Below are 45,695 nucleotides of genomic sequence, written 5' to 3' on the forward strand. Positions count from 1 at the left end.
TCCGCCTTTTTCAACCAGCCGTACTTTCGAGACTTTTTCGCCACGGGCAATAGTTTCTTGATGTCATGTTTGGCATTCAATGACTGGCCGTGACGCTTATAGCGATGGGACATGATGCGAAGGCCGGTATTGTACACAAAGCGCACCGAACCGAACTGGCGGTTCAGTAAATCCGCCTGTTCGGTGGTGGGGTAAATACGTACTTTGATGGCCTTCAGCATGTCAGTGCTCACTGCTACAATGCCTATAAATTAAGGTATAAAACGGAGAAAAGCAAGTGAGTGTACAAGAAGACTACCGACTAGGTAGGCACAGCGTCACGCGGCTGGTTGTTCACCTCATCTTCACAACGAAGTATCGCCGCAAGGTGTTCGACGGCTACATGATCGGCCAGCTTCAGGAGGCGTTTGAGTCTGCTTGTGAAAAGCTCGACTGCCGCATCCTTGAGTTCGATGGCGAGCAAGATCACGTCCATTTGCTCGTGGAATATCCGCCGAAGCTGTCGATCAGCGTACTGGTCAACAACTTGAAGTCCACGTCGTCTCGACGCGTGCGTTACCTGAATACGCATATCCCGCGTTTGAGCAAAAACGCCGCGCTGTGGTCGCGGTCGTATTTCGCCTGTAGTGCAGGCGGCGCCACTATCGAGACGCTTAAAGCCTATGTTCAGGGGCAGAAGACACCAGAATAGAACTGCTTCGCAGTTCCCGCTTGTATCTCCGCCCGCATTGGGGCGGAGGTTTACGCGGATTTTTGCTAAAGCCACACGCAAAGAAAAACGGCCACCCGGCATGTTAGCCAGGTGGCCGTTTTATATGTCCTTTTTGGTACCCCTACCAGGATTCGAACCTGGGGCCTTCCCCTTAGGAGGGGGACGCTCTATCCAGCTGAGCTATAGGGGCTTTGCTCTATGCTGTGCTCTCTGTGCGGCACTCAGTGAAATAGAGGCAATGCTATACAGGCAACGCCTAGGCAGGCGCTTAAAAGCGCGCACAGTGTAACCTAACCGGAGGCGTGCGCCAACTATCGTTGCTGGCCGGCAGAAGCTAAATCCACCCGGCGATCTGCAAAGCAAAAATGCCCAGCGTAATCGTGACGCTGGCGGCCAGGGTGGTCATGGCAATGATGTTGGCCGCCAGCGCCGGGTTGCCGCCCAGTACTCTGACCATGACAAAGCTGCCGGCAGCCGTGGGGCTGGCAAAATAAAGAAACAGCAGCCCCAGCTCGCGGCCGTCGAACCCCACCAAAAATGCCGCCAGGGTGGCCAGTCCCGGTAGCCAGAGCATCTTGAACAGGCTGGCACTAACCGCTATCTGTCCACTTTCACGTACCGAGGCGATGGACAGCGAACCCCCGATACAGATCAGCGCCAGCGGCAGTGTCAGCGAGGCAAAGAGGTCGCCGGTCTCCATGACCCACCCGGGCAGGGTGATATCCAGAGCCACAAACGGCAGTGCGGCGATGACCGCCAGAATCAGCGGATTGGTAGCGATGTTACGGAACAATGTGCCCGGGTGGCTCGACTGCCCTGGCTGGTGCACCAGCAGCGCCACGACCGAGAGGCTGTTATACAGCACGATGACCAGCCCCAGCAGCACGCTGCCGGCCGACAGGCCGTAGTCGCCGTACATGGCCTGAGCCAGCGCCAGCCCGACAATGCCACAGTTACCGCGAAACGCACCCTGGATATAGACACCTCGGTCGGCTCTGACCAGGCGATAGCGCGCCCACCCCCAACACAGGGCAAACTGACCGAAGGTCGCCAAAGCAAAGAAGGCCAGCAGCGGAAGGTTAAGCGCTACGCCCGGGTCCGCCCGGATCAGGCTGAGAAAAACCAGCGCCGGCAGCGTGGCCTTGAACACCAGGGTCGAGGCCGTGGCCACAAATCCGGCGTCAATCCAGCCGATGCGCCTCAGCCCCTGGCCGACAAACACCATGACAAAAACCGGCAGCGTCACGGCCAGGGTGCGCGCGAAGGTATCCAGCAGATACATCAGTCGAACAGCATCGCCGTATGATCGTTATCGTCGGGAAGGCTTACCACGACAGCATTGCGGCCCCGCGCCTTGGCCTCGTAGCTGGCGGCATCCGCGCGGGACAGCGCTTCTTCCACTGTCTGGTCGCTGTCGCTGAAAGTGGTAACGCCGAGGCTCAGCGTGACATGGTATTCCCTGCCCTCGCTGGCCACGCTGATATCGCTGACCGCCAGACGCAGGGAGTCGGCAATTTTTTCGGCCTGGCTCAGCGTGCAGCTGGGCAACAGCACGGCAAACTCGTCACCGCCCTGGCGGGCCACGTGGTCACTACGGCGTACTTCCCAGGCGACGATCTGGCCAATGCGGCGCAGCATTTCATCGCCCAGGGCATGCCCGCCTTCATCGTTGATGGGCTTGAAGTGGTCAAGGTCAAACAGCAGCAGCGCCGAGGGCGTGCTGGTTTTCTGGAACTCGGCAAAGGCTTCGCCCAGCCGGCGATCAAAACCGCGACGATTCAGCAGCCCGGTCAGTGGGTCGTGTTCGGCTTCCCAGCGCGCCAGAGCTTCGTCTTCGCGGCGCTGGGTAATATCCTTCATGGTGCCGACAAATCCCAGCGAGAAACCGCCCCGTGACAGCATCACCACTCGGGCATGCACCTCCAGCCAGAGCACCGCGCCGTCCGGGCGGACAAAACGCAACTGACGCAGGAACTCGTTGTTGGTAGCCAAACTGTGGCGCCACATGTCGTGGGTGCCGTCCCGGTCGTCCGGATGGACGTACTCCAGCCACTGAGAGGTAGTGGTGGTAGACGCCAGGCCCAGCACCTGCAGCAGGGCCGGATTCATATAGGTAAACTCGCCGTCAAAGTCGGCCACGAACATACCCAGCGGGGTGGCATCGAGAATCGCGTTGAGAAACGCCTCACGCTCCTGAAGGCTGGTCAGCAGCGTCTTGCGCTCGGCTTCCACGGCGTTGAACGTTGTGGCGATTTCCTGGAACTCATCAACATCGCTGGTCAGGTCGATACTCTCACGGCGCCCGTGTCCCACTTCACCGATCTGCGTCTCAAGGTGCTGCAGTACCTTGAGCATGCGTCCCAGCACCCACCACAAAAGCGGCATCATCCATAGCGCCATCAGCACCCAAATCCACCACAGCCGCTGAATAAAATCGGCCAGCGGCAGCTGAGCCTGATCCAGCGTCATGAATCGCCCGACGACCCAGCCGGCCGGCCAGACCTGAGCATACGACTGCAATCCCGGCTGACCGCTGAACAGCTTGCCCACGGCGTCGCCTTCCCAACCGCTCATGGCCAGGGGCAGGTTGGGGTTGGCCGAGACATCGGTAATGCGGGACATGATCTGATCGCGATCCGGATGGTAGAGCAGCTTCCCCGACGCCGTGAATATGGATACATAGCTGCCGTTACCGCCCTGCTGTCGCGCCAGACGAGCGAAAAGCCCGCTACTGCGCAGGCTCATGGCGCCACCCACAATACCGGCAAAGTCGCCGTTGGCGTCCCATCGCGGCACGCCGATCAACACCATGGGAATACGGCTGGCCCGCCCGATAAAAGGCTCGCTGACATGGGCATGGCGGGTGCCCTTGATCATGCGAAAATAGGCCCGGTCGGCAATATCCAGGCTGTTGCCGCCATCCGCGGCCGCTCCAATCAAGGGCCAGCTTGCTTTAACCCTGCCCTCGGGGCCGGTCACAATCAGCCGTTCAAACCATTCCAGCAGCGCATTGTTATGCTCCAATCGCCGCTGCAATGATTCCCTGGACGTCAAGCCTTCGGCGATCTCGGCAACGTGCTCGAGCGCGGTAGTGCGCGATTGCACCTGGTGGGTAATTTCATCCGCCAGCATGCCGGTCTCGTAGCGCAGGTGCGACAGGCTGGTCTCCTGCACCATGTTTTTGCCCAGATGCCAGGCCATGGCCAGCACCACCGCAACCAGCAATACCCAGGTAAAGGCAAGCCCCAGCACCAGACGCCCACGCAGCGAACGAGCGGAGAGCCATCCCCACCACCGCGCTCCGTTTTGTTTGGCTGTACTGTGCATTCGCGACACGCGCTATCCTATGCCGGATGGTTGAGGCTATAACGATTCATCAGGAAAGCCCTTGGCTGACAAAGAAGTCCTGCTTGCCGGTTGACCCTAGCATGAGCGCGTGGCCCGACTGACATTGGCGGCACGGCAGCGCCCCATGACCCTGCACTGAGCCCGTAAAGCCGTCTTGTAAAAAGAGCTTCATAAGAAAAGATTCATAAAAACGGGCTTGGTAAACCGGGCTTTGTAAACTGGGCTGTGTCAACAGTACCTGATCATTACCACGCTGGTGCATCAGGTTACAGGAAACACGCCCCCGGGTGGAGAGTTAAAGCGCTGGAAATGCTCCCGGCATGCTGCACATCAACAACAGGACGCACATCAATATAATAATAGTAATTTAATGTTTAACGACCGATTATTTAACTACTAAATAATTATTATGCGGTAAAAAACGCTAAAGTTGACCGCAATCAACATGGCCAGGGTCAGATGCCCCGTATTCTTGTCCGGCGTACGCAACACTCCGCCTGGCCGGTTATCGGCGGGCCACTCTCGATACAAGGATACGCTGCCATGACAGGTTATTTTCGCTTGACCCGCACCGCCCTGCCCGCCGGCATGCTGGCGCTGCTGATCAGCCAATCGGCTGGCGCGGTGGATTTTCAGGCCGGTGACACCACGGTCAGTCTTTACGGCTTTACCAAGCTCGACATGATCTACGATTCCGATAATAATCTGGGCGACCTGGCAGCGCGGCCGAAAATTCTGATCGACGGTCAGCAGGCCAGCGACGACCACTTCAACATGCATCCCTACCAGAGCCGTCTGGGCTTCAAGACGCTAACCCCCGTGGAAGGCAGCCCGCTGGAAACCAGAATCGAAGTCGACTGGATGAACAATCCGCCCAACGGCGGCGACCTGCGCCTGCGCCACGCCTACGGCAGCTGGAAGAATGTACTCGCGGGTAAAACCTGGACCAACTTCGGCAGCCGCCTGAGCCGCACGCCGATTGTCGATTTTGCCCCCAGCCCCGGTCAGAGCAAAAGCGGACGCAAGGCGCAGCTGCGGTATTCCATGGGCAACGTGCACATCGCCATGGAAAACCCCGACGCCGAAGACTATCGCGATAGCGTCGCCAGCGGCTTCAACAAGGCGCGAGGCGTCTACAAGGTCGATGATGGCGCCCGGCAGTCCATGCCCGATCTCACACTGCGCTATCAGGCAGCCAGCGACCGTCTGGCGTATTCCGCTGCGGCTGTGGGCCGCCGGCTCAGCGTTAGCAACGACAATGTGGACGATAGCGCCATGGGCTGGGGTGTGAGCACCGCGGCACGCTTCAAGGCTACCGATGCGCTCACGCTGCGCGGCGTGGTCACCTACGGCGACGGCATCGGCGAGTACATGCAGAACAACCCCACGGCGCCCGCGTTTGTCGACGGCGATGAGGTTGAAACCATCAGCGCCTGGGGCGCCAACCTGGGCGCCAGCCTGGCCGTGGGTCCCGGCGCGGTTAACCTGGGCTACGGCATCTCCCGCGCCGACCTGGACGATGTACGTGATGCCGGGCTGAGCGGCGCCGAGAGCGCCAACAAGCAGTTCGAGGCCGTGCATCTCAACTATATCTGGTCGCCCATGGATCACGTCAGCTACGGCATGGAAGCCGGCTACCATACCCGCGAAGTGGCCGACGGCCGCGACGGCGACGCGCTGCGCTTCCAGGGCATGGTCAAGTTCACCTTTTAAGCGCTTCCTGTTACATGCCTAAACAACTCGTGCCGCCGTCAACATGACAGCGGCACGAGTCTTCCTATCCGGCGCCATCTTGCGTCAATCGAGCTGCTGAACCTTGAGCTCGTAGTTATTGACACCGCTTCCGGCGCCGCCAAATTTCTGTCCCTTGACGCGAACGCGGTACTCGCCGGGTTCCAGCTCGCTTCGCAGGTCGACATCACCGTCAAAGCCTTCACCGGCATCCCGAGCCACCACGTTTCCCTCGCTATCCAGTATCTCGGCTTCAATGCGATAGGTGCCTTCATTGCCGGAGAAGGTGGAAGTGGTCACGGCCACGGTGCCCTTTTCCAGCACCTTGAACGTCATCACCTCGCCGCTGGCGCGGATCTTGACGTCGGTGACGACTTCTTCAAAGCTTTGCTGTTGTGACGCAGTGTCTTTACGGTCGGCGCTGTTAGCCGGGGCTGGGTCCGACTCGCTCGGCTTTTCGGTAGCCGGGGGGGCCGCGTCTGCCTCGGGCTCAGCGCTCGCGGCTGCCGGCGCTTCTGCCTGCTTCTGCGGTGAGCCGGACGACGGCGGCGCAACTGCGGCCACGGCGCTGGAGCGACGCACAAAGGCGGTTTTACCGCCCTCACGGCGGTTACCCACGAAGGCAATGCCGTCGCCACGGGAAACCCCGCCGTCGACGTCGGTGCCTTCCACCGTGACGAAAAAGCTATTGCCGCCGGCGTTGCCGCTGGAGCCAAACTTGTGGCCTTCCACTCGCAGCGTATAGTCACCCTTTGCCAGCTGTTGGGTCAGCTCAAGCCCGCCGGCATTGCCTAGACCTTTACCGCGCGCGACGACCTTGCCGCTGTCGTCCAGAAGCGTGGCAGCCACGCGGTAGTCCTCGGATTCACCACCCGAGACATGGCTGGCAAACGTATAGGTACCGTCCTTTTCCACGGTGAAGTCGTGCTGGTGCACGCGGCCGTAGAGAAAGCTGTCGCTGCGCACGTCATTGTCGGACTGGAGAAAACGCGTCAGATCGATCTGCTGGCCCTCTTCACGAAAGCGATCCTGCATTTCACTGGCCAGCGCCGGAGCGCTGACGACACCAAGGCCCAGCGCCAGGGTAAAAATAACTGCGGGTTTCATGGGCGATACTCGCTTGTCGGCTTACGAAAAAACATCACCAGGATAACAAAAAAGCCGACCCCAGGGCCGGCTTTTGTGCTGTTAGATGCCTGTTGGTGAGGTACCTTTTGAACAGGTCTACAGCTTTATCAACCCCGGCAGGGCGCACTATCGCCCTGCCGTGCGGGGTCGGTAACGGTTTAAAAGAGGTAAACCGCGCCCACGGCAACGCCGTCTTTGGCATCTTCGTCACGATCGTACGTCGCAGCCTCGACAAAGGTATACATAGCATCGGAGAGATTATAGGTTGCGCCAAGGATAACCTCGTTGCTGCTTTCGCTACTGGCAACAGAAGTGCTGTCCTGGTCGACATACTGATAGGCACCATAGATATCGCCCATGCCATAACCATAACGCGCGCCAAAGCCGTAAAAGTCAACGTCTGCTACAGCATCTTCACCGGCGTCAAATCGCTCGGCTTTCAGAGAGAGGCGAAGCGTATCGACGGTGTACTGCGCGGTGATACCGTACTGATCGCCGGCATCGTAGTCGAAAGTGGAAGGAGTAGGAGCAGGAGTCGAAGTAACAGTGTAAGTTCCGTCGTTATTATCGAGGTTGTCATACACAGCAGCGATAGAGAACGCGCCAGCAGTATACTTGGCACCGCCAAAGAACGAAGCGTTACTGTCAGATTCCTTTGCTACTTTATCAAAGCCAAACGCTTCGCCCTTATAGCTCTCAGCATCGCCTTCAAACTGGGTACCCACGGCGAACTGAAAACCGCTGAAGGAAGGTGAGGTGTAGGACACCTTGTTGCCTTCGCGATTTTCGAGGCCCACGATAAGGCCGTTGGAATCGGAGGCGTCAAAGTATTCGTTATTGGTGATCGGATCCTGAATCCAGTCGTCGATCAGCGGATCCCAGGAACCCACGCGCAGGTCGCCGAAGTTGCCTTTCAGGCCTGTGTAGGCCTGGTCACCGTCGGTCAGGCCGTTACCTGCGCCCTTGGCTTCGTCGGCTTCGTGCTCGAATTCGGCCTTGAAGTAGCCTTTCAGATCGCGAGTGATCAGGTGCTCGCCGGAGAAGCCAACGGTTGAGCCGTTGTCAAACAGCTCATCCTTGCTATCACCTGCAGCATCTTTCTGATTTTTATAGGCAATCTGGATATTGCCGTAAAGGTCGAGCTTAGTGCCGTCTTCGTTGTAAATCGTCGCCGCCTGGGCGCCGGAAGCAAAGGCAGCGCCCGCGATGGCAGTGGCCAGAAGTGTCTTTTTCATGGGATTGGTTCCTTGACTAGCTTGCTGTTTCGATCAGTCTGTCAGGCATGACGCCTGCCGTACGGCCTGAATAATGACCTTGGCCTTCGGCACATATCAGCCGAAATCGCCGTGATGTTTTCAAGCCTTGAGTTGTTGCAATGCTCGCAATTGCGACTTTATACCGGCCAAAAAAAGAACGCAATAGAAAAAACGCTGTTTTTTTACGTTTTATCGACGCTTCATTGAACGATAGCGCTCCCGGGATGTCTGAGGCCAGCGCATCTTGACCAGCGCTCCAATACACGTTCGGACGTTATAACGACTCAGTTGCCAAAGCGGCGCTGCAGGCTGGCGAGCTTTTCGTCCATGCTCAAGGGCTCGGCGGCTTTGGGTGCCGACTTTTGACGGTCTAGCTTGTGCTTTTTATGTTCCGCTGCCGGCGCTTCGGACGTTGCGGCCGATTTTGCCTGGCGCTTCCGGCTTGTTGCCCCGTCTTTCTGCGAACCGGTCTTTTGCCGTTTCGCGCTCATCGCCCACCGGCGCTTTTCCTCTGCTGCCTGGGCGGCGACCTCGTCCACGGTACCGGCCGGGTTACCGTCCAGGTCAATGCGCGCCGCGTCCTTGCGTACCGCCCTGGTGTAGCTCGGCCTGTTGACATAGCAGGCCAGCGCCCGGCGGATCAGCTTTTTCGACCAGGGCTCGTGGCGCGCTAGGTCCTGGTGAATGCCGATTTTCAGCGGGCGAACATGATCGTTGGCAAAGGCTTGTGGGTAGCGGCTATGCCATTGTTCCAGTAGCGCCCGGGGCGACGGCGGGACGGGTGCTTCGGCCTCTTTTGCCGGGGCCTGCGGCGCTTCGGCCGTATTGATGTCGTCGGCGGTGTCGGTATTGAGAGCGTCCGGGTTGGCGTGTTCCATGAGCGTTTTTTCCGTGTTGGCATTTTCGGCGGTGGCAGCCGTTGCGTCATCGGCAGGCCGGGTGTGCGAGTTGGCCGAAGACGCCGGCCAATGTTCACGGTCCGGCGCATCGCGCAGCGCCAGATCCGCCCTGAGCTGCCGGTTTTCCTCGCGCAGCGCGGCTATGTCGCGGTACGCCTTGCCCAGCCGCGCTTCCAGATCATCCAGCAGATGCGTCACACGTACAGGCATCCGTTGCGTCCTCGCTGTTACGTTATCGATTGGCCTGGATTGACAATCCCGGCCGGGTCGCTTCGGCGTTGATAGATCACAAACTCGTAGGCCGGCTGGCCCTGCGCCCGGGTTCCGGCTTCGCGGCCGGTCTCGTCCCATTGCGCCGAATCAATCTCGGGAAAAACCGCATCGCCCTGTACCCGGGTGGCGACTTCGGTGATATACAGCCGCCGGGCACAGGGCATGGCCTGGGCGTATATCTCGCCGCCGCCCATCACCATGATTTCTTCGGCACCGTCTTCCACGGCCCGATCATCGGCCAGCGCCAGCGCCCGTTCGAGGCTATGGCAAACCACCACGTCCGGCGGCGCCAGCTCGGCATCCCGCGTTACCACGATATTCAGCCGCTCCGGCAGCGCCCGACCGATGGAGTCAAAGGTTCGGCGCCCCATGATCACCGGCTTGCCTCGGGTCATGCGCTTGAAAAAGCGCAGATCGTCGGGCAGATGCCAGGGCAGGTCGCCATCCACGCCGATAACGCGGTTTTGCGACATGGCGGCAATCATGGCGATGGGCGTTCGGGTCGGTAGCGAGACGGCGACGCCGGTGCTCCCAACCGTCTGCTCAGCTGTGTTCCTGCTGGTGCTTTGATCAGCGATCATACGGCTACCTTCGCCTTGATGGACGGGTGGGCGTCGTAGCCCTCCAGCTGAATATCGTCGAAGGTGAAGTCCGTCAGCTCATCCACGTTCGGCGTCAGCGCCAGCCGAGGCGCCGCCCTGGGCGTACGCGACAGCTGCTCCCGAGCCTGTTTCAGATGATTGCTATAGAGGTGGGCATCGCCCAGGGTGTGGATAAACTCCCCGGGCGCAAGACCGGTAACCTGCGCCACCATGCTCAGCAGCAGCGCATAGCTGGCGATATTGAACGGCACCCCCAGAAAGATATCCGCGCTGCGCTGGTAGAGCTGGCACGAAAGTCGGCCGTCGGCCACGTAAAACTGGAAGAGGCAGTGGCAAGGCGGCAGCTGCATGTCATCCACCTGCGCCGGATTCCACGCCGACACGATCAAACGCCGCGACTGCGGGTGGGTGCGAATCTGCTCCACCACCTGGCGGATCTGGTCGACGTGGCCGCCGTCCGGGCGCGGCCAGCTGCGCCACTGATAGCCATACGTCGGCCCCAGATCGCCGTTGTCATCGGCCCATTCGTTCCAGATGCGCACGCCGTTTGCCTGCAGGTAGGCGATATTGGTATCGCCGCTTAAAAACCACAGCAGCTCGTGGATGATCGAACGCAGGTGGAGTTTTTTGGTGGTCAGCGCCGGAAAGCCCCGGGACAGGTCAAAGCGCATCTGATGACCGAACACCGAGCGCGTGCCGGTGCCGGTGCGGTCGTCGCGGTGGGTGCCTTCGTCGAGCACCTTGCGCATCAGGTCAAGATACGGCTGTTCCAGCGGGGGCGTTGCGGTTGCCATGACAGGGCGCTCCGTTGAGGGCAGTTTCAGGGGCGTCAGTCTGCCTTATCGGCCGGCGATTGTGTACCGGGATCAAGACTTACATCGACCGCCTGCCGGCGCGACCAGACCACCAGTATCAGGCCAAAAGCCATCATCGGCAGCGTCAATAGCTGCCCCATGGTCAGCCAGTCAAAGGCGATAAAGCCCAGCTGGGGATCCGGCCGGCGGACAAACTCGACGGCAAAGCGGCACACGCCATAGCCGATAAGAAACACGCCGGATACGAGCCCGCGACGACGCGGCCGAGCCGAGATCCACCACAGCAGTGCAAACAGCACCGCGCCTTCCAGCACGGCTTCGTAAAGCGCGGACGGATGGCGCGGCTGCCCCGCCGTGCCGGGAAACGGCATACCCCAGGGCAGCGAGGTGACCCGCCCCGGGAGCTCGTGATTGATGAAATTGCCGATACGCCCGGCGCCCAGGCCAACGGGCACCAGCGGGGCCACGAAATCCGTCAGGGTAAAAAACGCCAGACGCTTTTTATACGCAAACCAGCCGGATGCCAACAGCACGCCGAGCAGCCCACCGTGAAAGCTCATGCCGCCATCCCAGACGCGGAAAATCCACAGCGGATCGTCGGCCCACTGGCCGAGGCCGTAAAACAGCGCGTAGCCCAGCCGGCCGCCGAGCACCACGCCCAGGGCGGCGTAAAACAGGAAGTCGCTGACATCGTCCCGGGTCAGACCGAAGCGGGCCGCCCGGCGCCCGCCCAGCCACCAGGCGGCCACAAAGCCCACCACATACATCAGCCCATACCAGTGCACCTGCAACGGACCGAGCGATACGGCAACGGGGTCAATCGCGGGATAGGCAATCATTGGCGGCGGGCCTCAAACAGCAAACAGGGAAGAAAACGCGGAAATTAACTGACAATAAAGCGCACGCCCACGACCAGCAGCAGCGCGGCAAAGGCGTAGCGCATGACTTGTGCGGGCAAAACGTGGGCCAGCTTAACCCCGACGCGGGCGAAGGGCACGCTGGCCAGTACCACGCCGAAAAACGCCGGCCACATCACAAACCCGGTAGCGGCAGCCGGCAGCAGCGGGTTGCCCTGCCCCACGACGATGAACGTCAACGCCCCGGCCAGAGCAATGGGCAGCCCGCAGGCGGCCGAGGTTCCCACGGCACGCGTCATGCTCGCGCCGCAGCGCGACAGCCAGGGCACCGTCAACGTCCCCCCGCCGATGCCGAACAGCGCCGATACACTGCCGATGACCGCCCCGGCAACGCCCATGGCCAGGGTGCCCGGCGGGGCGCTGCCGGGTTTGGGTGCAATACCCAGCAGCATTTTGACCGCTACCAGCACGACAAATACGCCGAACAGCGTGCCCAGCACGGTGGCCGAGAGCCCGCCGGCCACAAAAACGCCGAGCACCGCACCCAGCACCAACCCCGGCAGCAGCACCTTGAGCCAGGGCAGATAAATGCTGGCTTTCTGCCAATGGCCGTACGCCGACGACGCGCCGGTGACCACGATCGTGGCAAGCGACGTGCCCACGGCCAGATGCACCACCACTTCTGGGGCGATGTCCTGCAAGCCAAACGCAAACACCAGCGCCGGCACAATGATAATACCGCCGCCGACACCGAACAGACCGGCGAGCGTACCGGCCGCGGCACCCAGTGCCAGATATCCCACCAGGGTAAGTAAAAGACTCATGGTACCGGGTCTCCTTTGTTACGCTGCCAGGCATTGAGTAAGCTGTTGCCAGGCAAAACACCCACCCTGACATGGCAATGCTGCAGGTCGCCGGGCCGCCCGGCGCTCAGCGGGCCAGTCTAACCGGGTGCCGATAGCCTGTCACGATCCCCATACTCCCGGAAACCCAGGGCTATCGCCGTTGGCTGTGCCCGAAGAGCCGGGGACAGGTCGAAGAGGGGTTCTACGCCAGGGATGGCGTAGATAGCGTCCAGGGATGGATTCATAGCGCCCCTCGCCGACCTGTTGACGGCTCGCCCGAGTGATTGATGTTAAATGCCACAGCCCTGCCAGGAGATCCCCATGTGTTTGCTCGCCCTTGATTGGCAACCCGGTACGCCTGTGCCGCTGCGCCTGATCGGCAACCGCGACGAGTTTCATGCCCGGCCTGCCGCGCCGCTGCACCGCTGGGCAACGGCAAGCGCACCGCAGATAACGCTGCTGGGCGGCCGCGACGAACAGGCCGGTGGCACCTGGCTGGCCGCCAACGCCTTCGGCACCGTGGCGGCGCTGACCAACGTCCGCGACCCCGGAGAAGAAACCCCGGCAAACGCCCCCAGCCGAGGCGAACTGGTTTGCCGGGCGCTTACCTGCCGCCACCTGCCCCGCTGGCTGGATGAACTGGCAAACAGCGCCCACCAATACGCCGGTTTCAACCTGTTGGTGGCCACCCCCGAGCGCCTCTGGCACCTGCATCACCGCCGCGGTGCCGCCACGCTCAACACGGTGGCCCCCGGAATTCACGGCCTTTCCAATGCGGATCTGGATACGCCCTGGCCCAAGGTGGAGGCGCTGCGCCACGCTGCCCGGCAGTGGCCGGCACATGGCGACTTCCCCGGCCCCGCGCTGGCCGCGATTCAGGACGACCGCCAGGCAGCGGATTCAGCCCTGCCCGATACCGGCGTGGGCCTGTCACTGGAGCGCACGCTGTCGTCAGCGTTCATTCGCGGGGACACCTACGGAACTCGCGCCACGACCTGGCTGAGCGTAACCGCCGCCGGACGCGTTGCCATGACCGAGCAGCGTTTTATGCAAGGTGGGCAGTTTATCGGCAGCGCGTCAGAGGCTATCGGCTGACGATGCCGGCTCGCGGCACCGGCGAACCGCCGGCGTCGATCAATCATCCTCGGGGGGCAGCAGGTGAGCCAGCTGCCACTGCGCCATGCGCCCTTTCAGATGCCGATGGACATCCTCGGGGGTATCCAGACGGATAATCTCATCGAGCAGATTGCGCGCATCGCTGAAGGCCACGCGACGGATGGCGGCGCGCACCTTGGGCAGGTTGGGCGCGTTCATCGACAGCCCGGTAAAGCCCATGGCCATGAGCAGCAGCGCTCCGGCCGGGTCGCCGGCCAGTTCGCCGCAGAGGCTGATGGGCCTGCCCAGCCGCTGAGCGTCCCGGGCGAGTCTATCGAGGGCCGTCAACAGCGCCGGGTGGAGGGCATCGTAGAGGTTGGACACCCGCGCGTTGTTGCGATCCACGGCGAGGAGATACTGGGTCAAATCGTTGCTGCCCACCGAGAAAAAATCGACCCGACTGGCCAGCGCATCCATCTGGTACAGCGTCGCCGGCACCTCGATCATCACGCCCACCCGAGGGCGGTCGACGGCGGTGCCCTCTTCGCCCAGCTCGATAATCGCGCGCTCGAGCAGGCCCAGCGCCTCGTCCACCTCGGCCACGTTGGTGATCATGGGCAGCAGAACGTAGAGGTTATTGAGCCCCAGCGACGCCCGCAGCATGGCGCGCAGCTGCACCATCAGCACCTCGGGATGATCCAGCGTCACGCGCATGCCGCGCCAGCCCAGAAAGGGATTGGCCTCGTCGATGGGGAAGTACGGCAGATCCTTGTCACCGCCGATATCCAGGGTACGCATGACCACCGGCAGCGGCGCAAAACCCTCGAGCTGGTCGCGGTAAAGGCGGGTCTGCTCCTTTTCGCCGGGAAACCGCTCCGTGATCATGAACGGCACCTCGGTGCGGTACAGCCCCACCCCGCTGATGCGGTTTTTCAGCACCCCGATGGCATCCACCGCCAGGCCGGTATTCACCATCAGCGGCATGGCATAGCCGTCGGTGGTGGCACTGGGCCGGTCCTGTTCGTATTCCAGCAGCTCGCTAAGCTCGCGCTCTTCGGCGACCAGGGTAGCGTAGTGGTTTTCCAGCTCCGGCCCCGGGCGCACAAACAGCCGGCCGCGGTGGCCGTCGACAACGACCGGTGCGCCGGACAGGCGTGGCAGCGGCAACTCGGTCATGCCCAGCACCGTGGGAATACCCATGGCGCGGGCGACAATCGCCACGTGCGAGGTGCTGGAGCCGCGTACCGACACCACCCCCATCAGCTTGTCTCTGGGGACTTCACCCAGCAGCGCTACGCTGATCTCGTCGCCGACGAGCACGGTGTTGTCGGGATAGACGTCCGGCCTGGAGGGCGTATCCTCCTGCAGGTGCGAGAGCACCCGGCGCCCGAGGTCGCGCACATCGGCGGCGCGCTCGCGCAGATAGTCGTCGTCCACCCGCTCCAGGTACTGAACGTGACGGCGCACCACGTCGGCCAGCGCCCCGGGCGCCCACTGCCCTTCGCGGATACGCTTTTCCACCTCGGTGGAGAGCGCCGATTCGCCCAGCATCTGCTGATAGACATCAAAGAGGGCGAGTTCCTGGGCGGATATGCGCTTGGCCAGCCGGCGACCGGCCGCGCGGATTTCTTCGCGGGTGCTGGCGATGGCCTCTTTCAGGCGGGCGACTTCAAAGGCTTCATCGCTGGGAATCAGGTCCGGAACGCTATTCAGATCGGCGGGCGGCGCGATGACAACGGCCTCACCCATGGCAATACCCGGCGAGGCCGGAACGCCCTTGAACATGACCTGGCGTTTGGCCTGCGCTGGCCGGGTCACATGCCCGGTAGCCAGGGCATGAGCGAGTACGCCGGACAGCTGAGCCGCCATGGTAACCAGAAAAGCCTCGTCTTCGTCGGTGTAGCGGCGCTTCTCGGCCTGCTGCACCACCAGCACGCCCAGCATGCGCCGCTGGTGAATGATGGGAATGCCCAGAAAGCTCGAGTAGCGCTCTTCACCGGTGGATTCAAAATAGCGAAACTGCGGATGGGTCTGGGCATCCTCCAGGTTCAGGGGCTCGCTGCGCATGGCAACCAGCCCGACCAGCCCTTCACCCCGGGGCAGCACCACCTGACCCACCGCCTGGGTACGCAGGCCGATGGTTTCCATCAGCACCAGCGAATCAACGGCCTCGTCGTACAGGTAAAACGAGCATACATCCGTCTGCATGGCCTTGCGGATGCGACGCACCATCGTGGCCAGAGCGGCGTTGAGGTGGCGCGCGCCGTTGACCTCCTGAATAACGCGGCGCAGCACCTTCAGCATGGACGTTTTACTGTTCACTTCAGGGGCCTCGCTGTGGGTTGGGTGCTGCCCGCGACTAATACGTTCCCTCCCGGGCAAGGCGCTGAAGACGCGGCGAAAGCTCGCGCAGCGCGCGCCGGTAGACTTCACGCTTGAACGGCACAACCTGCCCAAGCGGGTACCAGTAGCTCACCCAGCGCCAGCCGTCGAACTCGGGGTCGGGCGTGGATGTCATGCAGATCCGACTGTCCTGACAGCGGATCCGGAGGAGATACCATTTCTGTTTCTGGCCGATACACACCGGCCTTGAACGTGTGCGTATCATGCGTCGCGGGAGGCGGTAGCGCAGCCATCCCCGGGTAGAGCCAACAATGGCCACATCATCGGCTTCGAGACCGATTTCTTCGTATAACTCACGCAAAAGAGCTTGCTGAGGTGTCTCGTCTGCCTTGATGCCTCCCTGGGGAAACTGCCACGCATTTTGCCCGACCCGACGCGCCCAAAGCAGCTGCCCTCGGGTGTTGGCAATGATGATGCCAACGTTGGGGCGAAAGCCGTCTGCGTCGATCACGGACGTCACCTTGATAAAATGTTAATTACGCCCATTTTTTCACAAATTTGACAGAACTGGCAATAGTCCGGAAGGCCATCATCCAACCGGCGCAGGGCCAGCGGAAGGCAAACACCGCTGCCCGATGGGAAAACCCCGCCGCATTTGCCATAATCCCGCCGCGACGCCCGTCGTCCTCAAGCCACGCGAGGTCCGTGGCGTACCGGGATCTGTCATCAACGTTCAAGGGGAATGCCGTGAGTCTGGCCATTTTCGATCTGGATAACACCCTGCTATCCATCGATAGCGACCACGCCTGGGGGGAGTTTTTGCTCGAACAGGGGGCGGTGGATGCCAACGCCTACCGCGAGGCCAACGAGCGTTTCATGGCCGACTACGAAGCCGGCACCCTGGATATCAACGCCTTTCTGGCCGTGGCGTTGAAGCCGCTGGCGGACAACACGCCGGAACAGCTCGCGGCCTGGCACCAGCAGTTCATGGTCGCCAAGATCGAGCCGCATATTCTCCCCCGCGCCGAAGAGCTGATTGCGCGTCACCGCGCCCAGGGCGATACCCTGCTGATTATTACCGCCACCAACCGGTTTATTACCGACCCGATCGCCGAACGCCTGGGCATCGACCACCTTATCGCCGTGGAGCCCGAAGTGCACAACGGCCGCTATACCGGCCGAGTCGCCGGCACCCCCAGCTTCCGCGACGGCAAGGTAACCCGCCTGCACCAGTGGCTGGACACGCAGCCCGACACCCTGGACGATGCCTGGTTTTACAGCGACTCGCACAACGACCTGCCGCTGCTGGAAATTGTCGACAACCCCGTGGCCGTGGACCCCGACGACAACCTGCGCCAGGCGGCGAGAGAGCGTGGTTGGCGCATCATGTCGCTGCGCGGCTAGCCGGCCTCGGCCGGCTCGACCAGGCCGGCCCCGTGGAGCGCCGCCATGAGCGCAGCCACATCATCGCCAACCTCGGCTTCGGGGCGGCAGAAATGCTCGGCCAGCAGCGCGCCCAGCTCATCCACCGCCAGCGGCTCTTCTCCGAGCAGCTGCCAAACCAGCCGCCCGGTGAGGTTCAAGCGATGAATCACGCCGGCGGACAGCTGAATCAGGAACAGCTCGTCCCCCAGCGGATAGGTATCGACCCCGGCACTCGGCTGCCATAGCGTGGTTCTTTCCACGGGCAAAAGCCGGGCGTTATCCTCCGGCGGCGCAAACGTTGGCGCGGGCTCAATGGCACCGGCGTCGCCCTCTCCTTCCAGAACGCTGGCCAGATGCCGAGCGCCTGCCAGCGGGTCGCTATAACGCAGCAGTAAACAGGGTACCCGCTCCATCAACGGCAAAAATCGCGCCATCAGGGCCTGCGGCAAGGTTTCCCGGGCGAAGTTCTGGCACAGCAGCTGCAATAGCCCGTCCCCCGGGGATAATTTGACCGCCTCCGGCCTAACGGGCGTATCGCTGCGCTCCAGCAGTACCAGAGCGCCTACCGGGCAGGTTTCACCCGACTGCGCCAGCCCGCCTTCGAAGGGCAGCACATAGCGATAACGATCGTCACTCGGGCCGGCATGACGGCCGATGTAGCGGGTCAATTCCGCCGGTAACGAGGCCGGCAGCGGCAAGCGCAGGCGCGGCGCTACCCCCATTGCCACGCCCTCTCCATCGGGCGTTAGTCCCAGCACATCGTCGCCGAAAATTCGATAGCCGGCGGCGGCAAACGCGGTAGACAGCGTCGACTTGCCCGCCCTGCTGCCTTGCGGAAACAACGCCAGCCGGCCGTTGATCTCAACGCTGCCGCAGTGCAACCCTATCAGCTCGGCGTCGTGTTCCAGGCGCCGGGACAGCAGATCCGCCGCCAGGCTACAGGCGGCCGAGGCCGGCGACGGTAACCGGAATTCTTCGTCGGTGCCTGGATCGCTCTGCCATAGCCCGTCGGCGTCGCGATAGACGTACAACTCCGGTGCCGGCCCATCAGCCGGGCGCGTCATCAGGGACCAACCCGAAAGAGCCAGCGTCAGGGCTTCCAGTACGTCCGGAGCATTATAGACTCGCAGACAAAAATCCAGGCCAGGTAACATCACATCAACAGCCAGGTGACGCATTAACGATCCGGTGGCCCAAGAATAATATCTTCCAAAATCAGTGTCGGATCATCTTTATACTCTCGCACACGCCTACGGTGGTTCCCTTCATAGCCCGAGGGACGCGAATAGCTGGGGCGTGAATAACTCGGCCGTGAATAGCTGATGCTTGAATAGCTGCTACTGGCACGGGCCTGCCCCACGCTGAACAGCGTTGGCGCGACATAGGCCCCGGCCATTCCCGTGCCCAGTGCGGCCAGCAGCCGGCGACGACGCTGGCGGTGGCTATCGCCGGCGATGGCGTTTTCGTTATGCGCTGACATGGCGTCTCCTGAATACAGGCCGATTTATCGAACAGCGTTCATGGTAATGCCGGGAGGCTCGGCTCTCTACGCCAGCACCGGTACTTGCGCGATGTTTATCGATTTGCAGCGCTCACACCTCTTCGACCAGTGTCAGGCTGGCGGCCGGGGCCTGACGGCGCAGCCCCCGCGACAGCGCATGGCCGATAGCGCCGATCAGCAAGGCGCCTCCCGGCGGCAGTACGAGCCATACCCAGCCGTGAAAGCGCACCGGCAGATCCAGCCAGTACCCGGACAGCAGCGCCGTCGCCAGCTCCGCCAGCGCGGCACCCAATAGCCCGCTGGCGCCGCCCAGCAGAGCAAATTCGGCGCCCTGCATACGCGAGATCAGCCGGTTGCCGGCGCCAAAGACGCGCAGCAGCCCGCTTTCGTGGGCGCGGGCCGGCTGGCTGGCCGTCAACGCCGCGTAGAGCACGCTAACGCCGGCCAGCAGCACCAGCACCAGAATCAGCTCCACGGCGCGCGTGACCTGCGAGAGCACGTCACGCACCTGGCCCAGTAGCGCATCCACGTTGAGCAGTGACACTCCCGGAAAACGCTCGATCAGCCGATTAACCAGCGCCGGGTTGCCCTCCGGCAAGTAAAACGCGGTGATGTAGCTGTGGGCAAAGTCATTGAGAATGCCCGGCGGAAAAATCACGTAAAAGTTGGGCGTAAAGCTGTCCCAGTCGAGGCTGCGCAGGCTGGTAATGCGTGCGGTCAGCGACTCGCTGCCGATACGGAACGTCAGCGTATCGCCCAGCGTCAGGTGCAGCCGCTCGGCCAGACCGTCCTGCAGCGAAATCGGCACCGGCGTCCGTGCCGGCCCGGTATCCACCGCCTCCAGCCAGCCGCCGGGCGCGTTGTCCGCCGAGGCGCTGTGGTCAGCGGCGGCATCGGCAAACCACTCCCCGGCCACCACCCGGTTACCGTCGGGCACCTCGGCTCGCCAGGTCAGATTCAACGTCCGGCGCAGGGCGTCATCACCCCGGGCATCGGGCGGTAGCGTTTCCTGCGGCGGCTGGCCGTTTATCCGGTTAATGCGCCCGCGCACCATGGGATACAGGGCGCTTTGCGACTCGACGTCCGAATCGATAGCGTCGGCAAATGCCTCGCGCTCGCCGGGCTGAATGTTGATGGCGAAATAGTTGGGCGTGTTGTCGGGCAGCCGTGCCTGCCAGGTGGAGAGCAAGTCGCCGCGTACCAGCACCATCATCGCCATGGCAAAAAACGTGATGGCAAAGGCCAGCAGCTGGCCCAGCCCGGCCTGGCGCCGGCGCGCCAGCTGGCGGCCCCCCAGGCGTAGCGCCCGCGACATCTCGGAGCGCCCGGACAGCCGCCCGGCAAGCGCCAGCACGCCGCTCAACAGCAGCCTGGCGCAGACCCAGAGCACACCCAGCGCCAGCATACCGCCGAGCAACAGCGTCACGGCGAGGCTGAAGCTGGCGGAATACAGCCACAGCAGCCCGCCAAACACCGTCGCCGCTGCCGCCGTGACCAGCCAGGCCGACGGCGGCAGCGGGTCCAGCTCCCGGCGCAAGACCTTCAGCGCGCTAACGCGCTTGATGCGCAGCAGCGCCGGCCCGGCAAAGCCCACCAGCACCGCCAGCGCGGTCAACACTCCCAGAAACAGCGGCGCCGGCCCCGGCGCGGGCAGGGTCAACGGCAGAAAGTCCGCCAGCAGCCATACCAGCAGCGCCTGCCCGACCAGCCCGGCCAGCGCGCCCAGCAGCGAGGCCACCAGCGCCAGCCCCGCCAGCTGGCCGGCAAAAATCAGCGTCAGCTGGCGCTGACTGGCGCCAAAGCAGCGCAGCAGCGCGGCGGTGTCCAGGTGGCGTTCCACATAGCGCCGGCTGGCCATCGCCACGGCTACTCCGGCCAGCAGCACCGCCGCCAGCCCGGCAATACCCAGATAGCTTTCCGCTCGGTTCAGCGCGCTCCCCAGCCGCGGACGGTCGTTGCGCACATCGCGCACCTGCACTCCGTTTTCGCGCAGCCGATCGAGTAGCGGCGCCAAACTGTCCAGCGCCTCGGGCGCGCCGGCGCCCAGCAGCGAATAGTCGATCCGGGAGCCGGGCTGCACCAGGCCAGTGGCCGCCAGATCGGCCGCGTTGAGCATCAGCCGCGGGTTGAAGCTGCCAAAGCCGCCGGAAGGATTGGCCTCGCGCTGGATAAAACCGCTGACCTGGAGCTCGGCCTCGCCGACTCGAAGCGTATCGCCAATGCCCAGCCCCAGCAGGGATTTCAGCCGCGGATCGGCCCAGACACGACCGGCCTCGGGCGGGCGCTCGAGGCTTTGTGTTGTATCCCCGCCTGCCACTCGTGAGCTGCCGTAAAGCGGCCAGCTACTGTCTACCGCCTTGAGGCTGGCCAGCTGGAAGCGCTCGTCGCGCTGCAACATGGAGGACATTTCCACCTGACGACTGACCGCCAGGCCGGCGTCCTGCAGCCGCTCCACCAGCGAGTCGTCGAACGGCTCGGGCTGCTCCAGCACCAGGTCGCCGCCCAACAGCTGCCCCGCCTGACGCTCCAGGCCGCCTTCCAGACGGTCGAGAAAAAAAGCAATCATCGTCGCGGCGGCCACCGCCAGCACCAGCGCGACGAACAGCGCGCGCACATCGGGAGCGCGCAGGTCGCGCTTGAGACTGGTCAACGCCAGCCGCAGAGCCGGGGTCATGGCGTGGCCTCTCGAGTGTCGGGATCAAACGCGCTTAGACGCCCGTTCTCCAGTCGCAGGCAGCGGCTGCAGCGCCGCGCCAGGGCGTTATCGTGGGTCACCAGCACCAGGGTGGTGCCGGCTTCGCGGTTCAGCGAAAACAGCAGCTCGATCACCGCCGCGCCGGTCTCCGGGTCAAGGTTGCCGGTGGGTTCATCGGCCAGCACCAGCTCGGGGTCGGTGACAAACGCCCGGGCCAGGGCCACGCGCTGCTGCTCACCCCCGGACAGCTGTTTGGGCAGATGTGCAGTGCGCTCGCCCAGTCCCACCCGGGAGAGCCACTGCCGCGCGGCGACGCGTCGATTACCGCCGGGCGCCAGCTCCAGCGGCAGCGCCACGTTTTCCTGCGCGGTCAGCGTGGGTAACAGCTGAAAGTTCTGGAACACAAACCCCACGCGCCCGGCGCGGAGCGCAGCACGATTATCTTCATCCAGCGCGCCGAGCGGCTCGCCGAACAGCGCCAGCTCGCCCTCGTTGGGTGTATCCAGCCCGGCCAACAGCCCCAGCAGGGTCGACTTGCCCGAACCGCTTTTGCCCAGGATGGCGACGCTCTCCCCCGCCGCTATGTCCAGGGAAAGCTCGTGTAGGATGGCAAGGGTATCTGCCCCGCTTGTCACGCGCTGGGTCAGGCCGGCGGCATGAATCAACGGCGCGGCAGCAGAAGAGGAGTCCGACATGAAAGTGTGTATCCCGAGAAAAAAAGAGGAGTGGCAAAAGCGCGCCGTTGGCGCTGCGCTTGTCGTTCTGGTCCTGCTCACGGCCGCATCGGCCGCCGCCGATACGCGTCCGACGCTGCTGGTCATGGGCGACAGCCTAAGCGCGGCGCACAACATCGAGCAAGACGCCGGCTGGGTGAACCTGTTGCGCCAGCGGCTTGACGACAGAGCCAGGGTCGTCAACGCCAGCATCAGCGGTGAAACCAGCAGCGGCGCCGCTGCGCGCCTGCCCGAACTGCTGGAGCAGCACGCCCCCGAGCTTGTCGCGCTGGAGCTGGGCGGCAATGACGGCCTGCGCGGCCTGCCGCCCGACGAGCTTTACGCCAACCTGGCGCAGATGATCGAGCAAAGCCGCGCGGCAGACGCCCGGGTTTTACTGCTGGGCATCGACATTCCGCCCAACTACGGCGAGGCCTACCGCGACGCTTTTACCCGCGTCTATCCCCGCCTGGCGGCCGATTATCAGGTGGCGCTGCTGCCCTTTCTCCTCGATACCATCGCGCTGGACGAGTCGCTGATGCAGGACGACGGCATCCATCCCACGGCCCAAGCCCAGCCACGAGTGCTGGATAACGTCTGGCCGGTGCTCCAGCCGCTGTTGAAAGCCGCCGAGCACTGAGCCAAACGCGAGCCGCGTCACGCCTTCTGGCGCTGTTGCAGCAGCAAGCCGCCGAGAATCAGCGCCAGCCCCACCAGCGTGGAAGCCCGAATCGGCTCGCCGACCACCCCATAAAGCAGCAGCAGCGACACCGGCGGCGACAGGAAAATCAGGTTGGAGACTTTGGCCGTGCGCGAGACCTTGTGCATGGCCAGCTGCCAGAGGATAAACGCCACGCCCATTTCAAACAGGCCCACGTAAACCCCGGCCGACAACGCCCGCCAGCCGTGCCATTCAAAGCCCGGACCGGCGAGCATCAGCGCGGTAAGCACCGGCAGGCCCACGCTGAAGTTCTGCCACTGGCCCACCAGCGGCTCGCGCGCATCCCGGGTATTCAACAGCCAGTACAGCGCCCACAGCAGCGTGGAGGCCAGCGCGAACGCCACGCCCAGCGGGTCGGCGAAAGCGACATCCAGCACCGCGCCGCGCGTGGCGATCACCCAGACCCCGGCGTAGGCGATCAGCCCGGCGACCACGTCCATGCGGGTGAGCCGCTGGCCCAGAATCGGCACCGCCAGAAACGCCATGGCCAGCGCCCAGGTATAGTTCAGCGCCATGGCTTCCTGGCCCGGCAGGCGGTCGTAGGCGGCAAACAGCACCAGATAGTAGGCGAGCGGGTTCATCAACCCCGCCCACAGCGCCGTGCGCCAGCCGCGCGACAGCGCCCGGCCGAGCTGGCCGCGCTTGACCACCAGCGCGCCCATCAGCGCCCAGGAAACCAGCGCGGCGTACCAGATCAGCGCCAGCGGCGTCATGTAGCCCAGCGCCACCTTGAACGCGGTCGCCACGGTCGACCAGAGCGCCACCGCGCCCAGGCCGTAAAGCATTGCCTGACGGTCTTGCGCCATACGCCCAACCCCTTTCTCTACTGATCTCGACGGAAAACGTGACATTGCGCCATGAGCGGGTACAGTTGGCCCCTGCAAAAGTTGGTCCGCAGCATAACAGCCTGGGAGTTTTCATGGCCGATCCCGACATTTCCCAGTCACGCCTGTACGAATGGCTGACCGGTGACGAAGACAGCCGCATGTGCGACGACATTCCCGACGGCGCCTGCAGCGATCAACCCGCCAACTTCATGCGCCACCTCTGGGCGGCGCTGGGCAACAAGCTGGCCGACGAACTTTCCAGCGCCCGGCTGGTGCTGCCCTGGCTGTTGGGCGTCATCGGCGCACCGGTGTGGATGGTAGGCCTTTTGGTTCCCATCCGCGAGGCCGGGGCGCTGCTGCCCCAGCTGTTTATCGCCGGCTTCATCCGTTTACAGCCGCAGCGCAAGTGGGTCTGGGTCGCCGGCGGCGCGTTCCAGGCGGTTTCCGCCCTGGGCCTGGCGGGTCTGGCACTGGCGGGACAGGGGAGCCCTGGCGGTGCGCTGGTGCTGGCGGCTCTGGTGGCGCTGTCACTCGCTCGCGGTCTGTCCTCGATTGCCACCAAGGATGTCATGGGCAAAACCATCGCCAAAAAGCGCCGCGGCACGCTGATGGGCTATAGCGGCAGCGTGGCCGGCGGTGTCACCCTGGCCGCCGGCGGCGTGCTGATGCTGTTTGACGACCGCCCCGGCGAACTGGCGCTGGCAGTGCTGCTCGGCGTTGCTGCCCTGGGCTGGGCGCTGAATGCGCTGTGCGCCGCACGGATTGTCGAGCAGCCCGGCGCCGTGGACGGCGGCGAAAACGCCTGGGACAGTCTCAAGCTGGGCCTGTCGCTACTCCGGGAAGACCGCACCTTTCTGCATTTCAATCTATCGCGGACGCTGCTGCTGTCGAGCGCGCTGGCGCTGCCGTACATCGCCCTGCTGGGCCAGCAGCAAAGTGGCGCCGAACTCGGCGGGCTGGGGCTTTTAGTGGTGATTTCCGGCGTCGCCGGCATGATCGCCAGCCCCGTCTGGGGCAAGCGCGCCGACGCTTCCAGCCGCAAGGTGATGTGTACCGCCGCGCTGGGTACGCTGATCTGCTGCCTGCTGGGCGCCGGTCTTGTCCGGCTGCCCGGCGACTGGTCGACGCAGGCCCTGCCCTATGCGCTGGTATACGGGCTGTTGGTGATTGTGCATCATGGCGTGCGCATCGGGCGCAAAACCTATGTGGTGGACATGGCCGGCCAGGACAGGCGCGCACTGTATGTCGCGCTTTCCAACACGTTGACCGGTGGTTTAATGTTGCTGTTTGGTAGCATACTCGGTGCCCTTGCCCAGTGGCTGGGCAGTGCCGCGCTGCTGGCGGCACTCGCCGCGGCGGCGCTGGCGGCCTTTTTCAGCGCCCGCGCACTGCCCGAAGTCGAGTAGCCGGCAGGGCTCCACGGCCCGGCACTGCTCGCCGGCAGAATACCCAGGACTGAAGCCATACAGGACTTTTCATGAAACGATCTCCCTTGATCAGCCCGGAGCTGCTTGAACGCATTGTCGACGCCTCGGAAGACGGCATTGTGGTTGCCGAACAGGAAGGCGATGAAAACATCCTGATCTACGTCAACAAGGGGTTTGAACGCCTGACCGGCTACAGCGCGGACGAAATTCTCTACCGCGACTGCCGCTTTTTGCAGGGCGACGACCGCGACCAGCAGGCACTGGGCGCCATTCGCCAGGCGCTCAAGGACGGCCTGCCTTCCCGCGAGGTGCTGCGCAACTATCGCAAGGACGGCAGCATGTTCTACAACGAGCTGTCGATTACCCCGGTTTTCGACGAAGGCGATAACCTGATGTATTACATCGGCGTACAGAAGGACGTCACCGAGCGCGTCGAAGCCCGGCAGGAACTGGACGCGCTCAAGCGCGCCCACGCCGAGGAATAGGAAAGACAGAGGGAAATAGAGGAAGGAAGAAAGCAAGGAAGAAGGGAAAAGAGCAAGAGGCGATTGCCGGCTGCGCTGGCCTTTGCCGCCATCCGGCACTATCATCGTGGCCCTGTCAGTCAATCCCCGACCGCGTGACCTGATCCGCCCCGGCGCCATCGCCCGGGTCATCCACGCGTCGGTGGCCACCGCTTTCGTTTACCAACCTATCGGATATTCATGGCGCAATACGTCTACACGATGAACAAGGTCGGCAAGATCGTGCCGCCCAAAAAGCAAATCCTCAAGGACATTTCGCTGTCGTTCTTCCCCGGTGCCAAGATCGGCGTGTTGGGCCTGAACGGCGCGGGCAAGTCGACGCTGCTGCGCATCATGGCCGGCGTCGATACCGAGTTTGAAGGCGAAGCCCGTCCGATGCCGGGCCTGAACGTGGGCTACCTGCCCCAGGAGCCCGAGCTCGACGACGACAAGAACGTTCGCGATACCGTGGAAGAGGCGCTGGGAGCGGTCAAGGAAGCCCAGGAAAAGCTCGAAGCAGTGTACATGGCCTACGCCGAGCCGGACGCCGATTTCGACGCCCTGGCCACCGAGCAGGCCGAGCTGGAAAACGTCATCGAAGCCGCCGACGCGCACAACATCGAGCGCAAGCTGGAAGTTGCCGCCGAGGCGCTGCGCCTGCCGCCCTGGGAAGCGGTTGTGGGCAATCTGTCCGGCGGTGAGCGCCGCCGCGTGGCGCTGTGCCGCCTGCTGCTCTCGGGCCCCGACATGCTGCTGCTCGACGAGCCCACCAACCACCTGGACGCCGAGTCCGTGGCCTGGCTGGAGCGCTTCCTGCACGACTACAGCGGCACCGTAGTGGCGATTACCCACGACCGCTACTTCCTTGACAACGTCGCCGGCTGGATTCTCGAGCTCGACCGCGGCGAAGGCATCCCCTTCGAAGGCAACTACTCCCAGTGGCTGGAGCAGAAGGAAGCCCGCCTGGCGCAGGAAGAAAAGCAGGAAGCCTCGCGCCAGAAGGCCATCAAGAAAGAGCTGGAATGGGTGCGCTCCAACGCCAAGGGCCGCCAGGCCAAGAGCAAGGCGCGCCTCAACCGCTTTGAAGAAATGCAGTCCGGCGAGTTCCAGAAGCGCAACGAAACCAACGAGATCTACATTCCGCCCGGTCCGCGTCTGGGCGACAAGGTCATCGAGTTTGACAACGTCGCCAAGCGCTTTGACGACAAGCTGCTGTACGAGGATCTGACCTTTTCCGTCCCGCCGGGCGCGATCGTCGGCATCGTCGGCGGCAACGGCGCGGGCAAGTCGACCATGTTCAAGCTGATCAACGGCGACGAACAGCCCGACGCCGGCGACGTCGTGCTGGGCGAAACCGTGGACATTGCCTACGTCGAGCAGCTGCGCGACGACATGGAAAACAAGCAGACCGTCTGGGAAGCGGTATCCGACGGCCAGGATATCCTCAGCATCAACGGCTACGAAGTGCCCTCGCGCGCCTATGTGGGCCGCTTCAACTTCAAGGGCAACGACCAGCAAAAGCGTCTCGACGAGCTCTCCGGCGGCGAACGCGGTCGCCTGCAGCTGGCGCAGACGCTCAAGCAGGGTGCCAACGTGCTGCTGCTTGACGAACCCTCCAACGACCTGGACATCGAGACGCTGCGCGCGCTGGAGGAAGCGCTGCTGGCCTTCCCCGGCTGCGCCCTGGTGATCTCTCACGACCGCTGGTTCCTCGACCGCATCGCCACGCATATTCTGGCGTTCGAAGGCGAATCGCACGTGGAATTCTTCGCCGGCAACTACACCGAGTACGAAGCCGACCACAAGAAGCGTGTGGGCAACGACACGCCCAAGCGGATGAAGTACAAGCGCATTGACGCCTGATAGCGTAGCGCACTGTACGCACCATCAAAAAAGGCGCCCAATGGCGCCTTTTTTGTTTTCTTCCCGGGTTTTCGTCCCGATGTTTTTTCAGCCCGCCGGCCAGCTGAATTCACGGCCGCCGAGCAGGTGCATGTGGATGTGGTAAACGGTCTGGCCGCCAGCCCGGTTGCAGTTCATCACCACGCGGTAGCCGTCTTCGGCAAAGCCGTTGTCCCGGGCCAGCTTTGCGGCCACGTACTGCAGGCGTCCCACGGTTTCCAGATCGCTGTCGTTGACATCGTTGAGCGTCGCGATGTGCTTTTTGGGGATAATCAGCACATGGGTGGGCGCCTGGGGGTTGATGTCATTGAACGCCAGCACATGCTCGTCTTCGTAAACGATATCGGCGGGCACTTCGCGCTGGACCATCCTGCAGAACAAACATTCCATCACTATCCCTCCTTGCAATCCTCGAAGGCGCGATCGAGACCGCGCGTTAAACCTCGACGTTAGCGTTTTTGAGCGGCGCACGCCATCCGGCGCTCGCCCTGTCTCCGGCAACCTGCCCGGACATCACGCTGCCACGACTCCAGCTCGGCTTACCCAAAACGCCGTTCGGCCAGCAGCTGACGCAGCAGCGGCCCGAGAATCAGCTCAAGCGCCAGCGCCAGCCGCGCGCCGGGTACGACCAGCGTATGCGGCCGGGTCATGAACGAGTCCTGTATCATCGCCAGCAGCCAGGGAAAATCGACCCGGGAATGCTCGCGAAAGCGAATCACCACGAAGGATTCACCGTCGGTGGGGACGTCCTGAACTTCAAACGGGTTGGAGGTATCCACCACGGGCACGCGATGCAGGTTGATGTGCGTGCGGGAAAACTGCGGCTGAATACAGCGTACGTAGTCGCCCATGCGCCCGAGGATGGTATCGATCACCGCTTCCTGGGAGTAGCCGCGCATGCGGGTGTCGCGATCGATTTTCTGGATCCATTCCAGGTTCATCGCCGGCGCCACGCCAATCAGCAGATCCACGTGGCGGGCAATGTCATGCTCCTCGCTCACCAGCCCGCCGTGCAGCCCTTCGTAGAACAGCAGATCGGTCCCCGCGGGCAGCGGCCGCCATTCGGTAAAGGTGCCCACCTGATAGCCGGCTTCGATCTTCTGCTTGTCCTCGGCATGAATATAGTGACGATAATGGCCGCTCCCCTGGTCGCCATACTCGCTGAACAGCTCTTCCAGCTGCCCCATGAGGTTGGCTTCGACGGCAAAGTGGGAAAGCGTTTCGTAACGCTCCGGCTCGGCGCAGTACATACGATGCAGATCATCGCGGGTATAGCGATGGAAAGCATCGCCGTCGACCATGGCAGCGTGAACGTCCTCACGCTGGAAGATGCGCTCAAAGCTGCGCCGCATGGTGGTGGTGCCGGCGCCGGAAGAGCCGGTCACGGCAATAATCGGATACTCGCGTGACATTAGCGTCCCTGAGCCCCGGCCGGTTCGGCCTCGGTGGATTCCCGCGCGATGGCGCGGTGGGCAATATCGCGACGATACGCCACGTCCTGCCAGTGAATGCTGTCCACACCCCGATAGGCGGCGGCGCTGGCGTCGCGCACGCTCTCGCCCAGAGCGGTAACGCAGAGTACGCGCCCGCCGGCGGTGGTGACATTGCCGGCCGCGTCGAGCGCGGTGCCGGCGTGAAAGACCTTGCTGCCGCCCTGGTCGGCGGCGTCGATGCCGGTAATTGCGTGGCCTTTTTCATAGCTGCCGGGATAGCCGCCGGCGGCCAGCACTACGCCGACCGCCGCACGGCTGTCCCAGCGGCATTCGCGGCCGGCCAGCTCGCCCCGGGCACCGGCCAGGCAGAGGTCGGCCAGGTCCGATTCCAAGCGCAGCATGATCGGCTGGGTTTCGGGATCGCCAAAGCGACAGTTGAATTCGATCACCCGCGGGTTGCCCTCGCGGTCGATCATCAGGCCGGCGTACAGGAAGCCGCTGTAGGGTCGACCATCGGCGGCCATGCCCCGCACGGTGGGGATAATCACCTGCTGCATGATGCGCGCATCCACGTCGGGCGTGACCACCGGCGCCGGAGAGTACGCGCCCATGCCGCCGGTGTTGGGCCCGGTATCGCCGTCGAAGGCGCGCTTGTGGTCCTGGCTGGTGGCCATGGGCACCACGTTGTCGCCATCGACCATGACGATAAAGCTGGCTTCTTCGCCCTGCAGAAATTCCTCGATCACTACCCGGGCGCCGGCTCCGCCAAAGGCGTCGTCCTCGAGCATATCGCGGATGGCCGCTTCGGCTTCGGCAATGCTTCCAGCCACAATCACGCCCTTGCCCGACGCCAAGCCGTCGGCCTTGATCACAATCGGCGCCCCTTTGGCGTGCAGGTACTCCAGCGCCGGGGCGACCTCGGTAAAGGTTTGGTAGTCGGCGGAAGGAATCGCGTGGCGGGCGAGAAAATCCTTGGCAAAGGACTTGGAACCTTCGAGTTCCGCGGCCGCCCGGTCGGGGCCAAAAATCGTCAGGCCAGCCGCCTGGAAGCGATCCACCACGCCCTCGACCAGCGGCGCCTCGGGGCCCACTACGGTAAGCGCTATCTGTTCCTGCTGCGCCAGCGTCACCAGGCCGTCGATATCCGTCGCAGCCACTTCCACATTGGCCAACCCCGGTTCGTTGGCCGTGCCCGCATTGCCGGGGGCGACAAGGACCTGCTCCACCTTTGCGGACTGCGCCAACTTCCACGCCAGCGCGTGCTCGCGGCCACCGCCGCCGATCATTAAAACCTTCATGCTGTTCCTTCCAACTCGAATGGGGTTGGCCGCTGCGGCATTCGCAGCGCGCGCTGCGTGGGGTATTATGCCACAGCCAGGCGCCCGGCCCGCATAGCCACGGCGGATTGGTCTCACCCTATCAGCCAGGTATCGGCCGCCCATGAATCTGTTACTTCTCAGCCCCGACGATATCACTGCCGACGGCAGCGCCACGATCAATGATCCGCGCCGATTGCGCCACCTGCACGACGTCCACCGCGCCGCTCCGGGCCAGACGCTGACCGTGGGCATTGCCGGCGCCGGGATGGGCAGGGCCGAGCTGACCCGGCTCGACCATGACAGCGCGCATTTTCATCCTGGCGCCCTGACCGAGGCGCCACCGCCGGCGCTGCCGGTGCACCTGGTGCTGGCGCTACCGCGCCCGCGCATGCTGGCGCGAACGCTGGAGCATGTCACTGCGCTGGGGGTCAAGGAGATCACACTGCTGCATACCCGCCGGGTGGAGAAAAGCTACTGGCAGTCGCCGGAACTGACCGCCGAGAAAATTCACGAGCACCTGGTATTGGGGCTCGAGCAGGCCCGGGACACAATCATGCCGCAGGTGACGCTACGCCGGGGCTTTCGCCCCTTTGTTGAAGATGTGCTGCCCGGCCTGCTGGCTCACCGGCAGGGGCTGGTCGCCCATCCGGGCATGGCCGAGGCCTGCCCGCGTGGTCTGACCCGGCCAACGCTGCTTGCGATAGGCCCCGAAGGCGGCTTTATCGACTGGGAAATCGAGCAGCTGCTCGCTGCGGGATGCCGGGGAATGCACCTGGGGCCGCGTATACTGCGGGTCGAAACCGCCGTGACCGCCCTGCTCTCGCGGCTTTTCTAGCCCGGACTCGCCAGCCGGGGTTATTCCGCGTCGTCTCCGGGCTCATGGGCAACGAAGTCGGCATCTTCGCCGCATTCGGCGTCGTGGGTAAACGTGCTGTCTACATTCAGATAGCCGAGATGGCGAATGGTGCGCCGTCCCAGTAGCGCCGGGTAAAGCATATCGCTACGGTCGCGCAGGCTGAACTGCTCTTCGTAAACGGTATCGCCGATGCACAGATTGAGCAGCACTACCGGCCGCTCATCCCGGCCACCCGCACCGCGCACGGCCAGGGTACGGAAAAGCGGACGTTCGACTTCCCGGGTAACGGTTTCGCCGCTGTCTTCATCTTGCAGCTCGAAGCGAAAGCGCACCCAGTCCTCACCGTCCTGTTCAAAAGGCTCAATATCCCGGGCATCCAGAGACGATGTTAACGCCCCGCTGTCGAGCTTGGCCTTGACCTTGATATCCCAGGGCTTGATGTCGGCCTTCTGTACCCAGCCAAAGGCTTCCGGCGAGTCGTCGGCTAACGCGACGCCGACGGTCAACAGGCAGCCGGTTATCAGACCGGCCACAACGCGCGTTGGTTGTAGAGTCCCGGGAAGTCGTGGAACGATCATGATGCGTCTCCCTGGCGATTCTCCAGCCGCTCAAGCAGCGCCTGGGTGGCAAAGCCGTCGGGCGTCAGCCCCTGACTGCGCTGAAACTGACGCAGCCCCTTGCGGGTGTTGGGCCCCATGATGCCGTCGGCCTGGCCCACGCCGTAGCCGGCCCGGCCGAGGAGCTGCTGGAGCCGAAACACGTCATCGCGGGACAGCGGCGCCTGCTCCCTGGGCCAGCTCTGGACAACCCCCTCGCGCCCGGCGATGGCGTCGCTCAGCTTGGCTACGGCCAGCGCATAGCTGGTGGCGTTGTTGTAGCGCAGGATGCTGCGGAAGTTGGGACCGGTCAAAAACGCCGGCCCTTCGGCGCCGGCAGGCACGATCACCTTGGCACCGGCAAAATCGGGGAGCTTTCCGTTGACCGCGCGAACGCCCCGCTCACGCCAGTCGGCCGTGCTGTTCTGCCCGGTCGCGGTATAGTCAAAATCGTCGGGAAGGCTTACCTCGGTGCCCCAGGGCTCGCCGGCCTGCCAGCCCGCCTCTGCCAGATAGTGGGCCGTGGAGGCCATGACGTCGGGAATGCTGCGCCAGATATCCCGCTGGCCATCACCGTCGCCGTCCACCGCATAGGCCAGAAAGCTGGAAGGGAGAAACTGGGTATGGCCCATGGCGCCGGCCCAGGAGCCCTGCATCCCGGCCGCTGAAATATCCCCGGCCTGGATAATTTTGAGCGCGGCCAGCAGTTCCTTGCGGGCAAAGTCGTCGCGGCGCCCGTCAAATCCCAGCGTGGCCAGCGCGTTCAGGGTGGAATAGTCGCCGAAGTGGCTGCCGTAATGACTCTCGATGCCCCAGATAGCGACGATGACCTCGGCCGGCACGCCGTAGCGCTGCTGCATTTGCCGGGCGGTATCGCGTTGGGCCTCGAGCTTTTCGCGGCCGGCGTTGATCCGGGTACTCGACACGGCGGTATCCAGATACTCCCAGATCGGGCGTACGAACTCCGGCTGGGAGCGGTCGTGCTCGATGATGTCGGCCCGATAGCTGACGTTACCCAGCACCCGGTCCAGGGTCCGCTGGCGAATGCCCTGCTGCGCTGCCTCGTAGCGAAAGTCGGCCAGCCAGGCGTTGAAGCCGGCCCTGCGCTGATCCGCTTCGGAGGACGCGGTAACCGACTCGGGGGCCTGGCTATCCACTTCGGTCATCAGCGAGGGGGCGGCGTGAACCGCGCCCGCCACCAACCCCAGCCCCAAAAGCGGTGCGGTAAAGCGGTGGATACGGGGTCGGCGTAAACGTAGGGGTAAAAACACGATGGCGCTCCTCAATGCTGACGAATCAGGCTGCTGATCATCCCCCACAAGGGCGAGCAACGCCACCCCCGATGTCGTTCAGTCGTACGGCTCGGCAAGAGGCCGGGCAAAATGTTCGGGGGCTTTTTGCCAGGGGCGGTGACGCTGATCGGCGGGCAGATCGACCAGCGCCGGGAGCCAGCGTGCCACGTAATGCCCTGCGGGATCGTAGCGGTCGGCCTGGCCGAGGACATTAAAGTAGCGATTGCGGCGCGGATCGCGGCCGGTGCCGCCCACATAGCGCCAGTTGCCCCAGTTGCTCGGCGCATCGAAGTCAATCAGGCAGTGCTCGAACCAGGCAGCGCCCAGCCGCCAGTCCACCTTTAGATCCTTGACCAGGTAGCTGGCGACGTTCTGCCGGGCACGGTTGGATAAAAAGCCGGTGGACGACAGCTCGATCATGGCCGCATCGATAAAGGGGATGCCGGTGCGACCTGCCCGCCAGGCGTTGAAGGCATCGTTGAGCGGCGGCAGGGCTCGACGACCAAAGAGCCCGGCACCGTCCAGCTCGGCGGCATGATGGAAATAGTCGCGCCACAGCAGTTCAAAAGTGATCCAGTAGCTCGACTCGCATTGCCCGTGGCTCGCTTCCCAGTCCTTGACGGCCTGATGGACCTGACGCGGGGACAGACAGCCGCGCGACAGCCAGGCGGAGAACCGGGTCGAAAAATCCGCGCCCGCCAGGCCGTTGCGGGTCTGTTTGTAATACGCCGGGCCGGCCTGTTCGCCAATGGCCTCGTGCGCCCAGAGATAATCCTGAAGCCGGGCATGGCCGGCCGCTTCACCGCCGCCGTAGTCGAATTCGCCGCGCGGGTCGGCCTGCCAGTTGGCGCTTTCCCGGCACAGATGCTGCAGCGGCGGAAAGCCTCGCGAGGCATCGTCCGGCCAGGGCGGGAGTGTTACCGGCGCGGCCAGCGGTGCGGGAATCTCGTTGTCCTTTTCCACGCGACGGCGAAAGGCGGAAAAACTGCCGGGCCACTCCTGCCAGGCAAACGGTAGCGAGCCGGCGTCGATGAGGGTGTTGTTATCGATAACATCGAGCTCTGTGCCCGCCGACAGCTGCGCGCGCAGGGCGTCAATGTCGGCGGCCTCGTCGGCACAGGGCGAATGGCTGACACGCACCCGACGCGGACGTAGCGCTTGGCACAGCGCCGCCATCTCATCGGCCGGCGAGCCGATTTTCACCAGCAAATCACTACCCAGGCGGAGTAACTGGCCGCGCAGCTCCATGACGCTTTGCCACAGAAAGCGGATACGCGCGGGTCCCAGCCGCATTCCCTCGTCGTCCGGATGCCAGGGGGCCAGCTTGCGTTCGTCCAGTACATACACCACCAGCATGGCTTCGGGCGGCGAGGCAAAATGCAGCAGCAGGTTATCCGCCACGCGCAGATCATCGTGGAGCCAGATGATATCGGTCAGGGGCTGGGTCATGGCGACATCTCCCGGTGTCGGCGTGCGGCGCGCGCCTGGCGGCGGCAGCGCTGGCTGCAGTAGCGCACCTCGTCCCAGCTACGCGCCCATTTCCGGCGCCAGCTGAACGGTCGCCGGCAACAGGCGCAGGTTTTGCTTGGCAGATCGGCTTTACGCTGCATGATTGGCTCGCCGCGTGAGTGTATCGCTACATCCTACACGCCGCGTACAACACTTGTACATCAGGGAGAAAAAACGCCGCAGGAAGCGGCGTTGGCAAGGCACTGGAGCAAGGCGGCGTTAACGCAGCCAGCCGCCCAGCTCGTTGTTGGCAATGTCGACCAGGGCGTCGATGTGATCGTCGCGGTCGTTGAGGCAGGGCACGTAGGTAAAGGTTTCGCCGCCGGCGTCCATAAAGCTGTCGCGAATTTCCTGCTCGATTTCTTCGAGGGTTTCCACGCAGTCCGAGGCGAATGCCGGGGAAATCACCGCAATATGCTTGTGCCCCTGTTTGGCCAGTTCGGCGACGTGCTCCACCGTTGCCGGCCCCACCCATTTTTCCGGGCCAAACTTGGACTGGAAGGTGGTATCGATATCGCCCTTTTCCCAGCCCAGCTGCTCACGTAGCAGGCGCGTGGTTTTCTGGCAGTGGCAATGGTAGGGGTCACCGTCGAGGAGGTAACGCTCGGGAACGCCGTGGTAGCTGGCAACCAGTTTGGTAGGCGGCGTTTCCAGCGGCTGATAGACATCGGTCACCGACGCCGCCAGCGCGCGCAGATAGCCGGGATGGTCAAAGTAGGCCGGCACCGTGCGGATCGACGGCTGCCATTTCATCTTCATCAGCGTACGAAAGGCCTGGTCATTGGCCGTGGCGGTGGTCGGCGAGCCGTACTGCGGGTAAAGCGGAAAGAACACGATGCGCTCGCAGCCCTTTTCCGCCATGCGGTTGAGCACGCTTTCCGTGGACGGATTGCCATAGCGCATGCAGAAGTCCACTTCCACGTTGTCGCCGTACAGATCCTTCATACGCTCGGAGAAGCGGTCGCGCTGCGCGCGGGTAATGGTCAGCAGCGGACTTTCATCGCGCTCGGTATTCCAGATGCTTTTGTAGGCCTGGCCGGACAGGAACGGCCGCCGGGTGAGAATAATCAGCTGTAGAATCGGCTGCCACTTCCAGCGGGCGTAATCCACCACGCGCTGGTCCGAAAGAAACTCTCCCAGATAGCGCCGCATGGACCAGTAGTCGGTATCATCCGGCGTGCCGAGGTTGGCGATCACCACGCCGACTTTCGCCGGGGCTATCGGCGGATGATCGGTATCGGCATGGGCCAGGCGTCCTTCGCCCGGCTGGTCTTTGGCGACGTTAGCGCTCATGGAATCTCCATAACAGGTGTTGTCATGGACACGATGATAGCACTTTTGGTCGGCCGGGCAGAAAAATTATACGCTTTCGCTACCCTGTATAATCACAGAACAACGTGAAGCTAGCGATATTCCGACGGATCAATGGCCTTGCCCAGCGAGTTGCGATCGACCCACCGGCCCGCGCGGGTTTCCTTGTAGCGCAGCACGACCCGGTCACCGACGGCCACAGGGAGCTCGGTGTCCTCGGTCTGGTAGCTGTACGCCTCGCCATCGACCGTCAGCGCGTAGCGATAGAGGTCGGGCATCCCCAGCCATTCCTTGAACGGCCCTTCACGCTCTACAGCCTGAAGCTCGCCCCGAGCCTCGAATTTGGGCGTTCGCGTGCGTTTTCCGCGACTGAAACCACCTGCCATCCTGTGTCCTCTTGCTGATGGGCATCCCATTACGGGATAGCCCGGCCTGGATCTGAAACATTCTTTGTGAAACGTGCTTTGTGAAACGTATCCTGTAAAAGCTGCATCGCAACGGCGCACCGACGCTCGCGGCGCCGTTGAAAGTCGCGCATTATACGTGCTCACCCGCGAGTCTCAAGCGCCCTGGCAATCCACGTCAGTCGCCAAAGGCCTCGCCATAGGTATCCGGTGCCAGATCTTCAAAACGCGTGTATTTGCCGATGAAGGCCATGTGCACCGTACCGATCGGGCCGTTACGCTGCTTGCCGATAATCAGCTCGGCCAGCCCCTGGTTGTCGGGGTTATCCGGGTTGTACACCTCATCGCGATACACAAAGGCGATAACGTCGGCATCCTGTTCGATGGCGCCGGATTCACGCAGGTCCGACATGACCGGACGTTTGTTGGGGCGCTGTTCCAGCGAGCGGTTAAGCTGCGAGAGCGCCACCACCGGGCAACCGAACTCCTTGGCCAGCCCCTTGAGCGAACGGGATATTTCCGAAATTTCCCCGGTGCGATTTTCGGAAAAGCCGGGAATCTGCATCAGCTGCAGGTAGTCGATCATGATCAGCGACATATTGCCCTGTTCGCGTACAACACGGCGGATACGCGACCGCATCTCGTTGGGCGACAGTGCGGCGGTGTCGTCGATGAACAGCTGCTTGTCCTTGAGCAGGTTGACCGCCGAGGTCAGCCGCGGCCAGTCTTCGTCTTCCAGCTGACCGGTGCGCACCCGGGTCTGGTCGATACGCCCCAGCGATGACAGCATCCGCAGCATCAGCGATTCGGCGGGCATCTCCATGGAAAACACCATCACCGGCCTGTCGTCGGAGATAACCGCGTGCTCGACCAGATTCATCGCCATGGCCGTTTTGCCCATTGAGGGACGGCCGGCGAGGATCACCAGATCGGACGGCTGAAGCCCGGTGGTCATGTCGTCAAGGTCACGAAATCCCGACGACAGCCCGGTCATCTCACCCTTGAGGTTGAACAGCTCGTCGATGCGGTCGACCGCCTTGGTCAGCAGATCGCTCATCCCCAGGGGGCCGCCGGTTTTGGGCCGCTCTTCGGAAATCTGGAATACCAGCCGCTCGGCTTCATTGAGCAGCTCGTCGGCGGGTCGCCCCTGGGAGGCAAAGGCGCCGTCCGCAATCTGGCCGGCCGCGCGGATCAGTTTTCTCAGGGTGGCGCGTTCGCGCACGATATCGGCGTAGGCGCGAATGTTGCTTGCCGACGGCGTATTCCGAGCCAACTCGGCCAGAAACCCGAGCCCGCCCACGGCTTCGAGCTGATCGCGCGCCTCCAGCGCTTCGGACAGCGTCACTACGTCAAGCGGCTGCCCTGCCTCCGCCAGGTGCATCATGACGTTGAACACCAGACGATGCTCGTAGCGATAGAAATCATCCGCCACGAGCCGGTCGGAGATATGATCCCAGGCCGGGTTGTCGAGCAGCAGCCCGCCCAGCACCGACTGCTCGGCTTCCAGAGAATGCGGCGGCAGCTTGAGCGCTTCCGTTTCCTGATCCACAGACGGCGCTGGCATGGAGGTCTCCTCGGCAGTTGGACGACAGCATTTGAACAGGGATGGTGAACACACCGAGCGTTCAGCACGTCGGGGTGGCGCGGCGGCATTGTGCATCGCCAGTTTATCAGGCGCTGCGATCTTCAAAAGCACCCGCGTCCCCGCTGCGAGACAAAAAAGAGCGCGGAGGATACCTATCCTCCGCGCTCTTTTACATCGCCAGGGGCTGCATTATATCGCCATGAACCACGGCGCAACACGCCACAGCCCCGTTATGGCAGCATCATCCGGCGGGCTTATTCACCCACAACGATGATACGCACCACGGCGTTGACTTCGGCGTGCAGATGCAGCTCGATGTCATATTCACCGGTCTGGCGCAGCGGTCCCTGCGGCATGCGAACTTCGCGCTTGGCTACGTCGATGCCGGCGGACGTGATCGCATCGGCCAGATCGCGCGGACCGATGGACCCGAACAGCTTGCCTTCATCACCAGACTTGGAGACCAGCGACAGCTCGATGTCGTTGAGCTGCTCGGCGCGAGCTTCAGCTTCGGCCTTGCGCTCGGCGGCCTGCTTTTCGAGCTCGGCGCGCTGCGCTTCAAACGCGGCGATGTTGTCCTTGGTAGCCGGTACGGCGTGGCCGTAGGGCACCAGGTAGTTACGACCGTAACCGGGCTTGACGGTGACCTTGTCACCCAGGCTACCCAGCTTGCCAATTTTGTCGAGCAGAATGACTTCCATCTCGTAAACCTCTCGTCAGTTGCTACTGTCAGTTGCTGCGGGCAAGGCGTGCGCGAACGTTGGCGAACGAATCAATCAGCCCTGACAGCAGCACAATGAGAATCATGGGCCAGGTGGTAATCAGCAGCAGATAAAATGCGCCGAGCCACAGCCCGTTCATCTCCCTTAATCCCAGAATACCGTGTACCAGCGCCACACCGGCAATCAGCAGCGGCACCCAGCCCAGCAGGACAAAGCCTTCCATGCCGACGAGCATGGTGGCCAACCCCAGAGCGGCGAGCACGGCCAGCTCCCGCGGGGCCAGACGCAGGGCATGGAACTCCTCGCGAAAGCCGCCGGGGTTATACAGGCCGGCCTGCCAGCTGCGGGCGATCGCCAGCGATATAACGGCGGCCAGCAGTACCACCAGCCCGGTAATGCCGTTAACGACCAGATGGGCCAGCGTTGTGGTGTCATACCCCTGCTGGCCGAAGTCGGTCAGCAGGCGGTCAAACTCCGCCGAGCTGTTGCGCATCTGCTCCAGCATGGCCTCGGTGCCCGCGGGCGGGCTGAAAATGCCCAGCTGGATCATGCCGGCACAGGCCAGCGTCCCCGCGATCAGGGCTTCGCCCCAACGCATGCGTTCGCGCAGGACAACGCCCATCAGCGTTACCAGCAAAACGCTTGCCAGGGGCACAACGTCGCCCTGGGTCCACCACCAGCCGGCCGGAATGGCCGCCGCGATGATGACCGGCAACGCCGCGGTAAAGCCCTTGCGCAGGGTGACCAAAGCGGCAATCGCCGCGCCGATCCAGAACAGCCAGGGCACCAGCGACGCCAGGGCCGCCGCGCCGATCGCCTGGGTCGGGCGCTGCATCAGCCAACGGGCAAAAGCCAGCATGACGCGGACGGCTTACTGGTGGCTATCGGTGTAGGGCAGCAGGGCCAGGTAGCGCGCGCGCTTGACAGCGCCGGCCAGCTGACGCTGGTAGCGTCCCTTGGTGCCGGTGATACGGCTGGGGACAATCTTGCCGGTTTCGGTGATATAGGCTTTCAGCGTATCCAGATCCTTGTAATCGATCTGCTTGACGCCTTCAGCGGTAAAGCGGCAGAACTTGCGGCGACGGAAAAAACGTGCCATGGAGTAGCTCCTTAATACGTACGGTCAGTGGGAGCCCTGGGGGCTCCGGCGAGTGTGTCTCAGGCAGACTCGGCGCGCGGTTTGTCGTTACGCGGCTTGTCGTCGCGGCGCTGACGCTTGTCTTCAACCGGCTTCATCATCGGCGAGGCTTCGGTTACCGCCTCCTTGCAGCGCAGCACGAGGCTGCGGATGATGGCGTCGTTGAAGCGGAAGATGTTTTCAATCTCCTCGAGCGTCGCGCTCTCACACTCAACGTTCATCAGCACGTAGTGGGCCTTGTGGATCTTGTTGATCGGGTAGGCCATGTGGCGGCGACCCCAATCCTCGAGGCGATGCACGGTACCGCCGTTGTCGGTGACGATGCCGGTGTAGCGCTCGACCATGGCCGGCACCTGCTCGCTCTGATCCGGATGGACCATGAACACGATTTCGTAATGACGCATGGAATCTCCTTGCGGTTTGGCAGCTTCCGCTGGGCACTCGGCCTCATGGAAGCAAGGAGTTGGGCTTGATGTTGTAAACCGGCCGCCGATTCGGGCTTCGTTTCCGGTTGGTCACGTCAAGCAAAACAAAAGCGCCCGCTTGCCATACAAGCGGGCGCACGCATTCTAGGGAATAGGCGTTTAACTTGCAAGTTGGCGCTGACGCAAGGCTTCAAACAGACAGATGCCGGTCGCCACGGAGACGTTCAGGCTCGACACCTGCCCCGCCATGGGCAGACAGGCCAGGTAGTCGCAGGCATTCCGGGTCAGGCGGCGCATGCCCTTGCCTTCGGCACCCATGATCAGCGCCGTGGGGCTGGTCAGGTCGACGTCGTATACGCTCTCGCGACTTTCACCGGCGGTGCCGGTAATCCATACCCCGGCATCCTTCAAGGCAGCCAGTGCACGCGCCAGATTGGTGACCTGGTAAACCGGAATCGTCTCGGCGGCGCCACAGGCGACCTTGCGCACGGTGGCGTTCAGCGGCGCCGCCTTGTCCTTCGCTACCAGCACGCCGTGAGCGCCGGCGGCTTCGGCGCTGCGCAGGCAGGCGCCGAAGTTGTGCACGTCGGTCACGCCATCGAGGACCAGCAGCAGCGGCGGCTCATCGGCGGACCATGCGTTGAGCCTGAGCATCAGCGACGCCTCGGACTCCGCCGTCAGCGGCGGGCAAAACGCCACAACACCCTGGTGGGCAGCCCCCCGGGTCAGCCGATCGAGCGTTTCGCGCGGCTGCGGCTTGACCCGAGCGCCCGCTTCGACGGCCTGGTCCACCAGCGCCTGCAACCGCTTGCCGGTGCCCTGCTGTACCCAGAGCTCCGACAGCGGCACGCCGCGTTGCAGCAGGCCTTCCAGAGCATGAACGCCGAAGACCGGCTCCAGCCCGTCGGGCGCGCGCGGGCCGCGACGTTTGGACGAAGCCACGGCGCTCACTCTTCAGCCTCTTCGGCATCCTTGCCGTTACCGCCGCTGCGCCGCTTGCGCGAAGGACGCTTCGGCCGCGGCGGGCGTTCATCGGCGAGCGTGAAGTCGATTTTACGGTCGTCCATATCGACCCTGGCCACCTGAATGGTCACCGCATCACCCAGGCGATAGGTGGTGCCGGTATGCTCGCCCTTGAGACGGTGCTGCTCGGCTTCGTAGTGATAGTAGTCCGACGGCAGCGAGCTGATGTGCAGCAGCCCTTCGACGAAAAACGCATCCAGACGCACGAAGAGGCCAAACTGAGTGACCGCTGCCACGCTGCCGTCAAACGTCTCGCCCAGCTTGTCGGACATGAATTCGCACTTGAGCCAGCTCTCGACATCCCGGGTGGCGTCGTCGGCGCGGCGCTCGGTCATGGAACAGTGCTCACCCAGCTCCAGCATCTGCTCAAAGGTGTAGGGGCACCACTGACTCGGCGGCTGCACCGGGGCTCCCTCGGCGCGCAGCACGGTATCGGTCTTGCGCGGACCGCGTATCACCGAGCGAATGGCCCGGTGGACAATCAGGTCGGGGTAGCGGCGAATCGGTGAGGTAAAGTGCGCATAGGCTTCATACGCCAAACCGAAGTGGCCCTCGTTCTGCGGTGAATACACCGCCTGGTTCATTGAACGCAGCATCACGGTCTGGATTACGTCGGCGTCCGGCCGGTCCTGAATGCTTTCGCGCAGCGCCCGGTAGTCACTGGGCGAAGGATCGTCACCGTTGGGCAGAGTCAGCCCCAGCTCGTTGAGGAACAGGCGCAGCTTTTCCAGCCGCTCGGCCGAGGGCTTTTCGTGGATGCGATAAAGCGCAGGCAGATCGTGGGTATCGAGAAAGCGGGCGGTCGCCACGTTGGCCGCCAGCATGCACTCCTCGATCATCTTGTGGGCGTCGTTGCGACTGCGCGGGACAATCTTTTCAATCTTGCGCTCGTCGTTGAAGACGATCGCCGTTTCGGTGGTATCAAACTCCAGCGCACCCCGCTCGCTGCGTGCCGCCTTGAGCACTTCGTAAAGGTCGTGCAGGTCTTCCAGCGGCTTGACCAGTGCGCTGTACTCGTCACGCAGCGCGGCTCCTTCCTCGCTTTCATGGTCGAGCATGGCGGCGACCTTGTTATACGTCAGCCGTGCGTGCGAGTTCATCACGGCTTCGTAGAAACGATAGTCGCTAATCTCGCCGGCGGACGACAGCGTCATTTCGCACGCCATGACCAGCCGGTCGACCTTCGGATTCAGCGAGCAAAGCCCGTTGGACAGCAGCTCGGGCAGCATCGGCACGACCTGGCCGGGGAAGTAAACCGAATTACCCCGCCGGCGGCCTTCGTCATCCAGCGGCGCGCCGGGACGCACGTAGTGCGACACGTCGGCAATCGCTACCAGCAGCTTCCAATCGCCGGCGTCGGTTTTCCACGCGCAAACGGCATCGTCAAAATCCTTGGCCGTTTCGTCGTCGATGGTCACCAGCGGCACATCGCGCAGGTCAATGCGGTTTTGCTTGTCTTCTTCCTGGACCTCGGCCGGAATCGAGGCGATCTGGTCGATCACCCCGGGGGGAAACTCAGCAGGAATCTCGTAGCTGCGGATGGCAATGTCGATTTCCATGCCGGGGTCCATGCGCTCGCCCAGCACCTCGGTCACTTCGCCCACCGGCTGCACCCGGGTTTCGGGCTGCTGGGTGATGTTGACCGATACCACCTGGCCATCCTGAGCGCCGGCACAGGCGCTATGCGGCACTATGACTTCCTGGGTGATACGCGGGTTTTCCGGAATCAGCACGCCGAACTCCGGCGTATTGCGCCGGTAAATGCCCACCATGGTGGGCGTATTGCGCGCCAGCACGTTGACGATGGTGGCCTCTTCACGCCCGCGCCGGTCGCGGCCGCTGACGCGCACCAGCACGTAGTCGCCGTGAAAAACGCGGCGCATCTGCCGGGGCTGAAGCACCAGGTCGGGCTTTTTACCGTCGTCACGCAGCAAAAAGCCGAAGCCTTCGCGGTGACCGATAATCTTGCCCTTGATCAGGTCGAGCTTGTCTATCAGCGCGTACGCGCCGCCCCGATTGCGCAGCACCTGGCCGTCGCGCTCCATGGCCGCCAGACGGCGGCGGACAGCTTCCTGGAGGTCCTCGTCCTCAAGGCCCAGCTCGGCGCTCATCCGCTGATGGGTCAGCGGCTTGCCAAAGGCTTCCAGCGCGGCCAGCAGATATTCGCGGCTGGGCGCCGGGTTGGAATACTTGTGCGCTTCGCGGCTGGCGTGAGCGTCATCACGTAACGTCCATTCATTCATGCGGATGGCATCCTTGAGGGCGTGCATGGAAAGCGGTGAGAACTGGCAGACGCGACGCGCTGCAAGCAACGAACCCCGACGCGCGGAGCGTGGGGACAATATAGTGTTTGTTGGGTCATGCGCGCAGTATAGCGTTGCGCGCGCCATCACCCAACCATCGGTTGATCGGATACCTGTCGGGCCCGGCTTACAGACGAGGCTTAGGGACCGATGGAGCCGGGCATGGTGACTGCAAGGTAGCGTCAGGGTTCAGCCGCTCGGTTTATCGCCTCGACCGCACAGCCTTGACCATACAAGCTGATCATACAAACAAAGGGGTTGCATTTTTCGCCCAGGCCGTTATTATACGCGCCACTTGCCCGGGTGGCGGAATTGGTAGACGCGCTAGCTTCAGGTGCTAGTGTCCGTATGGACGTGGAGGTTCAAGTCCTCTCCCGGGCACCAATTCCCGATTTCAACAGCGCTCAATCGGCTGCTGAAAGCAGGAATGGCCATAGGCCAAGGCAACAAACCAGTCAGGCGACGGGTTCAACCTCCTGTTCAATTCTCTGGTATAGCAACAGCTGCTTGATAATCGTAACAGCTACTTGATAAAGCAGCAGCATTAAACGCTCGTATTCGCCCGGGTGGCGGAATTGGTAGACGCGCTAGCTTCAGGTGCTAGTGTCCGTATGGACGTGGAGGTTCAAGTCCTCTCCCGGGCACCAAGCGAATACGATCGGCACGATACAATATGATGCGCCCGGGTGGCGGAATTGGTAGACGCGCTAGCTTCAGGTGCTAGTGTCCGTATGGACGTGGAGGTTCAAGTCCTCTCCCGGGCACCACTGCAACGGTGGTAGCCCACGCATCATCCGATCTCTCTTCAGCCCTTCTTCCCGCTTGACGCTATTTCCAACTGCCTTCTTTTCAACTGCCCCTCTTTCCGATTGGCCCTATTCCCGATAGATTCTCTCTTGTTAATGCTCTATTACTGAAAGCGACCCGGCTTGTTGGCCACATCGTCCAGCGCCCAGCCGCGCAGATCAACCTGCCCTTCCAGTTGTTGTGCCCTCTTGTCAGGCAGATCGGGGAAAAAATCCAGTCCGGTTTTGTCTTCCACCTCGTCGATGTTGACCAGGTAGTCATCCAGCGGCTCATCGCCTTCGACGTCCTGTGGCATGATGAAAGCCAGCGCTTTTGCGGGGCTGGCATCCGGCGCCACGATAATCTTGTAAAACGCCCGGGGAACTTCGACCAGCCCGACCCGGTTGAACACATTGTCCATGAAGTGCTCGGGGTATACCGGCCCGCTGATGACCTGCAGCCGCTCAAAGCGCGGAGCAAAATGATCCATGACCGCCTCTTCCAGGCGTTGCCAAAGTTGCCGATTCAGCGCAGGCGTCTGCGGCAGCATGTTGCTCATGAAAAACGTATCCACTTGCGCTTCGCGGCCGTGGACGGCAGCAATGGCATAGTTGGGCGCCAGGTGCCCGCGATCATAGCCGCTTTTGGCATAGCTGGAGGTCTTGACGGGCCATAGCGTACGCCAGTCCGACCGGAAGGACGGGCGCGAGCCGATATCGCTATCCTCCACGGCATTGAGCTGATAACTCACCCACAGCGACCCCACGCGCACGTCCGACCAGCCCACCAGGTACCCCGCGTTTCGGAATACGCGATGCAGACTTGTCAGCTTCAGGCTCTCCTGGCCGGGCACGCCCATCCATGTATATTCATCACGGTACTGACGCTCCTGAAACTGCCAGAGCCCGGTACCGGCAACCACAAACACGAGCGCGATGCCCAGGCGACGTCCGTGTCGTCGCCAGCGTAGTAGCCTGGCCAAGGTCAAGTCTCCTGTCAGCGAGTGGGACAACCGAGCCGCAAGCCGGCTCCGGCAGCGATACGGCTACCAGCCCAGTGAAAACATGCTTTCCAGATCATGGCGGGAATGCACCTGCATGGCGTTCAGCGTCTCGGTATCGCTCACGCCCTCAACGGCGTTGAGCCGCCCGGTCACCAGCTCGGCGAGGCTTTCAAAATCGCGGGTACGGGCAATCGCTACCAGGTCATAGCGGCCGCAGGTTGAGTAGACCTCGCTGATGCCGTCTACATCGGCCAGCCGCTCGGCAACGGGTTTCACCTGACCCTGTTGGGTATTGATCAAAATGACGGCGTTTTGCATGGCAACTCTCCCGAGCTTTTGCGGACCAGCACGCACCTGACGGCCCGTGCGTTC

At 63.0% G+C, this 45,695-nt stretch carries 44 protein-coding genes and 4 tRNA genes; 12 read left to right on the forward strand and 36 right to left on the reverse strand.

The window, feature by feature from the left end:
• On the reverse strand, positions 1–221 hold a 221-nt coding region (locus C793_RS0110215), incomplete at its 3' end, for a helix-turn-helix domain-containing protein (RefSeq protein ID WP_017429231.1).
• Between the two features lie 56 nt (positions 222–277).
• Here C793_RS0110215 and tnpA point away from each other — a divergent pair.
• The gene (gene tnpA / locus C793_RS0110220; RefSeq protein WP_017430850.1) at positions 278–691 is read left to right on the forward strand and encodes an IS200/IS605 family transposase; all 414 of its coding nucleotides are present in this window, start codon (positions 278–280) and stop codon (positions 689–691) included.
• A 134-nt stretch (positions 692–825) separates the two neighbouring features.
• Here the strand turns inward: tnpA and C793_RS0110225 are convergent.
• The 3 genes from C793_RS0110225 to C793_RS0110235 all read right to left on the reverse strand — a co-directional run bounded on the left by C793_RS0110225 (position 826) and on the right by C793_RS0110235 (position 4,039).
• Positions 826–902 (reverse strand) — tRNA-Arg (locus C793_RS0110225).
• A gap of 144 nt (positions 903–1,046) precedes the next feature.
• Entirely contained in the window at positions 1,047–1,994 is a 948-nt protein-coding gene (locus C793_RS0110230; RefSeq protein ID WP_017430851.1) for an AEC family transporter, read from the reverse strand.
• Positions 1,994–4,039 (reverse strand): diguanylate cyclase, encoded by a 2,046-nt coding sequence (locus C793_RS0110235; RefSeq protein WP_245550219.1) that lies wholly within the window; start codon positions 4,037–4,039, stop codon positions 1,994–1,996. The genes C793_RS0110230 and C793_RS0110235 overlap by 1 nt, the downstream gene beginning before the upstream one ends.
• A gap of 564 nt (positions 4,040–4,603) precedes the next feature.
• Between C793_RS0110235 and C793_RS0110240 the strand changes: the two genes are divergently transcribed.
• Positions 4,604–5,773 carry a DcaP family trimeric outer membrane transporter gene (locus C793_RS0110240; RefSeq protein WP_017430853.1) on the forward strand — a complete coding sequence of 390 codons (1,170 nt, stop codon included), beginning with the start codon at positions 4,604–4,606 and terminating at the stop codon, positions 5,771–5,773.
• A gap of 84 nt (positions 5,774–5,857) precedes the next feature.
• Here C793_RS0110240 and C793_RS0110245 read toward each other — a convergent pair whose 3' ends face one another.
• The 7 genes from C793_RS0110245 to C793_RS0110275 form a co-directional block, all read right to left on the reverse strand.
• Complete coding sequence (locus tag C793_RS0110245) at positions 5,858–6,898, reverse strand: hypothetical protein (protein ID WP_017430854.1); 1,041 nt, start codon at positions 6,896–6,898, stop codon at positions 5,858–5,860.
• Between the two features lie 179 nt (positions 6,899–7,077).
• Positions 7,078–8,154: a porin gene (locus C793_RS0110250; RefSeq protein ID WP_017430855.1), complete on the reverse strand. Its 1,077-nt coding sequence runs from the start codon at positions 8,152–8,154 to the stop codon at positions 7,078–7,080.
• A 305-nt stretch (positions 8,155–8,459) separates the two neighbouring features.
• A complete protein-coding gene (locus tag C793_RS13855) occupies positions 8,460–9,284 on the reverse strand; it encodes a ProQ/FINO family protein (RefSeq protein WP_017430856.1) in 825 nt (274 codons plus the stop codon).
• Positions 9,285–9,301: 17 nt separating this feature from the next.
• Positions 9,302–9,928 (reverse strand): dihydrofolate reductase, encoded by a 627-nt coding sequence (locus tag C793_RS0110260; RefSeq protein ID WP_017430857.1) that lies wholly within the window; start codon positions 9,926–9,928, stop codon positions 9,302–9,304.
• Positions 9,925–10,743, reverse strand: coding sequence for a thymidylate synthase (locus C793_RS0110265; protein WP_017430858.1), 819 nt, complete (start codon positions 10,741–10,743; stop codon positions 9,925–9,927). The genes C793_RS0110260 and C793_RS0110265 overlap by 4 nt, the downstream gene beginning before the upstream one ends.
• A 35-nt stretch (positions 10,744–10,778) precedes the next feature.
• Complete coding sequence (gene lgt, locus C793_RS0110270; RefSeq protein WP_017430859.1) at positions 10,779–11,603, reverse strand: prolipoprotein diacylglyceryl transferase; 825 nt, start codon at positions 11,601–11,603, stop codon at positions 10,779–10,781.
• Positions 11,604–11,647: 44 nt separating this feature from the next.
• A complete protein-coding gene (locus tag C793_RS0110275; protein WP_017430860.1) occupies positions 11,648–12,445 on the reverse strand; it encodes a sulfite exporter TauE/SafE family protein in 798 nt (265 codons plus the stop codon).
• Between the two features lie 342 nt (positions 12,446–12,787).
• On the opposite strand from C793_RS0110275, the gene C793_RS0110280 reads away from it, so the two are divergent.
• Positions 12,788–13,561 (forward strand): NRDE family protein, encoded by a 774-nt coding sequence (locus tag C793_RS0110280; protein WP_017430861.1) that lies wholly within the window; start codon positions 12,788–12,790, stop codon positions 13,559–13,561.
• Between the two features lie 39 nt (positions 13,562–13,600).
• Here the strand turns inward: C793_RS0110280 and ptsP are convergent, their stop codons facing one another.
• Together ptsP and C793_RS0110290 are read right to left on the reverse strand one after the other, a co-directional pair.
• Positions 13,601–15,865: a phosphoenolpyruvate--protein phosphotransferase gene (gene ptsP / locus C793_RS0110285; protein WP_017430862.1), complete on the reverse strand. Its 2,265-nt coding sequence runs from the start codon at positions 15,863–15,865 to the stop codon at positions 13,601–13,603.
• A gap of 55 nt (positions 15,866–15,920) precedes the next feature.
• Complete coding sequence (locus C793_RS0110290; RefSeq protein WP_017430863.1) at positions 15,921–16,415, reverse strand: RNA pyrophosphohydrolase; 495 nt, start codon at positions 16,413–16,415, stop codon at positions 15,921–15,923.
• Positions 16,416–16,651: 236 nt separating this feature from the next.
• Between C793_RS0110290 and C793_RS0110295 the strand changes: the two genes are divergently transcribed.
• Complete coding sequence (locus C793_RS0110295; RefSeq protein ID WP_017430864.1) at positions 16,652–17,308, forward strand: histidinol-phosphatase; 657 nt, start codon at positions 16,652–16,654, stop codon at positions 17,306–17,308.
• Here C793_RS0110295 and C793_RS0110300 read toward each other — a convergent pair.
• From C793_RS0110300 to C793_RS0110315, 4 genes are all read right to left on the reverse strand, one after another.
• Entirely contained in the window at positions 17,305–18,393 is a 1,089-nt protein-coding gene (locus tag C793_RS0110300; protein ID WP_169330553.1) for a PqqD family peptide modification chaperone, read from the reverse strand. The two genes, C793_RS0110295 and C793_RS0110300, sit on opposite strands and share 4 nt — an antisense overlap.
• Positions 18,394–18,506: 113 nt before the next feature.
• The gene (locus C793_RS14115) at positions 18,507–18,809 is read right to left on the reverse strand and encodes a hypothetical protein (protein WP_017430866.1); all 303 of its coding nucleotides are present in this window, start codon (positions 18,807–18,809) and stop codon (positions 18,507–18,509) included.
• 112 nt (positions 18,810–18,921) lie between these two features.
• Positions 18,922–21,504 (reverse strand): ABC transporter permease, encoded by a 2,583-nt coding sequence (locus C793_RS0110310; protein ID WP_017430867.1) that lies wholly within the window; start codon positions 21,502–21,504, stop codon positions 18,922–18,924.
• The gene (locus tag C793_RS0110315) at positions 21,501–22,220 is read right to left on the reverse strand and encodes an ABC transporter ATP-binding protein (RefSeq protein WP_017430868.1); all 720 of its coding nucleotides are present in this window, start codon (positions 22,218–22,220) and stop codon (positions 21,501–21,503) included. Before C793_RS0110315 ends, C793_RS0110310 begins: the two co-directional genes overlap by 4 nt.
• On the opposite strand from C793_RS0110315, the gene C793_RS0110320 reads away from it, so the two are divergent.
• Positions 22,219–22,878: an arylesterase gene (locus C793_RS0110320; protein WP_017430869.1), complete on the forward strand. Its 660-nt coding sequence runs from the start codon at positions 22,219–22,221 to the stop codon at positions 22,876–22,878. The genes C793_RS0110315 and C793_RS0110320 overlap by 2 nt on opposite strands.
• 17 nt (positions 22,879–22,895) lie before the next feature.
• Here the strand turns inward: C793_RS0110320 and C793_RS0110325 are convergent, their stop codons facing one another.
• On the reverse strand, positions 22,896–23,765 hold the full coding sequence (locus tag C793_RS0110325) for a DMT family transporter (RefSeq protein ID WP_017430870.1): 870 nt from the start codon (positions 23,763–23,765) through the stop codon (positions 22,896–22,898).
• Positions 23,766–23,878: 113 nt separating this feature from the next.
• On the opposite strand from C793_RS0110325, the gene C793_RS0110330 reads away from it, so the two are divergent.
• From C793_RS0110330 to ettA, 3 genes are all read left to right on the forward strand, one after another.
• Positions 23,879–25,192: an MFS transporter gene (locus tag C793_RS0110330; RefSeq protein ID WP_017430871.1), complete on the forward strand. Its 1,314-nt coding sequence runs from the start codon at positions 23,879–23,881 to the stop codon at positions 25,190–25,192.
• A gap of 71 nt (positions 25,193–25,263) precedes the next feature.
• Complete coding sequence (locus C793_RS0110335) at positions 25,264–25,698, forward strand: PAS domain S-box protein (RefSeq protein WP_026106233.1); 435 nt, start codon at positions 25,264–25,266, stop codon at positions 25,696–25,698.
• A 219-nt stretch (positions 25,699–25,917) separates the two neighbouring features.
• Positions 25,918–27,579 carry an energy-dependent translational throttle protein EttA gene (gene ettA, locus C793_RS0110340; RefSeq protein ID WP_017430873.1) on the forward strand — a complete coding sequence of 554 codons (1,662 nt, stop codon included), beginning with the start codon at positions 25,918–25,920 and terminating at the stop codon, positions 27,577–27,579.
• Positions 27,580–27,666: 87 nt separating this feature from the next.
• On the opposite strand, the gene C793_RS0110345 is transcribed toward ettA, so the two are convergent.
• The 3 genes from C793_RS0110345 to purD form a co-directional block, all read right to left on the reverse strand.
• Positions 27,667–28,008, reverse strand: coding sequence for a histidine triad nucleotide-binding protein (locus tag C793_RS0110345; RefSeq protein WP_026106234.1), 342 nt, complete (start codon positions 28,006–28,008; stop codon positions 27,667–27,669).
• A gap of 149 nt (positions 28,009–28,157) precedes the next feature.
• Positions 28,158–29,030, reverse strand: coding sequence for a phosphoribulokinase (locus C793_RS0110350; protein ID WP_017430875.1), 873 nt, complete (start codon positions 29,028–29,030; stop codon positions 28,158–28,160).
• On the reverse strand, positions 29,030–30,349 hold the full coding sequence (gene purD, locus C793_RS0110355; protein ID WP_017430876.1) for a phosphoribosylamine--glycine ligase: 1,320 nt from the start codon (positions 30,347–30,349) through the stop codon (positions 29,030–29,032). Before purD ends, C793_RS0110350 begins: the two co-directional genes overlap by 1 nt.
• Before the next feature lie 142 nt (positions 30,350–30,491).
• Between purD and C793_RS0110360 the strand changes: the two genes are divergently transcribed.
• Positions 30,492–31,205, forward strand: a complete 714-nt coding sequence (locus C793_RS0110360) for a 16S rRNA (uracil(1498)-N(3))-methyltransferase (RefSeq protein WP_017430877.1) — start codon at positions 30,492–30,494, stop codon at positions 31,203–31,205.
• A 20-nt stretch (positions 31,206–31,225) separates the two neighbouring features.
• Here the strand turns inward: C793_RS0110360 and rloA3 are convergent, their stop codons facing one another.
• The 13 genes from rloA3 to rnr all read right to left on the reverse strand — a co-directional run bounded on the left by rloA3 (position 31,226) and on the right by rnr (position 43,474).
• On the reverse strand, positions 31,226–31,804 hold the full coding sequence (rloA3, locus tag C793_RS13865) for a retropepsin-like aspartic peptidase RloA3 (RefSeq protein ID WP_051038367.1): 579 nt from the start codon (positions 31,802–31,804) through the stop codon (positions 31,226–31,228).
• A complete protein-coding gene (locus C793_RS0110370) occupies positions 31,801–33,093 on the reverse strand; it encodes a lytic murein transglycosylase (protein WP_017430879.1) in 1,293 nt (430 codons plus the stop codon). The genes rloA3 and C793_RS0110370 overlap by 4 nt, the downstream gene beginning before the upstream one ends.
• 78 nt (positions 33,094–33,171) lie before the next feature.
• Positions 33,172–34,563 (reverse strand): DASH family cryptochrome, encoded by a 1,392-nt coding sequence (locus C793_RS13870; RefSeq protein ID WP_017430880.1) that lies wholly within the window; start codon positions 34,561–34,563, stop codon positions 33,172–33,174.
• Positions 34,560–34,724 carry a DUF2256 domain-containing protein gene (locus C793_RS14355; RefSeq protein WP_083871935.1) on the reverse strand — a complete coding sequence of 55 codons (165 nt, stop codon included), beginning with the start codon at positions 34,722–34,724 and terminating at the stop codon, positions 34,560–34,562. The genes C793_RS13870 and C793_RS14355 overlap by 4 nt, the downstream gene beginning before the upstream one ends.
• 118 nt (positions 34,725–34,842) lie before the next feature.
• Positions 34,843–35,916 (reverse strand): ferrochelatase, encoded by a 1,074-nt coding sequence (hemH, locus tag C793_RS0110380; protein ID WP_017430881.1) that lies wholly within the window; start codon positions 35,914–35,916, stop codon positions 34,843–34,845.
• A gap of 110 nt (positions 35,917–36,026) precedes the next feature.
• A complete protein-coding gene (locus C793_RS0110385) occupies positions 36,027–36,320 on the reverse strand; it encodes a hypothetical protein (RefSeq protein WP_026106235.1) in 294 nt (97 codons plus the stop codon).
• Between the two features lie 196 nt (positions 36,321–36,516).
• A complete protein-coding gene (gene dnaB, locus C793_RS0110390; RefSeq protein WP_017430883.1) occupies positions 36,517–37,902 on the reverse strand; it encodes a replicative DNA helicase in 1,386 nt (461 codons plus the stop codon).
• 275 nt (positions 37,903–38,177) lie between these two features.
• A complete protein-coding gene (gene rplI, locus C793_RS0110395; RefSeq protein ID WP_017430884.1) occupies positions 38,178–38,624 on the reverse strand; it encodes a 50S ribosomal protein L9 in 447 nt (148 codons plus the stop codon).
• 28 nt (positions 38,625–38,652) lie between these two features.
• A complete protein-coding gene (locus C793_RS0110400) occupies positions 38,653–39,504 on the reverse strand; it encodes a hypothetical protein (RefSeq protein WP_017430885.1) in 852 nt (283 codons plus the stop codon).
• Between the two features lie 12 nt (positions 39,505–39,516).
• Positions 39,517–39,744, reverse strand: a complete 228-nt coding sequence (gene rpsR, locus C793_RS0110405) for a 30S ribosomal protein S18 (protein ID WP_017430886.1) — start codon at positions 39,742–39,744, stop codon at positions 39,517–39,519.
• Positions 39,745–39,803: 59 nt separating this feature from the next.
• Entirely contained in the window at positions 39,804–40,187 is a 384-nt protein-coding gene (gene rpsF / locus C793_RS0110410; RefSeq protein WP_017430887.1) for a 30S ribosomal protein S6, read from the reverse strand.
• A gap of 180 nt (positions 40,188–40,367) precedes the next feature.
• Positions 40,368–41,150 (reverse strand): 23S rRNA (guanosine(2251)-2'-O)-methyltransferase RlmB, encoded by a 783-nt coding sequence (rlmB, locus tag C793_RS0110415; protein WP_026106236.1) that lies wholly within the window; start codon positions 41,148–41,150, stop codon positions 40,368–40,370.
• Between the two features lie 5 nt (positions 41,151–41,155).
• On the reverse strand, positions 41,156–43,474 hold the full coding sequence (gene rnr / locus C793_RS13875) for a ribonuclease R (protein ID WP_017430889.1): 2,319 nt from the start codon (positions 43,472–43,474) through the stop codon (positions 41,156–41,158).
• Between the two features lie 357 nt (positions 43,475–43,831).
• Between rnr and C793_RS0110425 the strand changes: the two genes are divergently transcribed.
• The 3 genes from C793_RS0110425 (at position 43,832) to C793_RS0110440 (ending at position 44,301) form a co-directional block, all read left to right on the forward strand.
• Positions 43,832–43,918: transfer RNA gene (locus C793_RS0110425), tRNA-Leu, on the forward strand.
• A gap of 176 nt (positions 43,919–44,094) precedes the next feature.
• Positions 44,095–44,181 (forward strand) — tRNA-Leu (locus tag C793_RS0110435).
• 33 nt (positions 44,182–44,214) lie between these two features.
• Positions 44,215–44,301 (forward strand) — tRNA-Leu (locus C793_RS0110440).
• A gap of 143 nt (positions 44,302–44,444) precedes the next feature.
• Here the strand turns inward: C793_RS0110440 and C793_RS0110445 are convergent.
• A complete protein-coding gene (locus C793_RS0110445; protein ID WP_017430890.1) occupies positions 44,445–45,302 on the reverse strand; it encodes a DNA/RNA non-specific endonuclease in 858 nt (285 codons plus the stop codon).
• A 63-nt stretch (positions 45,303–45,365) separates the two neighbouring features.
• Positions 45,366–45,641 (reverse strand): Lrp/AsnC family transcriptional regulator, encoded by a 276-nt coding sequence (locus C793_RS0110450; protein ID WP_017430891.1) that lies wholly within the window; start codon positions 45,639–45,641, stop codon positions 45,366–45,368.
• Positions 45,642–45,695: the final 54 nt, after the last annotated feature.

It is taken from the genome of Vreelandella jeotgali Hwa (genome assembly GCF_000334215.1).
GTDB lineage: Bacteria > Pseudomonadota > Gammaproteobacteria > Pseudomonadales > Halomonadaceae > Vreelandella > Vreelandella jeotgali.

Coding starts and splice junctions, on each gene's coding strand:
- C793_RS0110260 (WP_017430857.1), bottom strand. CDS start 9,928: ATGATCGCTGATCAAAGCACCAGCAGGAACACAGCTGAGCAGACGGTT.
- C793_RS0110245 (WP_017430854.1), bottom strand. CDS start 6,898: ATGAAACCCGCAGTTATTTTTACCCTGGCGCTGGGCCTTGGTGTCGTC.
- hemH (WP_017430881.1), bottom strand. CDS start 35,916: ATGAGCGCTAACGTCGCCAAAGACCAGCCGGGCGAAGGACGCCTGGCC.
- C793_RS0110310 (WP_017430867.1), bottom strand. CDS start 21,504: ATGACCCCGGCTCTGCGGCTGGCGTTGACCAGTCTCAAGCGCGACCTG.
- C793_RS0110275 (WP_017430860.1), bottom strand. CDS start 12,445: ATGAGTCTTTTACTTACCCTGGTGGGATATCTGGCACTGGGTGCCGCG.
- C793_RS0110230 (WP_017430851.1), bottom strand. CDS start 1,994: ATGTATCTGCTGGATACCTTCGCGCGCACCCTGGCCGTGACGCTGCCG.
- rnr (WP_017430889.1), bottom strand. CDS start 43,474: ATGAATGAATGGACGTTACGTGATGACGCTCACGCCAGCCGCGAAGCG.
- C793_RS0110330 (WP_017430871.1), top strand. CDS start 23,879: ATGGCCGATCCCGACATTTCCCAGTCACGCCTGTACGAATGGCTGACC.
- C793_RS14115 (WP_017430866.1), bottom strand. CDS start 18,809: ATGTCAGCGCATAACGAAAACGCCATCGCCGGCGATAGCCACCGCCAG.
- rplI (WP_017430884.1), bottom strand. CDS start 38,624: ATGGAAGTCATTCTGCTCGACAAAATTGGCAAGCTGGGTAGCCTGGGT.
- C793_RS0110300 (WP_169330553.1), bottom strand. CDS start 18,393: ATGACGCGCCCGGCTGATGGGCCGGCACCGGAGTTGTACGTCTATCGC.
- C793_RS0110280 (WP_017430861.1), top strand. CDS start 12,788: ATGTGTTTGCTCGCCCTTGATTGGCAACCCGGTACGCCTGTGCCGCTG.
- ettA (WP_017430873.1), top strand. CDS start 25,918: ATGGCGCAATACGTCTACACGATGAACAAGGTCGGCAAGATCGTGCCG.
- dnaB (WP_017430883.1), bottom strand. CDS start 37,902: ATGCCAGCGCCGTCTGTGGATCAGGAAACGGAAGCGCTCAAGCTGCCG.
- rpsF (WP_017430887.1), bottom strand. CDS start 40,187: ATGCGTCATTACGAAATCGTGTTCATGGTCCATCCGGATCAGAGCGAG.
- ptsP (WP_017430862.1), bottom strand. CDS start 15,865: ATGCTGAAGGTGCTGCGCCGCGTTATTCAGGAGGTCAACGGCGCGCGC.
- C793_RS0110345 (WP_026106234.1), bottom strand. CDS start 28,008: ATGGAATGTTTGTTCTGCAGGATGGTCCAGCGCGAAGTGCCCGCCGAT.
- lgt (WP_017430859.1), bottom strand. CDS start 11,603: ATGATTGCCTATCCCGCGATTGACCCCGTTGCCGTATCGCTCGGTCCG.
- C793_RS0110385 (WP_026106235.1), bottom strand. CDS start 36,320: ATGGCAGGTGGTTTCAGTCGCGGAAAACGCACGCGAACGCCCAAATTC.
- C793_RS13870 (WP_017430880.1), bottom strand. CDS start 34,563: ATGACCCAGCCCCTGACCGATATCATCTGGCTCCACGATGATCTGCGC.
- C793_RS0110235 (WP_245550219.1), bottom strand. CDS start 4,039: ATGCACAGTACAGCCAAACAAAACGGAGCGCGGTGGTGGGGATGGCTC.
- purD (WP_017430876.1), bottom strand. CDS start 30,349: ATGAAGGTTTTAATGATCGGCGGCGGTGGCCGCGAGCACGCGCTGGCG.
- C793_RS0110250 (WP_017430855.1), bottom strand. CDS start 8,154: ATGAAAAAGACACTTCTGGCCACTGCCATCGCGGGCGCTGCCTTTGCT.
- C793_RS0110240 (WP_017430853.1), top strand. CDS start 4,604: ATGACAGGTTATTTTCGCTTGACCCGCACCGCCCTGCCCGCCGGCATG.
- C793_RS0110265 (WP_017430858.1), bottom strand. CDS start 10,743: ATGGCAACCGCAACGCCCCCGCTGGAACAGCCGTATCTTGACCTGATG.
- C793_RS0110315 (WP_017430868.1), bottom strand. CDS start 22,220: ATGTCGGACTCCTCTTCTGCTGCCGCGCCGTTGATTCATGCCGCCGGC.
- C793_RS0110335 (WP_026106233.1), top strand. CDS start 25,264: ATGAAACGATCTCCCTTGATCAGCCCGGAGCTGCTTGAACGCATTGTC.
- C793_RS0110325 (WP_017430870.1), bottom strand. CDS start 23,765: ATGGCGCAAGACCGTCAGGCAATGCTTTACGGCCTGGGCGCGGTGGCG.
- C793_RS14355 (WP_083871935.1), bottom strand. CDS start 34,724: ATGCAGCGTAAAGCCGATCTGCCAAGCAAAACCTGCGCCTGTTGCCGG.
- C793_RS0110450 (WP_017430891.1), bottom strand. CDS start 45,641: ATGCAAAACGCCGTCATTTTGATCAATACCCAACAGGGTCAGGTGAAA.
- C793_RS0110360 (WP_017430877.1), top strand. CDS start 30,492: ATGAATCTGTTACTTCTCAGCCCCGACGATATCACTGCCGACGGCAGC.
- rloA3 (WP_051038367.1), bottom strand. CDS start 31,804: ATGATCGTTCCACGACTTCCCGGGACTCTACAACCAACGCGCGTTGTG.
- rpsR (WP_017430886.1), bottom strand. CDS start 39,744: ATGGCACGTTTTTTCCGTCGCCGCAAGTTCTGCCGCTTTACCGCTGAA.
- C793_RS0110400 (WP_017430885.1), bottom strand. CDS start 39,504: ATGCTGGCTTTTGCCCGTTGGCTGATGCAGCGCCCGACCCAGGCGATC.
- C793_RS0110350 (WP_017430875.1), bottom strand. CDS start 29,030: ATGTCACGCGAGTATCCGATTATTGCCGTGACCGGCTCTTCCGGCGCC.
- C793_RS0110320 (WP_017430869.1), top strand. CDS start 22,219: ATGAAAGTGTGTATCCCGAGAAAAAAAGAGGAGTGGCAAAAGCGCGCC.
- C793_RS13855 (WP_017430856.1), bottom strand. CDS start 9,284: ATGCCTGTACGTGTGACGCATCTGCTGGATGATCTGGAAGCGCGGCTG.